Annotated in this window: 53 protein-coding genes and 1 tRNA gene (2 of these 54 cut by a window edge); 31 read left to right on the forward strand and 23 right to left on the reverse strand. The window is 59.8% G+C overall.

Annotated features, from left to right (window positions below; translation table 11 throughout):
- The 4 genes in view from VWY75_RS18990 to lpxK are tightly spaced (at most 29 nt apart) and all read left to right on the forward strand, a layout consistent with a single transcriptional unit that may run on beyond the window.
- On the forward strand, positions 1-998 hold the 3' portion of the coding sequence (locus VWY75_RS18990; protein ID WP_416537673.1) for a TldD/PmbA family protein. 349 nt of this gene lie to the left of the window's left edge; the window shows 998 of its 1,347 coding nt (coding positions 350-1,347); its start codon lies off the left edge, out of view; it ends in the stop codon at positions 996-998.
- The gene (locus VWY75_RS18995) at positions 985-1,788 is read left to right on the forward strand and encodes an inositol monophosphatase family protein (protein ID WP_340546949.1); all 804 of its coding nucleotides are present in this window, start codon (positions 985-987) and stop codon (positions 1,786-1,788) included. The genes VWY75_RS18990 and VWY75_RS18995 overlap by 14 nt, the downstream gene beginning before the upstream one ends.
- Before the next feature lie 29 nt (positions 1,789-1,817).
- Positions 1,818-3,014, forward strand: coding sequence for a 3-deoxy-D-manno-octulosonic acid transferase (locus tag VWY75_RS19000; RefSeq protein WP_416537674.1), 1,197 nt, complete (start codon positions 1,818-1,820; stop codon positions 3,012-3,014).
- On the forward strand, positions 3,001-4,005 hold the full coding sequence (gene lpxK, locus VWY75_RS19005) for a tetraacyldisaccharide 4'-kinase (protein WP_340546951.1): 1,005 nt from the start codon (positions 3,001-3,003) through the stop codon (positions 4,003-4,005). Before VWY75_RS19000 ends, lpxK begins: the two co-directional genes overlap by 14 nt.
- Positions 4,006-4,120: 115 nt before the next feature.
- Here lpxK and VWY75_RS19010 read toward each other — a convergent pair whose 3' ends face one another.
- Entirely contained in the window at positions 4,121-4,792 is a 672-nt protein-coding gene (locus VWY75_RS19010) for a DsbA family protein (RefSeq protein WP_416537675.1), read from the reverse strand.
- Positions 4,789-5,316, reverse strand: coding sequence for a DUF721 domain-containing protein (locus VWY75_RS19015; RefSeq protein WP_416537676.1), 528 nt, complete (start codon positions 5,314-5,316; stop codon positions 4,789-4,791). Before VWY75_RS19015 ends, VWY75_RS19010 begins: the two co-directional genes overlap by 4 nt.
- 84 nt (positions 5,317-5,400) lie before the next feature.
- Here VWY75_RS19015 and mutY point away from each other — a divergent pair, with 84 nt between their 5' ends.
- Positions 5,401-6,465 carry an A/G-specific adenine glycosylase gene (gene mutY / locus VWY75_RS19020; protein ID WP_416537677.1) on the forward strand — a complete coding sequence of 355 codons (1,065 nt, stop codon included), beginning with the start codon at positions 5,401-5,403 and terminating at the stop codon, positions 6,463-6,465.
- A 73-nt stretch (positions 6,466-6,538) separates the two neighbouring features.
- A complete protein-coding gene (locus VWY75_RS19025) occupies positions 6,539-7,702 on the forward strand; it encodes an alkane 1-monooxygenase (RefSeq protein WP_416537678.1) in 1,164 nt (387 codons plus the stop codon).
- A gap of 7 nt (positions 7,703-7,709) precedes the next feature.
- Here VWY75_RS19025 and VWY75_RS19030 read toward each other — a convergent pair whose 3' ends face one another.
- From VWY75_RS19030 to VWY75_RS19045, 4 genes are all read right to left on the reverse strand, one after another.
- The gene (locus VWY75_RS19030) at positions 7,710-9,086 is read right to left on the reverse strand and encodes an adenylate/guanylate cyclase domain-containing protein (RefSeq protein WP_416537679.1); all 1,377 of its coding nucleotides are present in this window, start codon (positions 9,084-9,086) and stop codon (positions 7,710-7,712) included.
- A gap of 179 nt (positions 9,087-9,265) precedes the next feature.
- Positions 9,266-10,369: a site-specific DNA-methyltransferase gene (locus tag VWY75_RS19035; protein ID WP_340546957.1), complete on the reverse strand. Its 1,104-nt coding sequence runs from the start codon at positions 10,367-10,369 to the stop codon at positions 9,266-9,268.
- A gap of 110 nt (positions 10,370-10,479) precedes the next feature.
- The gene (locus VWY75_RS19040) at positions 10,480-11,097 is read right to left on the reverse strand and encodes a ribonuclease HII (protein WP_340546958.1); all 618 of its coding nucleotides are present in this window, start codon (positions 11,095-11,097) and stop codon (positions 10,480-10,482) included.
- A 111-nt stretch (positions 11,098-11,208) separates the two neighbouring features.
- Positions 11,209-11,706 (reverse strand): hypothetical protein, encoded by a 498-nt coding sequence (locus VWY75_RS19045; RefSeq protein ID WP_340546959.1) that lies wholly within the window; start codon positions 11,704-11,706, stop codon positions 11,209-11,211.
- Positions 11,707-11,873: 167 nt separating this feature from the next.
- Between VWY75_RS19045 and VWY75_RS19050 the strand changes: the two genes are divergently transcribed.
- The 3 genes from VWY75_RS19050 (at position 11,874) to VWY75_RS19060 (ending at position 14,605) form a co-directional block, all read left to right on the forward strand.
- Positions 11,874-12,179: a hypothetical protein gene (locus VWY75_RS19050; RefSeq protein WP_416537680.1), complete on the forward strand. Its 306-nt coding sequence runs from the start codon at positions 11,874-11,876 to the stop codon at positions 12,177-12,179.
- On the forward strand, positions 12,151-12,852 hold the full coding sequence (locus VWY75_RS19055) for a winged helix-turn-helix domain-containing protein (RefSeq protein ID WP_340546961.1): 702 nt from the start codon (positions 12,151-12,153) through the stop codon (positions 12,850-12,852). Before VWY75_RS19050 ends, VWY75_RS19055 begins: the two co-directional genes overlap by 29 nt.
- Positions 12,853-13,027: 175 nt before the next feature.
- A complete protein-coding gene (locus tag VWY75_RS19060) occupies positions 13,028-14,605 on the forward strand; it encodes a DUF427 domain-containing protein (protein ID WP_416534447.1) in 1,578 nt (525 codons plus the stop codon).
- Here the strand turns inward: VWY75_RS19060 and VWY75_RS19065 are convergent.
- From VWY75_RS19065 to urtA, 8 genes are all read right to left on the reverse strand, one after another.
- On the reverse strand, positions 14,602-15,636 hold the full coding sequence (locus tag VWY75_RS19065) for an ACP S-malonyltransferase (RefSeq protein WP_416537681.1): 1,035 nt from the start codon (positions 15,634-15,636) through the stop codon (positions 14,602-14,604). The genes VWY75_RS19060 and VWY75_RS19065 overlap by 4 nt on opposite strands.
- Entirely contained in the window at positions 15,633-17,822 is a 2,190-nt protein-coding gene (locus VWY75_RS19070) for a dehydrogenase E1 component subunit alpha/beta (RefSeq protein ID WP_416537682.1), read from the reverse strand. The genes VWY75_RS19065 and VWY75_RS19070 overlap by 4 nt, the downstream gene beginning before the upstream one ends.
- Before the next feature lie 178 nt (positions 17,823-18,000).
- A complete protein-coding gene (locus VWY75_RS19075; RefSeq protein ID WP_340546965.1) occupies positions 18,001-19,815 on the reverse strand; it encodes a BCCT family transporter in 1,815 nt (604 codons plus the stop codon).
- A gap of 563 nt (positions 19,816-20,378) precedes the next feature.
- Positions 20,379-21,074 carry an urea ABC transporter ATP-binding subunit UrtE gene (gene urtE / locus VWY75_RS19080; RefSeq protein ID WP_416537683.1) on the reverse strand — a complete coding sequence of 232 codons (696 nt, stop codon included), beginning with the start codon at positions 21,072-21,074 and terminating at the stop codon, positions 20,379-20,381.
- 3 nt (positions 21,075-21,077) lie between these two features.
- On the reverse strand, positions 21,078-21,818 hold the full coding sequence (urtD, locus tag VWY75_RS19085) for an urea ABC transporter ATP-binding protein UrtD (protein ID WP_340546967.1): 741 nt from the start codon (positions 21,816-21,818) through the stop codon (positions 21,078-21,080).
- Positions 21,815-23,017, reverse strand: a complete 1,203-nt coding sequence (urtC, locus tag VWY75_RS19090; protein WP_416537684.1) for an urea ABC transporter permease subunit UrtC — start codon at positions 23,015-23,017, stop codon at positions 21,815-21,817. The genes urtD and urtC overlap by 4 nt, the downstream gene beginning before the upstream one ends.
- 3 nt (positions 23,018-23,020) lie before the next feature.
- Positions 23,021-25,021 carry an urea ABC transporter permease subunit UrtB gene (gene urtB, locus VWY75_RS19095; RefSeq protein WP_416537685.1) on the reverse strand — a complete coding sequence of 667 codons (2,001 nt, stop codon included), beginning with the start codon at positions 25,019-25,021 and terminating at the stop codon, positions 23,021-23,023.
- 80 nt (positions 25,022-25,101) lie between these two features.
- On the reverse strand, positions 25,102-26,397 hold the full coding sequence (gene urtA, locus VWY75_RS19100) for an urea ABC transporter substrate-binding protein (RefSeq protein ID WP_416537686.1): 1,296 nt from the start codon (positions 26,395-26,397) through the stop codon (positions 25,102-25,104).
- A 388-nt stretch (positions 26,398-26,785) separates the two neighbouring features.
- Here urtA and VWY75_RS19105 point away from each other — a divergent pair, with 388 nt between their 5' ends.
- The 10 genes from VWY75_RS19105 (at position 26,786) to VWY75_RS19150 (ending at position 38,120) form a co-directional block, all read left to right on the forward strand.
- On the forward strand, positions 26,786-27,667 hold the full coding sequence (locus VWY75_RS19105; protein WP_416537687.1) for an urease accessory protein UreD: 882 nt from the start codon (positions 26,786-26,788) through the stop codon (positions 27,665-27,667).
- A gap of 1 nt (position 27,668) precedes the next feature.
- Positions 27,669-27,971, forward strand: a complete 303-nt coding sequence (locus VWY75_RS19110) for an urease subunit gamma (RefSeq protein ID WP_260089774.1) — start codon at positions 27,669-27,671, stop codon at positions 27,969-27,971.
- 24 nt (positions 27,972-27,995) lie between these two features.
- Positions 27,996-28,163: a peptidase M23 gene (locus tag VWY75_RS19115; RefSeq protein WP_416534441.1), complete on the forward strand. Its 168-nt coding sequence runs from the start codon at positions 27,996-27,998 to the stop codon at positions 28,161-28,163.
- Positions 28,160-28,465 carry an urease subunit beta gene (locus tag VWY75_RS19120; protein WP_260089776.1) on the forward strand — a complete coding sequence of 102 codons (306 nt, stop codon included), beginning with the start codon at positions 28,160-28,162 and terminating at the stop codon, positions 28,463-28,465. The genes VWY75_RS19115 and VWY75_RS19120 overlap by 4 nt, the downstream gene beginning before the upstream one ends.
- Complete coding sequence (gene ureC, locus VWY75_RS19125; RefSeq protein ID WP_416537688.1) at positions 28,465-30,204, forward strand: urease subunit alpha; 1,740 nt, start codon at positions 28,465-28,467, stop codon at positions 30,202-30,204. Before VWY75_RS19120 ends, ureC begins: the two co-directional genes overlap by 1 nt.
- 12 nt (positions 30,205-30,216) lie before the next feature.
- The gene (locus VWY75_RS19130) at positions 30,217-30,687 is read left to right on the forward strand and encodes an urease accessory protein UreE (RefSeq protein ID WP_340546974.1); all 471 of its coding nucleotides are present in this window, start codon (positions 30,217-30,219) and stop codon (positions 30,685-30,687) included.
- Positions 30,677-31,336, forward strand: a complete 660-nt coding sequence (locus VWY75_RS19135) for an urease accessory protein UreF (RefSeq protein ID WP_416534438.1) — start codon at positions 30,677-30,679, stop codon at positions 31,334-31,336. The genes VWY75_RS19130 and VWY75_RS19135 overlap by 11 nt, the downstream gene beginning before the upstream one ends.
- The gene (gene ureG, locus VWY75_RS19140; RefSeq protein ID WP_340546976.1) at positions 31,333-31,947 is read left to right on the forward strand and encodes an urease accessory protein UreG; all 615 of its coding nucleotides are present in this window, start codon (positions 31,333-31,335) and stop codon (positions 31,945-31,947) included. Before VWY75_RS19135 ends, ureG begins: the two co-directional genes overlap by 4 nt.
- A gap of 508 nt (positions 31,948-32,455) precedes the next feature.
- Positions 32,456-37,540 (forward strand): hypothetical protein, encoded by a 5,085-nt coding sequence (locus tag VWY75_RS19145; RefSeq protein WP_416537689.1) that lies wholly within the window; start codon positions 32,456-32,458, stop codon positions 37,538-37,540.
- 40 nt (positions 37,541-37,580) lie between these two features.
- Positions 37,581-38,120: a toxin-activating lysine-acyltransferase gene (locus tag VWY75_RS19150; RefSeq protein ID WP_416537690.1), complete on the forward strand. Its 540-nt coding sequence runs from the start codon at positions 37,581-37,583 to the stop codon at positions 38,118-38,120.
- A 104-nt stretch (positions 38,121-38,224) separates the two neighbouring features.
- On the opposite strand, the gene VWY75_RS19155 is transcribed toward VWY75_RS19150, so the two are convergent.
- Complete coding sequence (locus VWY75_RS19155; protein WP_416537691.1) at positions 38,225-38,872, reverse strand: SGNH/GDSL hydrolase family protein; 648 nt, start codon at positions 38,870-38,872, stop codon at positions 38,225-38,227.
- Between the two features lie 135 nt (positions 38,873-39,007).
- A tRNA-Arg gene (locus tag VWY75_RS19160) sits at positions 39,008-39,084 on the reverse strand.
- 146 nt (positions 39,085-39,230) lie between these two features.
- On the opposite strand from VWY75_RS19160, the gene VWY75_RS19165 reads away from it, so the two are divergent.
- The gene (locus tag VWY75_RS19165; protein WP_340546980.1) at positions 39,231-40,256 is read left to right on the forward strand and encodes a LacI family DNA-binding transcriptional regulator; all 1,026 of its coding nucleotides are present in this window, start codon (positions 39,231-39,233) and stop codon (positions 40,254-40,256) included.
- A complete protein-coding gene (locus VWY75_RS19170) occupies positions 40,256-41,482 on the forward strand; it encodes a winged helix-turn-helix domain-containing protein (protein ID WP_416537692.1) in 1,227 nt (408 codons plus the stop codon). The genes VWY75_RS19165 and VWY75_RS19170 overlap by 1 nt, the downstream gene beginning before the upstream one ends.
- Positions 41,483-41,512: 30 nt before the next feature.
- On the opposite strand, the gene VWY75_RS19175 is transcribed toward VWY75_RS19170, so the two are convergent.
- From VWY75_RS19175 to VWY75_RS19195, 5 genes are all read right to left on the reverse strand, one after another.
- Positions 41,513-41,953, reverse strand: a complete 441-nt coding sequence (locus VWY75_RS19175; protein ID WP_416537693.1) for an acyl-CoA thioesterase — start codon at positions 41,951-41,953, stop codon at positions 41,513-41,515.
- 89 nt (positions 41,954-42,042) lie between these two features.
- Entirely contained in the window at positions 42,043-43,548 is a 1,506-nt protein-coding gene (locus tag VWY75_RS19180; protein WP_416537694.1) for a TRAP transporter large permease, read from the reverse strand.
- Positions 43,545-44,129, reverse strand: a complete 585-nt coding sequence (locus VWY75_RS19185) for a TRAP transporter small permease (protein WP_340546984.1) — start codon at positions 44,127-44,129, stop codon at positions 43,545-43,547. Before VWY75_RS19185 ends, VWY75_RS19180 begins: the two co-directional genes overlap by 4 nt.
- A 72-nt stretch (positions 44,130-44,201) precedes the next feature.
- On the reverse strand, positions 44,202-45,245 hold the full coding sequence (locus VWY75_RS19190) for a TRAP transporter substrate-binding protein (RefSeq protein ID WP_340546985.1): 1,044 nt from the start codon (positions 45,243-45,245) through the stop codon (positions 44,202-44,204).
- 328 nt (positions 45,246-45,573) lie between these two features.
- Positions 45,574-46,263, reverse strand: coding sequence for a fumarylacetoacetate hydrolase family protein (locus VWY75_RS19195; protein ID WP_416537695.1), 690 nt, complete (start codon positions 46,261-46,263; stop codon positions 45,574-45,576).
- A gap of 282 nt (positions 46,264-46,545) precedes the next feature.
- On the opposite strand from VWY75_RS19195, the gene VWY75_RS19200 reads away from it, so the two are divergent.
- The 6 genes from VWY75_RS19200 (at position 46,546) to VWY75_RS19225 (ending at position 53,086) form a co-directional block, all read left to right on the forward strand.
- On the forward strand, positions 46,546-47,766 hold the full coding sequence (locus VWY75_RS19200; RefSeq protein WP_416537696.1) for an ROK family transcriptional regulator: 1,221 nt from the start codon (positions 46,546-46,548) through the stop codon (positions 47,764-47,766).
- Positions 47,763-49,016, forward strand: a complete 1,254-nt coding sequence (locus tag VWY75_RS19205; protein ID WP_416537697.1) for a M20 family metallopeptidase — start codon at positions 47,763-47,765, stop codon at positions 49,014-49,016. The genes VWY75_RS19200 and VWY75_RS19205 overlap by 4 nt, the downstream gene beginning before the upstream one ends.
- A gap of 29 nt (positions 49,017-49,045) precedes the next feature.
- On the forward strand, positions 49,046-50,107 hold the full coding sequence (locus tag VWY75_RS19210) for a substrate-binding domain-containing protein (RefSeq protein WP_416541647.1): 1,062 nt from the start codon (positions 49,046-49,048) through the stop codon (positions 50,105-50,107).
- A gap of 69 nt (positions 50,108-50,176) precedes the next feature.
- The gene (locus VWY75_RS19215; RefSeq protein WP_340546990.1) at positions 50,177-51,124 is read left to right on the forward strand and encodes an ABC transporter permease; all 948 of its coding nucleotides are present in this window, start codon (positions 50,177-50,179) and stop codon (positions 51,122-51,124) included.
- Between the two features lie 13 nt (positions 51,125-51,137).
- Positions 51,138-52,355, forward strand: a complete 1,218-nt coding sequence (locus tag VWY75_RS19220) for an alanine racemase (RefSeq protein ID WP_416537699.1) — start codon at positions 51,138-51,140, stop codon at positions 52,353-52,355.
- Entirely contained in the window at positions 52,352-53,086 is a 735-nt protein-coding gene (locus tag VWY75_RS19225) for an ATP-binding cassette domain-containing protein (RefSeq protein WP_340546992.1), read from the forward strand. Before VWY75_RS19220 ends, VWY75_RS19225 begins: the two co-directional genes overlap by 4 nt.
- A 169-nt stretch (positions 53,087-53,255) precedes the next feature.
- Here the strand turns inward: VWY75_RS19225 and VWY75_RS19230 are convergent, their stop codons facing one another.
- Positions 53,256-53,858 carry an exopolysaccharide biosynthesis protein gene (locus VWY75_RS19230; RefSeq protein WP_416541461.1) on the reverse strand — a complete coding sequence of 201 codons (603 nt, stop codon included), beginning with the start codon at positions 53,856-53,858 and terminating at the stop codon, positions 53,256-53,258.
- 72 nt (positions 53,859-53,930) lie between these two features.
- Positions 53,931-54,848: a LysR family transcriptional regulator gene (locus VWY75_RS19235; protein ID WP_416537700.1), complete on the reverse strand. Its 918-nt coding sequence runs from the start codon at positions 54,846-54,848 to the stop codon at positions 53,931-53,933.
- Between the two features lie 108 nt (positions 54,849-54,956).
- On the opposite strand from VWY75_RS19235, the gene gstA reads away from it, so the two are divergent.
- The 4 genes from gstA to VWY75_RS19255 form a co-directional block, all read left to right on the forward strand.
- Positions 54,957-55,568 (forward strand): glutathione transferase GstA, encoded by a 612-nt coding sequence (gstA, locus tag VWY75_RS19240; protein ID WP_416537701.1) that lies wholly within the window; start codon positions 54,957-54,959, stop codon positions 55,566-55,568.
- Positions 55,565-55,945: a nuclear transport factor 2 family protein gene (locus tag VWY75_RS19245; protein WP_416537702.1), complete on the forward strand. Its 381-nt coding sequence runs from the start codon at positions 55,565-55,567 to the stop codon at positions 55,943-55,945. The genes gstA and VWY75_RS19245 overlap by 4 nt, the downstream gene beginning before the upstream one ends.
- Positions 55,946-55,948: 3 nt before the next feature.
- Complete coding sequence (locus VWY75_RS19250; protein ID WP_416537703.1) at positions 55,949-56,170, forward strand: tautomerase family protein; 222 nt, start codon at positions 55,949-55,951, stop codon at positions 56,168-56,170.
- Positions 56,171-56,515: 345 nt separating this feature from the next.
- A protein-coding gene (locus tag VWY75_RS19255; protein WP_416537704.1) for a M10 family metallopeptidase crosses the window boundary here: on the forward strand, positions 56,516-57,403 show its 5' end (the start). 1,143 nt of this gene lie beyond the right edge of the window; the window shows 888 of its 2,031 coding nt (coding positions 1-888); it begins with the start codon at positions 56,516-56,518; the stop codon falls past the right edge of the window.

Consider the following 57,403-nt stretch of genomic DNA (forward strand, 5'->3'; position numbering starts at 1 on the left):
TTGATCCCAGCGACGAACCGGCCCCTGCCACCTTGCAAGAGGATGCACTGGCGGCTGAGGCGGCTGGCCTCGGCGTTTCGGGGGTAACCCAGGTACAATCTGCGGCGGCCGGATACGGCAGCCATAAGGTCCATATGGCCGCGACCAACGGGTTTTCCGGTGGCTACCAACGCAGCAGCCGCTCGATCTCCTGTACCGCCATCGCAGGAAGCGGAACCGGCATGGAACGTGACTATGACGGCGACTCCCGAACCTTCCAGGCAGATCTGCGGCCGGCTGATGACATCGGACGACAGGCTGGTGAGCGCGCAGTCGAACGGCTGGGCGCTCGCAAACCGGAAACCGGCAGCTACCCGGTTTTGTTCGACGAACGCGTCTCGTCCTCTCTGATCGGCCATCTTTTGGCTGCGGTGAACGGTGCGAGCATCGCCCGCGGGTCCTCCTGGCTGAAGGACGCTCTGGGAGATCAGATTCTGCCGACGCATCTGAGCGTCACGGAAGATCCCTTTCGCCCCCGGATTGCCGGATCGCGTCCTTTCGATGGCGAAGGCCTGCCGACGCAGCGCCGCGCCATTATCGACAACGGGATGCTGACCGGCTGGACGCTCGATCTCGCATCGGCCCGCAAGCTGGAAATGCAAAGCACTGGCAACGCGGCACGCGGTGTCGGCTCGGTGCCATCCCCATCGCAGTGGAATATCGCGCTGACCCAAGGTCCCGATAGCCGCGCCGATCTGATTGCCAATATGGGCACCGGCCTTCTGGTCACGTCGATGATTGGATCCACCATCAACCCGAATACCGGCGATTATTCTCGCGGGGCCGCCGGTTTCTGGGTGGAAAACGGTGAGATTGCCTATCCCGTCAATGAATGCACGATTGCAGGCAATCTGCGCGACATGCTGCGCGGTATTGTTCCAGCCAATGACGCGCGAACCCATCTGTCCCGCATTGTGCCCTCATTGCTGGTCGAGGGGATGACCCTTGCCGGAAACTGATCTTTCCCTGCTGATCCGCGCAGCAGAGCAGGCAGGCGATATCGCCTGTCGCTACTCTGGGCCCGAAGCGCAGAAATGGGAGAAACCAGACGGTGGCGGGCCAGTGACGGAAGCTGATATCGCCGTCAACGAGCTGCTTGCCGACGTGCTGCCCGGCGCCCGCCCGGATTATGGCTGGCTGTCTGAAGAAAGCGAAGACACCAGCACACGTCTGAACCGTGAAAAGATCTTTATCGTCGATCCTATCGACGGCACCCGCAGTTTCGCCGAAGGATCTCGGACCTGGGCCCATTCGCTGGCGGTTGCGCATAACAGGACGATCACGGCGGCAGTCATCTACCTGCCCCAGCGCGAGCTGATGTATTGCGCAGCACTTGGACAAGGCGCGACCTGCAATGGCACAGCAGTCGAGGTTTCCCGACAGGATGACCTCAACGCCGCAAATGTTCTGGCGGCAAGACCGCTGCAGGACCCCGAACACTGGCACAATGGCATTGTACCCGCGTTCAATCGCAGTCATCGCCCTTCGCTTGCCTACCGAATGGCGCGGGTCGCGGATGCGGGCTTTGATGCCATGCTGACCCTGCGCCCCAGTTGGGAATGGGACATCGCAGCGGGTGACCTGATCCTGCGCGAGGCCGGAGGGCTGTGCAGCGACAGGTTCGGCGTCGGCTTGCGGTTCAACAACCCTCACCCTACGCTCAACGGCGTTGTCGCTGCGCCGCCGCGACTGCACGAACAACTGATTGCCGCGCTCGATCCGAAGGGTCCCGGCCTTCGCCCGCTCTGACAGCCGCGCGCAGCAGGAAAACCGTAGCCATGTCGAGACCTTCCGCCGCATCCGACCGCAGCCTCCGCTGGCCTGCCCGTCCCGCAGGCGAAGTGCTGTGGATCCACGCCTCCACGACAGAGCGGTACATGGCTCTCGGCGATGTCGGGAACCGTATGAAATCGCTTCGACCCGATCTGTCTGTTTTGGTGACGTGGAGCCGCGACATCACGAACAGGCCACTGGTCGAGGGCTGCGACCTCGCTGCGGGACCACCGCCGGATGACACCCCGGCCGACGTGCGGATGTTTCTCGATCACTGGCGCCCCGATCTGCTTATCTGGTCGGGGGGAGACCTCCGTCGTGGACTGATGCGCCAGATGAGCGAACGTCAGATCGACAGCCTACTGGTTGATATCGAAGCGAGAGAATTGCCCGATCGCACCAGTCGTTGGTTGCCGGACCAGCGCCGTCGGCTTTTCGACCGCTTCAGCGAAATCATGACCCCGTCAGATGAGGCCCGAGCGCAGATGCTCCGGCTCGGTGTCGCTGCAGATCGGATCCAACAGACCAATCCCCTGCGGTTGTCGGCCACGCCCCCTGGCTGCAACAGCGATGAGCTTACCCATATGCAGGCCCAGCTGGGGAGCCGTCCGGTCTGGTTCTCTGCGCAGACCGAGCTGGGTGATCTACCAACCATCCTGACGGCACATCGCAGCGTACTGCGGCTTTTGCATCGGTTGCTTCTGGTAATCGCGATCCGCGATGAACAGGACCTCGCAGAGGCCCGCGATGCGATCATCGCCAGCGGCCTGCAGCTGGCCGATTGGGACAGCGGCGAAGAGCCTGATGAATACACTCAAGTCCTGCTCAGCTCTTCCGATGACACCGGTCTCTGGTACCGGCTTTCGCCACTGTGTCTGCTGGCCGGCAGTCTGCCCCGCCACGCAAGCGGACAGAACCCGCTGGATGCCGCAGCACTCGGGTCGGCGATCCTGCATGGGCCGGGTCTTGGCACATATGCTGCCTTATATGAGCGGCTGACAGAGGTTGGCGCCGCGCTGAAAATCAACGATGCCGAAGATCTTGCGCAGGGCGTGCTCAGCCTGTCGGCCCCTGATCGGGCGGCGGAGATGGCGCTTGCCGGCTGGCAGATCGTCACAGAAGGCGCCGATATGACCGACCACCTTATGGATCGCGTCCAGGAGTTGCTGGACAAGCGAGAGGACCGATATGAAAGCTCCTGACTTCTGGCACAAGCCCGCCGGAGACTTCGATATTCGCAAGACCTTGCTGGCGCCGCTTGGCCGGATCTACGCATATGCCACCGCCAGACGCCTGGCGCAGGGCGCCGCGCTACGGGTGGCTGTTCCGGTGATCTGTGTCGGCAACATCAACGCCGGTGGCACCGGCAAGACGCCAACGGTCATTTGGTTTCTCGAACGGCTCAGGGATATGGGGCATGAGCCACATGTGGTGACCCGTGGCTATGGTGGCTCTCTGCCCGGTCCTGTGCAGGTCGATCCGGGCCGTCATCGCGCCAGTCAGGTTGGCGACGAACCCCTGCTCCTGGCGGCCTTTGGAGAGGTCTGGAAAGCTGAGGATCGCGCCGCTGGTGCGCAGGCGGCTGCCGCGGCTGGTGCCACAGTCATACTGCTCGATGACGGCTTTCAGAACCCGAGTGTTCACAAGGATCTTTCCGTGGTCGTCGTCGACGCGGAGCGTGGGTTTGGCAATGGCCATTGCCTGCCCGCCGGTCCACTGCGTGAGCCGGTGGCTACGGGCCTTGCGCGCGCCGATCTGGTATTGTCGCTGGGCCGAACCGAGGCGCAGGCACGGTTCCAGTCAGCCTGGAGCGATGCCCTGACGACATGCCAACATTACTCCGGCGCACTGGAGCCTTTGAAAACCGGAATGCCCTGGCAGGGGACGCCGGTGCTGGCATTCGCAGGAATTGGCCATCCACGGAAATTCTTCGAGACGCTGCGTGACCTTGGCGCGGATCTGCGCCGTAGTGAAGCGTTGGACGATCATCAACCCCTGTCCACTGCCCTGATGTCCCGGCTGGAAACCGAAGCCAAGCTGATCGGTGCCCAGATGGTCACCACCGAAAAAGACGCGGTCCGGCTGCCGGAGAGTTTTCGCAACAAGGTGATCACGCTACCGGTGCGCCTGCAGATCGACAACGATGAAGCGCTTCTGGCCCAAATCCGCAAGGTCGCTCCACCGCCTCCATAACACTCGGGCAAGAAGACGCGGTGCACTCTCATCCAGTCTGGCAGCAGATTGCAAAAAAACCCGCCACGGTCACCGGGCGGGTTTTCCTATCTACATTTTCCCAAAGGAAGGGGTATCAGCCGTCGAGTTCGGCGTCGATCAGCGCTTTGAACGCCTCATAAGACTGATTTTCCACTTTCTTGCCGTTCAGGATGAACGACGGCGTGGACTCGATGCCATGCTCTGTCGCATTTTCCTGATACCAGTTGACGAGGGTCTGGGCCTTGGTCCCATCCTGAAGACAGACCTCCAGCTGTTCCTCTTCCAGACCTGCGAGCCGCCCGATCTTGCGCAGCGCATCAACGATTTCAGTCGCGCCACCCGCTCGGGCCCAATCAGATTGCCCCTTGTAGATCAGGTCGCTGATCCCGAAGAACTTCTCAGGTCCTCCACAGCGCGCAATCATCGACGCCCAAAGGCCATAGCGATCGAAATAGACCTCGCGGTAGATGAACTTCACCTTTCCGGTGTCGATGTAATCCTGCTTCAGCTGCTTGTACGCACCCTGGTGGAAATTCGCGCAATGCGGACAGGTATAGGACGCATATTCAATCAGCGTCACCGGAGCATCTTCGGCACCTTGCACCATCTCGACGATGGTGGAGGTATCAACCTCTGCATCTTGCGCGTAGGCCGCCCCAACCAGCGGGTTGCCGGGCAGAGAGGTGCCGCCTTGCAATGCGGCATAACCATAGACACCCGCCGCAACGACAGCGGAGGCAAAGATGCCGGACATCAAACGGGTCATTCATACCCCTTTCTAAGAGTTTTCTGTTTCGTCAGCACGTTGCGCCCAAGCCGTTCAAGCGCTGCGCGCAATTCTTCACTTTCGACCCCGGTCGCAGCCTCGGCTGCCGCCGCCACGTCCTGCGGATCAGGCGCCTGGGGCTTGCGGACCTTCGGAGCGTATTTAAAGGAAACCTGCCCCTCGGCAAAGCCAGTGGGCGCGGTCTGAGTAATCCGGACCTTGGAAATTGCGTTATAGCCGTAAACCGCGTTCACCTTGCAGCGCAGAGGCTCTTTCTGCATTTCCAGCATCGGCGCATGGGCACCGGTGGTCAACAACGTCAACGTCGCTCCAAATCCACCGCGCCCGTAGTGCACATTGACCGGGCGCGCGATAGAGGAGATGTCGGGACCGGCAATTTCTTCCCAATGGGTGAGCAGGCGCGACACCGCAAAGCCCCGGCTTTCGCCGGCTTTGCGAATCTGATCGTTCAGAAGCTGCGATGTTCGCTTGAACCCGCGAGATTTTGTCCGTTGCACTGCCATGACCGTGGTTTTGCTAGACTGCTCGCCCTATTGTAAAGGGCTGCCATGCGAGAACCAGCGAAACCGGGCCATAAAGGATAAAGAATGCGTGACCTCAACAGCGAGAGCCACCCGCAGAGCCGTGATTTGCTGGACTGGTACGACCAGCACGCGCGCAGCCTGCCCTGGCGTGTCAGCCCGTCGGATCGCGCCGCCGGTATCTGGCCCGATCCCTACCGCATCTGGCTGAGCGAGGTCATGTTGCAACAAACCACTGTGGCTGCCGTCAAGGACTACTTCCACCGGTTCACCAGCCGCTGGCCGACGGTGGCGGATCTCGCGGCGGCGGCGGATGCAGATGTCATGGGGGAATGGGCAGGTCTTGGGTATTACGCACGGGCACGCAATCTGCTGAAATGCGCGCGCGTGGTGGCCGAGGAACACGGTGGCACCTTTCCGAATACCTATGACGGGCTGATCGCCCTACCCGGCATCGGCCCCTATACCGCCGCCGCCATTTCGGCGATCGCATTTGACCGCCCGGAAACCGTGCTGGACGGCAATGTCGAGCGGGTGATGGCGCGGCTTTACGATATCCATACTCCCCTGCCAGCGGCCAAACCCCAGCTGAAAGAGAAAGCTGCAGCCTTGACCCCAGCGATGCGCCCGGGCGACCACGCTCAGGCGGTAATGGATCTCGGCGCGACGATCTGCACACCGCGCAATCCGGCCTGTGGCATCTGCCCATGGCGCAGCCCCTGCGCTGCCCGTGCGGCTGGCACAGCTCTGGAACTGCCAAAGAAAACCCCCAAGAAACCCAAGCCAACCCGCCTTGGCATCGTCTATCTGGCACGCAGCTGCGATGGCGACTGGTTGCTGGAGCAGCGCCCGGACAAGGGGTTGCTGGGCGGTATGCTGGGCTGGCCGGGCAGCGATTGGAACGACGATCCGGCCCCAGCCCCACCGTTTGAGGCCGATTGGCAGGATCTCGGGGCGGAGGTGCGTCACACCTTCACCCATTTTCACCTGGTCCTGCAGGTCATGCTGGCGGAGCTGCCACCGGGTTTCACACCGCAGGACAGTCAGCGCGTGATAAAACGACATGACTTCAAACCCACCGACCTGCCGACGGTGATGCGCAAGGCCTTCGATCTCTGGAAGGGGCGCTGATGCCTTCTCTTTTATCCGGGCAGGGCGCATAGTCGACCACGAACACGCCCGACCTGAATGAGGCTGTACTGGAATGATATCCGCCGAGACTCTGCGCAGCTGGCAGGCCGCCCTGCCCTATTGGTTGTCCTTTCTGCTGGTGCCGCTGGTCGGGCTCGCCGCTCTTTATGGTGGCTGGCTCATCCTGCTGCCTCCCTTCGTCACCTGGTACCTCTTTGCGGCATTGGACGGGGTCTTCGGGCTTAATCTTGAAAACGCGGATCCGCTCACACCCGAAGAGGATCTTCATTGGTATTCCTCACTGACCATTGCCTGGGTTCCGGTGCAGGTCCTGCTCCTGATTGCCATGCTAATCTACGTGCCTGGCGCCGATCATCTCTCGGGAGCGGAGAAATTCGGGGTATTCTTCGGTGTTGGCGTCCTCAGCGGCACAATAGGGATCAACTACAGCCACGAATTGATGCACCAGAAGAGCAGACTGGAGCGTTGGCTGGCGGATATCCTGCTGGCAATGGTGCTCTATTCTCACTTCAGATCCGAGCATCTGCTCGTGCATCATCGCCATGTCGGCACACCCCGCGATCCGGTCACAGCGCGCTACAACGAGGGCTTCCATCGTTTCTATCCGCGTGTTCTGTGGCAATGCTGGCGGTCTGCGTTTCGGGCTGAGAGAGTACAACTGGCGCGCCGCAACCTACCTTGGACTGACCGGCGCAACCCGTTCTTTCGCTATTGGGCGCTGCAAGCCGCGTTTCTGCTGATGGCCTTTGTGCTGGGCGGGATGCTCGGCGTAGGATTGTTCCTGGTCCAGGCCGGTGTCGCGATCTGGCAGCTGGAACTGGTGAACTACGTTGAACACTACGGTCTTACGCGCAAATATCTGGGCGGGGGTAAATTTGAGCCGGTGATGCCGCGCCATTCGTGGAATGCAGCCCATAAGGCGTCAAACTGGCTGTTGATTAACCTGCAACGCCATTCCGACCACCACTACAAACCCGATCGTCGCTTTCCCCTGCTTCAGAACCACACATCAGCCGATGCTCCCCAGCTACCCTACGGCTATCCGGTCATGACAGTTGCGGCGATGATACCACCGCTGTGGCGGCGGATCATGAACCCGCGAGTGCGGCGCTGGCGGCAGATGTATTATCCTGACATCACCGATTGGAGCGCCTACAATACGGCCCGTTGCCACGAAGACCGCCCCGACCCGACACCGGCAGGCCCGCGCGCCTAGCGGACACCTAGCGGGGCAGCGCCCATAGTGTCATCGGTCGGGTCAGCCCACGCAGTTCAGATGCGCCGTGCTGCACGAAACCTGCTTGCAGATCTCTGGCGCCGCCTTCGTCCTCCACACGCTGCCGCAGGGTCTCGCTGATCACCATCTGAGCGTTCATCTCGCGGGTGCGCTCCTCCAGTCGGGCTGCAATATTCACCGCGTTACCGATCACCGCATATTCCAACCGGTTTGCGCCGATATTGCCAATCACCGTCTCACCATAGTGAACACCGATGCCAACGCGGATTTCTGCCTCGCCGTAGCGGCGTCGCTCGGCATTCCAGTCCGCTACCGACGCCAGCATGGCCCGCCCGCAAGCCAGGGCGTTACTTGCGTCCCTCGGACCAGCCAGCGGTGTACCAAAGGTCGCCATCAAACCATCGCCCAGATACTTGTCCAGCGTGCCGTGATGACGGAACACCTCCTTTTCCATGCGGCCATGAAAATCGCGCAAGAGGTCAATCACCTGATAGGCGTCGCGCTCGGCCGCCAGGCGGGTGAACCCGACAATGTCAATAAACAGAATGGCCACGTCCTGACGGCGGGTCTGCTTCAGCGGTTCATCATTTTGCGACAGCTGCTGCACCACATTGGGCGAGAAATACCGTGACAGATTGGCCCGTTCACGCTCAAGACCAGCATTATTCTGGATCAGCGCGTAAAGCCGTTTTGAGGATATACCCAGCGTCACTGCCACCAGAAAGAACACGATAACCTCCTGCAGGCGCTGATGCAGGAGAAAGCTGTTCGGATCGAGAAATTCAGCCATGGTCGGATCATAGCCCACAACCTCAAGCACCCGTTCGGTCAGGCCGGGCACCGGATCCGTCAGCCACCAGACCATGATCGCCGCAAATAGCCAGATGACTGCGGTCCAGATGCCGATGGCAACCACCGTGCGCCAGGAATAGGCCAGAGTCCCCGCGGCAAGTATGATGAAAAAATAGATGAAATTGCCAAACCGATACTGAATAGGCAGCGGCGTATCGTCGACACTCAGCGGATTTGGCAGAACCATTCCGATGGTCATGATCGACAGATCGGCAAAAATCAGCAGCATCTCAAGCCGTGATTGCCCAACCCGTCCAACCCGGCGGATCAGCCAGCCGTTCAGACATAGCAACGCAAGGATAAAGTGATAATACAGCACATCCCATTTGGGGTTCACATAGATCAGAAAAACCGCCGTTACGGCCATGGCGATCCAGCGCGCCCGCACCGCAAGCTCCAGCCCATTGCGTTTGTGCTCTGTTAGCGCATCCAGCGCATAGGGGCTCTCCTGTCTGAAAATGGCTTCGTCGCTATCCAAGGCAGGAGCGGGGGCGGAGGCGGTTACTGCCATGATATGTATCCATCCATTGGCGCCGGTCTTGCGTCAAACTAACGGCAGCTGCCAACGGATGCACCCCTTGAACCGACAGCGCTGAAACGAAAAGACCCCGCCATGACGGCGGGGCAAGGTTGGCGCCGTCGACAATGCGACAGCGCCTGCGGTTTCACACAGGTTGTGAAAGGGTGGGGTCAGTTTTGCAATTCTGCCCGAATCTGCTGGCGCAGCACGTCGATGGGCACGGTCTTTCCGTCCCGCTTGAAACACCAGTAGGTCCAGCCATTGCAGGAGGGCGCGTTTTCCAGATGCGCTCCGACCTGATGAATTGATCCCTTGATATTGTCGCCGATCAGCGTGCCGTCTGCGCGCACTTTTGCCTTGTGCCGACGGTTCATCGAATAAAGCTCGTCGCCCGGGCGCAACATGCCGCGCTCGACCAGCTGACCAAAGGGGACGCGCGGTTCGGCACGTTTGCTGGCAGAGACCTGCAGCGCTTCGCGGTCGAACTTGCGTACGGATTTGATGCGCTTTTCGGCAACTTCACGGTAGGCGGCTTCGCGCTCGATTCCGATAAATTCACGGCCCAGCATCTTTGCCACGGCGCCCGTGGTGCCGGTGCCAAAGAACGGGTCCAACACCACATCGCCCGGATTCGTCGAGCCAACGAGAATGCGGTGCAGCAGCGCCTCGGGTTTCTGCGTCGGATGCGCCTTATTGCCGGCCTCATCCTTCAGCCGCTCATGGCCGGTACAGATCGGCATGACCCAGTCCGAACGCATCTGCAAACCTTCGTTCAGCGCTTTCAGCGCCTCATAGTTGAAGGTATATTTTGCGCCTTCGGATTTTGAGGCCCAGATCATCGTCTCATGCGCGTTGGTGTAACGCTTGCCACGGAAATTCGGCATTGGGTTCGACTTGCGCCAGATCACATCGTTGAGGATCCAGAAGCCTTCGTCCTGCACCGCTGTGCCGACTCGGAAGATGTTGTGGTACGATCCGATCACCCAGATGGAGCCGTTTGGCTTCAGGATACGGCGCGCCTGTTTAAGCCAGGCACGGGTAAACTCGTCATAGACGCCAAAGCTGGAAAACTGATCCCAGTGGTCATCAACCGCATCGACCTTGCTGTTGTCAGGACGATGCAATTGCCCCTTCAGCTGAAGGTTATAGGGGGGATCCGCAAAAATCAGATCAATCGAATTTGACGGCAGACCGGACATCACGTCGATACAGTCACCGTCAAGGATCGCGTTTAGCGGGAGCGCCGCGGCGCCCCGTGTAAGTGTTTTGTTCATTTGCTCTGCCTCGATAACCACGGCGCATTTTTGCGCTCATTTTGGTTGTCCACAGGATGAGTCATCGTGGATTCGAGGTCAATTTGTTTTTTAGAACAAGGTGATGAGGTTCACTCTTGATACAATATGTTGTGGACAGGCTTAAAGGAACGCCGATGATGTGGGGTCACGCCCAGGTTCACCAGGGCGTCGCGGTGCTGTTTGGACGGGTAGCCTGCGTTTTTCTCCCAGCCATAGCCGGGAAACTGTTGCGCCAAATCCACCATGATCCGGTCACGGGCCAGTTTTGCCACGATGGATGCCGCCGCGATGGAGACTGATTTGCTGTCTCCCTTGATCACGAACTCCGACGTCTGGAGCAGACCCTTGGGGATCAGATTGCCATCGATCAGCAAATAATCCGGCGCCGGATCCAGGGCTGCAACGGCCCGCTCCATTGCCAGATGCGAGGCGCGCAGAATGTTCAGGGAATCAATCTCTTCGACGCTGGCATGAGCAATCGCAACCTCGGCCTGCGCAAAGATCGACGCTTCGACCGCCTCGCGCCGCTTGGCGCTTAGCTTCTTTGAATCGTTCAGCCCCTCGGGAATATTGTCGGCGTCCAGGATGACCGCAGCGGCGGTCACCGGTCCGGCGAGCGGGCCACGCCCAACCTCATCCACGCCTGCAATACGTATATGGCCACGCGCACGGGCGGCCGCTTCCAATGTGTAATCGGGATAATCCATCCCTTGGTCTGACCGGGTTTTAAGCCGGGTTTCAAGCCCGACCGCAGATACCGCGCAAAAAAGAGGGGGCCGAAGCCCCCTAAGTCTGCTCGAACCCAGGTCCCGCCGACCTCAGCGACGGGTAATGCGATAGCCGCGGTCCTTGAGGCAATCCGGGCGATAGCCGACACGATTGCGTTTGCCATTCCAGAAGGTCACCTGGCAGGCGCGCGGCAGGGTGTGCTCAAATCCGTACTGTTTGCGCAGACAGCCCTGCCCCATCAAAGTCCGGCTTTGGCTGTAGCGCGGGAAATAGCGCACGCATTGTGCCGGCAGATCATAGCGCGCAACATGCGGCGGAAGCGGTCTGGGATGATGAGGCCGATACGGCTTGCCATGTGACGGACGATGCGGACGGGTGACCTGTGGCTGATCATCATCGCGATTGTTCTTCACGATTGCACCGATGATGCCAAGCACGGCGAGACCCGCCAGCACCTTGGCAACATCCTCGTCCGCCCGTGCAGGCGCTGCGGAAAACCCGGTCACCGCGACCGCTGCGGCAACGATCAGCGTGATGAATTTGCGATGCGGTTTGGCATTTACATCAATGCGACTGCTGCGAAACATGGGATGTCCTTCCTGAAGTTCTGAAAACATGAGGCCAAATGACCGATGCAATCAGCCTGGTTCGGAACCGTGCGGACAGGCAATAACGGCGCCTTGTTATCGAATATCACCACCCGCAATCGCCTGTTGTTATTGAATATCCCGCGACAAATGCGCAGTGTGAGGGTATGAAAAACCTCCTTATCTCCACGGCTCTGATTGCCGGTCTTGCCATTGGTATGCTCAGCGATACGGGCCCGGCCGCAGCGGCCGAGTGTTACGCCGATTACAAGGCGAAACAGGATGCCCCCCTGCGGCTTCATTACGGCGTGATCCAGCTTGGCGGCGGCTGCAGCAAGTCGACCGCCAAGGCCGAAATCTCCGACCGGCTGTTGGCAGCGGGCTGGACCTTGCTCAATGTTCTGTCCATTTTTGGTCCCGACGGGCTGGAACAAAGGAAAACAGATGCCGGACCCTATTTTCTCCGTTTCTGAGGTGCGCGCGGCGGGAAGCCGCGTCATCGCATTGGGGATCACTGCCATCGTTGCCTTGCTGGCGATTGCCGGTACCGTGCTGCTGCTGACGCTTCCCGATGCCAACGCTTTCAACGCAAGGGTCGAGCGGGTCTTTGTGGAAAACGACCTTACCACGCAGGCCGAGATCAAGCTGCTTGAGATCCTCGCCCAGTCCGGCACGGCCTTTGCCGATACGCTGACCAGCTATCGGATGGTAATTTTTGTGCTGATGGTCTTTGCCACCATGATGATGGTGGCTGCGCTGGTGGTTCTGGCCATGCTGGTCATGCTGAACCGGCGCATGGTCCAGATCGAACGCGCAGGCATCCAAGTGACTGAACTGCTGATCAGCCGCGAAGAAAACACCGTCTACCTCAATACCATGGGCTTCAAACTGACCGCCGCAGCGATGGAAACGCTCGCAGTTCTGGCCGAGGCCCGGCTTGATGACGATGTCCTCTCCGGTGCGGAGATCGAGGCGATGATATCTGGCCGCCCCTCTGTTGACTGCGAAGAGGCCGCAGGAGCGACACGGATAAAGCGGCTGCGCGATACATTGGGCAATCAGATGGTCAGCGAACTTCTGGTCAAGAATATCGCCAAGCGCGGCTATGTCCTGTCGATCAGCAAGGATGTGATCCGCATGGTGTGACCCCCCGTGCGCAGGGAGATCACCAATCCCGCCACCGCATACTGACAGGGCCTTCTGCTCTTATCCAATGGATCAATTCCCTGTGCAGCTCTGGCATTTTGCCGGGAAACCACCACATAGTAGAAAACCAGGCAACATGGATCCCTTGTTGTCAGTCCACCCGGGAACAGCCCTCATGAACATGCGCGCCAGCACCGCAAGACCTGCATATGGAATTATGGTAGAGGAGCTGCGCGGCCCGGTTACGGCGCGGCTCGGTGGCAGGATCATCGCCCAGAGCACCCGTGCCAAGGTGATGTATGAGACCCGCCGACCTGCTGCCATCTATTTTCCCCGTGACGATATCCACACCTGCCTGACGCCTGCCAACGGGCACCAGACCTTCTGCCCGTTTAAGGGAACTGCAGGCTATCAGGATCTGGAACTTGGCGAACAGAGCATCTGCAATGCCGCCTGGTCCTATGACGATGCTCTGCCTGAGGCTTCCGGCATCGCAGGCCATGTCAGTTTTATGCCGGAAGCGCGCGTTGAGATCGACCTTGGCAGCAATCAGCTGGAGGTCCCGGAATACGGTAATATTTCAGGACCGCTGATCGACTGGCTGCTGCGCGAAGCTGCATATCTGCCTACACCTGAGGAATTCACCCAAAGCCTATCGGAGAAACTGGTCGAACATGGCGTTCACCTGTCGCGCCTCTCGGTGATGGCCTGGTCCCTGCACCCGATGATCGCGGGCAAGAACTTCATCTGGAGCCGCGCCTCCGGCAAGGTCACGACCTACGCCCCAAGCTATGAGATCCACGATCACCCGGCATTTCAGAACAGCCCCCTGCGCCATGTTTCCAACGGGCTTGGCGGCATCCGGCAGCGGTTGGATCTGGATCAGCCCAGCGATGCCTTTCCGATCCTCAGCGATCTGAGGGAAGAGGGCGCAACCGATTACGTGGCGATGCCGCTGCCCTTCTCCGATGGGAGGATAAACGTGCTGACGGTTGCCAGCCATCATCCGAAAGGGTTCTCGACCGAAAACCTGGGGCTGATATTCGAATGTTCTGCGGTTATTGCCCGGTACTATGAAGTGTTCATGCAGCGGGAGAACGCACAGTCCCTGCTGGAAACCTATGTAGGCAAGCGAACCGGCGCGCGGGTTCTGGGTGGGGAAATCCGGCGTGGTGATGGCGATGACATTGATGCCGCCATTATGTTCTGCGACCTGCGTGGATCCACTCGGCTTGAGGAGGACCTGGGCCGCAGCGCCTATATCGAGCTACTCAACAGCTTCTTTGAAACGGTATCGACGATCGTGCATGAACACGGCGGCGAGGTACTGAAATTCATCGGCGATGCGGTCCTAGCGGTGTTCCCCGCCGGCGACGCACCCGATGAGGCACGCGCGCAGGCCCTGCAATCGGCGCGGGCAATTGTTGCCGGACTGGACGCAATGGGCGACGAAGAGGGCAAGCGGCGCTGTGAATCGGCCATCGGTCTCGCCTACGGTCGTGTCACCTACGGCAACGTCGGATCCCGTGAGCGGTTGGATTTCACCGTCATCGGTCAGGCCGCCAATATCGCCGCACGGCTTGGCGACTATGGCAAATCCTGCGGCCATACGATCGTGGTCAGCCGCGACCTGTTGGAAACCCCGGAACAGGCGACGCCGCTTGGCTCGGTATCGCTGCACAATGTCTCCCGCCCGGTTGAGGCCTTCGCCGTTTCCGTGGCGATGGATGCCGACCAGCTCGCCGCGTCCTAACGGCTGACCAGCAGGCGCTGCGCCTCGTCCCCCATTGTTACAACCAGCGGCTCCTGCGCCTGCCGCGCCTTGAACGCAGCCTTGCCACCTAGCCCCTGCCAGTTGATCTGCACCAGCGACTGCGCAACAGCGCCGCCCAGCGTTGCCCCCGGTCCGGTGATGATAAACAGATCCGGCGCGAACTCCTGCGCCGCGACCTGCACCGCGCGAGTGAAATCATAAGGCTCAACGACCTGCGCATTCAGCGTGTAGTCCCTGAGGCTCGTCAGTGAATATCCGCCAGGCCACCAAACCTGCCCGCGCCCGTCGACCAATGGCTTCTTTGCCGCAGAGAACAGGTCCACCGGCAGTCGCGACCGGCCTTCAGCAGCGACCGGGGCCTGTAGGTCGGTATGGAACGCGGCATGGTTGGTCAATCGCATGGGGAAGCGATCCTGCACCTGCGGCACAGCCTGTTCAAACGCATCCAGACCGTCGGCATTGCCCGCCAGCACCAGCATGCCGCCCAGATTGATTGACAGCGACAGGTGATGATCAGGCCTGCTGTCTATGTCACGCACCAGCTGAAGCAGCTCTGTCTTGCGCTGCCGATCCAACTGCCAGTCGTCGCTCTGACAGGGGTAAACCAGCTGCCCGCCAATGAGATGCTGCTGCATCAGCTGACCCATGGTGTTGACCACCTCAAACCCTGTTTGAGGGCTGAGCGCACCGGCGGCGGCCAGCGCGATGTACCAGCCCATCGAATTGCCCGTGACCGCCACGACATCAATGTCCTCGGCGAGTGACTGCGCATCCGCAATCGCGCTGGCATAGATCAGCGGAGAGGCCACATCGCCGCGCGTGTATTTGGACATCGCGTATCTCTCAGCACCATCCAGCGCAGTGACACTCTCTTGGCCCACGGCCTCGCGCATTGCGTCAAATGATCCAATTAGAGCCTGCTTGTCGGCGTGGTGACGCGCCAGATACCCAAGTTCCGTTTTGTTGTATGTGCCACGTCCGGGACAGATCAGAACAGCGGTGCGGGTCATGTGTCAGCTCCTGTCAGCCGCAGCGCCGCTGCGACGATACTCTCCTTTGACGGCAATGTTGCAGCATAGGCGGGACCGGTCGGGATAAAGCAATCCTCCGCCACGACACGTGCCATCGGCGCGCCATCCGTCTCATAGAACAGCGACATCAGCGCCTCCGACTGACTTCCTGTGCTGCGGCATTCGTCGACGATCAAGATGTTGTCGCATCCTGCCGTGGCCGCAAGCAGCGCTTCCTTTGGCAACGGCGCGAGCCAGCGCAGATCGACGACCCGGGTGGAAACGCCCTTGGCCTTCAGCTCGGACTGGGCCTGTGTCGCCAAGTAACGGCCATTTCCATAGGTCACGATGGCAAGGTCTTGACCATCGCCATGCACCCCGACCTCTCCCAACGCAATCCGCTGGTCAGGTGCGGGATAGAGACGCATCCAGCCGCCGTCCTTCGGCTCATGCAAATCACGCATCGGATAAAGCGCTATCGGCTCGACAAAGACCACGACGCGCTGTTCCTCTCGCGCCAGACGCACGGCCTCGCGCAGCATCATCGCGGCCTCGGACCCGTCCGAGGGACAGGCAATCACGATGCCCGGAATATCGCGCAGGACCGCCAGCGAATTGTCATTGTGGAAATGGCCACCGAAGCCTTTCTGATAGCCCAGACCGGCAATCCGCAGCACCATCGGATTGCTGAACTGGCCGTTAGAGAAAAACGGCAGGGTCGCGGCCTCGCCACGGATCTGATCCTCGGCGTTGTGTAGATAGGCCAGGAACTGGATCTCCGGGATCGGGACAAATCCGTTGTGTCCCATGCCGATGGCCAGCCCAAGGATCGACTGCTCGTCCAGCAAGGTATCAATCACCCGGTCCGGGCCAAACCGCTGTTGCAGCTTCTGGGTGACGCCATAGACGCCCCCCTTCCGGCCGACATCTTCACCCATAGTGACCAGCTCAGGATGCTCCAGCATCAGGTCGGTCAAGGCCCAGTTGATCAACCGGCTCATCGGCTGGGGGTCTGTCTGAGCACGCAGATCGCTGCCCAGAATTTCTGCCCGCACCTCACCGCTTGGCCCGTTCGTCTTGCGACAGACCCGCTTTGGTGGGATCAGGCTGGCACTGACATCCCCTGCCGTTCTCAGATGCGGACGGGTGACGACCTCTGTGCGGATCCGTTCAACCCGCGCGCAGGTCTCAGTGTAAATCTCCAGTGCCGCTTCCCGTGACAAAGCTCCGGATTGCGACAGCAACCGCACGGAGTGCAGCAGCGGATCATTGGCCTCATCCGCCTCAACCTCTGCCTTGCTGAGGTAAGTGGTCGGCACGTCTGCACCTGCATGACCGTAGAGCCGCACGGTGCGCAGATGCAGGAAAGCAGGCTTGCGGCAGCGACGAACGTAGTCGGCAGCTGCCCCGGCCACCGCATAGGTGTCGTGGATATTCAGCCCGTCGGCCTGAAAATAGCGCATCCCCGGCCGATGCGACATCGACGCTTCGATCCACCCCTTCGGAGTCTTGACCGAAATGCCAATCCCGTTGTCCTCACAGACAAACAGCAGCGGCAAAGGTGTCGACTGCACAGACGCCCAACAGGCGGTATTGATCGCTCCTTGTGCCGTCGAATGATTGGCCGAGGCATCGCCGAAGGAACACATCACAAGCCCATCGTCAGGCAGAACCCGGTGCTCTGGATCATGCCGTCGCGCGGCACCGATAGAATAGGCCGCGCCGACCGCCTTGGGCAGATGGCTGGCAATGGTCGAGGTCTGTGGCGGGATCATCAGCGCCTTGGATCCCAGCACCTTGTGCCGCCCTCCCGATGTCGGATCTTCGGCAGAACAGGCAAAGGACAGCAGCATATCCCAGGCAATGCTCTGACCCGGCACCTGATCTGCCCGGGCGATCTGAAATGCGGCGTCGCGGTAGTGCAGGAAGGCCATGTCATCAGCGCGCAAGGCTCGCGCAACCGCCGCCATTCCTTCATGACCGGACGAGCCGATCGTGTAGAAACCCTGCCCAGCCTTTTGCATAGCCCGACTGGTGCGGTCCAGGGCACGGCTCAGGACCTGCGCGCGAAAGATCGCGACCGCATCACTGCTGCAAAGGTCCCCCACAGGCGACGGCCCCGGGGGCAGGCGACCTGCGACCACTCGATCAAGGAAATTTTGATGTACGATCTCGGCGCGATCCATGGCCTACCCCTTATTGCTCAGGGGCTTTATCGCCGATATGCGCCAGTCTTACCACTGAGATTACAGCAGGCACCCATGAGCAAAACTCATACTGCTCAGGTCAAAGACCGCTCCGCGGAATGACAAAGGCCGCGCCGAGGCGCGACCTTTTCTAACAAGCAATCAATGAGGGTCGGGATCAGTCTGCCTTTGCCCGCAAACTGTCGCGATACAGCGCCTTGGCCAGTGAAATCATCATGAAAACCATGACAATCGTGAAGGGCAGTGCGCCAATGATCATAGCGTTTTGCAAGGCTCCGAATGGATTGGAAGCCGCGCCACTGTTGCCAGCGATGATCAGCGCCCCGATGACCGAGGTCAGAATCAAGCCCCAGATGATACGGTGCTTGATCCCGGTTTCCTCTTCGCCACCGGACATGATGGTGTTCATCACCAGAATACCCGAATCCGCTGAGGTCACGAGGAAGGTCATGATCAGCACAACACACATCACGGTGATGGCAGACAGGAAGCCGCCCGAAATCATCTGCTCCAGCGTCACAAACAGCTTGGCGGTATTGGTCGCCCCGATGATCGACCCTGCGGCGGTACCGTTCAGTTCCAGATCAATCGCGGTGCCGCCCAGAATGGTCATCCACAGGAAGCAGACGATGGCAGGTGCGATCACGCAGCCCAGAATGAACTCACGCACGGTGCGCCCTTTGGAAATACGTGCCAGGAACAAACCGACGAAGGGCGAGAAGGCAATCCACCAGGCCCAGTAGAATGTGGTCCAGCCTGCCTGCCAGCCGAACTGGCGACCGGGTTCCCCGGCTGCATAGATCGCATCGGCATCCAGCGCTGCCGCCGACGCAGGCAGCCCTTCGGTGAAGCCGCCCAGCGAGCCCCAGGGGGATGTTGCCGAACCGTAGACCGAGCTCATATCTTCCGCAGGCAGCGCCTGTGCGGCCTCCGGCAGAGCCGTCGCAAAGGCATCCGCCGATTGCGGCCCATAGGCACCAAAGGACATCTGAGTGAAATGCAGGATGTAATCGACCAGACCGCTGCCGAATTTAGTCATCGCAAAGAAGAACGACCCAAAGAACACAAAGGTCAGAAGCAGGATAACCGACAGTACGAGATTGAGGTTGGAGAGATATTTGATGCCGCGACCAACCCCGGAAACTGCAGAAAGAATCGACAGCCCCATGATCACGAAAAGCGCCGACAGCAGGCCAACGGTGCTCGGTTTCGGCGCTTCGGCATCCCCGTTCATCAGCCATTCCATCCCTGAGACCGCATAGACGCCATCAACGAACTGGCTGACACCAAAACCGATGGTGACGGACACGCCAAGAATGGTGGCCACAACACCCAGAACATCAACCAGATGGCCGATAAAGCCATTTGCAGCCTTGCCGAGCAACGGCGTCAGGGCCGACCGGATCGTCAGCGGCATATCGCGCGTATAGGCATAATAGGCCAGCGACAGGCCGGTCAGAACGTAGATCGCCCAGGCGTGAAACCCATAGTGCAGGAAGGTGTAGCGATAGGCGGACTGGACCGCCTCTTCGGTATTTGCTGCGACCTCGCCGGACAGAACCAATGGGTTGGAACCCCAGAGGCCCAGCGGCTCCGCCGTTGCAAAGACCATTAGCCCAACACCCAGCCCGGCACCAAACATCATCGAGAACCACGAGAAATTGGAGAATTCCGGCGTCGCATCAGCCGCCCCCAGCTTCTTGTTGCCGGTTGCAGGCAGAATGGCCAGAACAAACAGGAAGAAGGCAAACAGTCCCACGGAGATGATGTAGAAGGCGTTGAATCCGTTCAGCAACTCGCTGTTCACCCAGGACAGGGTTCCGCTGGCTTTGCTTGGCCAGACCAAGGCCCAGAGGACCAGCGTCGTCATGATGATCTTACTGATCAACGCGATAGGAAGGCTGTGGCCCTCGTAGAAGCCGGATGGAGCTGTTTCGATCTCCAACTCGGTAAATGGTGGCTTGATTGACATAATCGTTCCCTGTTCCGTGTCGCGCGCCGTTGTTGTCGTTCCCCGTATCACCTGGCGCTCGGGTGGCGGGTTGTGCGCAGCGCACGCAAAGGTGCTGCGCAAGGCTCGATATGCGGTCACGCGGGCAGATCGGTAGATCCCATGTTGGCCCTTCGGCGCAACCTAGGCTCTGCTGCACGCGCAGCCGTTCGGTTTCAGTTCTGCTCCCCTATCTCCTGTCCCACGCCGACGCCGTCTCGAAGGTGCATCCAAGCCCCCTCGTCCCCATGTCGGCGTCCCGCATTTGGTCAAGACTACTCAATTACAGTGCTTCAGGCACTTCGAATAAAATGTAGCGAATTTCAGAAAATCTAAATCCATCGCAAAGACGAATTAGGGTTCAAACATTTCAAATGCTTGCAGCCTGTCAAAGCCTGTTCCAACGGCTAATATCGACCGGAAAAACATCTCGGATACAGAGATCAACACGCTCAAAATCCCTGATGACCGTGCCAAAATTTTGCGCAAGTTAACCAGACAGACCGGCCTCGGACCAATCCGCGACAGCAGAGAACCGGTAAGGTTCAGACGGAAACACCTGCCAGCAGGTCGGACCGGCTGATGTCGGCACGCTCCCCGGCCATTGTGATGCGCCCCCGTCGCAGAACGACAAATCTATCTGCAAGCTCATAGGCAAAATCGAAATATTGCTCGACCAGAACAATCGCCATCTCGCCCTCGTCGCGCAGATGCCGGATTACATCTCCGATCTGCTGGATGATATTCGGCTGGATCCCCTCGGTCGGTTCATCAAGCAGCAGCAGCTGCGGACGCGTGATCAATGCGCGTGCAATGGCAAGCTGTTGTTGTTGCCCTCCTGAGAGATCGCCTCCACGGCGATGACGCATATCGTGTAGAACGGGGAACAGCTGGTAGATCCGATCCGGCACCTGATGATCGCTTCGCGGCAGGCAGCCAAACCCGGTTTCGAGATTCTCAAGCACCGTCAGCAACGGAAAGATCTCCCGCCCCTGCGGCACATAAGCGATGCCTTTTTGCGCCAGTTGATAGGATGAGGCAGCCCGCAATGGGTCGCCGTCCAGCAGAATTTCTCCACCGGATCGAGGATGGCGACCGGAAATCGCCTTCATCAGGCTGGTCTTTCCCACGCCATTCGTCCCCATCACGCAGGCCACCTCACCACGTTTCACCTCCATCGAAATCCCATGCAGGATCTGCGAATGCCCATAGTGCAGCGATATATTTTCCAGCTTCAGCATATTTTAGCGCCCCAGATAAACATCAATGACAGCTTGATCGGCGGTCACATGATCCAGCGATCCTTCGGCGAGGACCGCGCCTTCGTGCAGAACCGTCACCTTGCAGTTGAGGCGCCGCACAAAGTCCATATCGTGCTCCACGACGACAACCGCACGCGTCTTGGCCGCTGCGACCAGGATAGCCGTGGTCTGTTCACGTTCTTCCGGGCTCATGCCTGCCGCCGGTTCATCCACCAGCAGCAACCGTGGTTCCTGCGCCAGCAACATGCCGATCTCCAACCACTGTTTCTGCCCATGGCTCAGCTCCCCGGCGGAACGGTGCAAGGCATCGGCCAGACCAACCTCCGCAGCCAGTTCCTGAACGCGGCCAAGATGCGGCGAGCTGGGGCGATAACGTAACACGGCAAACGGGCCGCGGTCCGCCTTCAATGCCAGCAGCAGGTTTTCCTGCACTGTCTGTTCCTCGAAGACCGTCGGTTTCTGGAACTTGCGGCCAATGCCGTCCCGCGCAATGCGCGCTTCGGAACCGGCAAACACCGATCTTCGACGACCATCCCAGATGATGCTGCCGCTATCGGGCGCAGTTTTCCCGGTGACAATATCCATGAAGGTGGTCTTGCCCGCACCGTTTGGTCCGATAATCGCGCGCAGCTCCGCCGGACCAATCCTGAACGACAGGTTGTTGATCGCGCGAAACCCGTCAAAGCTGACCGAAATACCTGAGACTTCCAGAAGCGGATTCATCGCTGGACCTCCTGCTCACCGGGTTCAGTTGCAATCGTTCTGCGTTGCTGGATCAGGTCAAGCAATCCACCGATCCCCTTGGGCGCAAACAGCGTCACCAGAACGAACCCGAGCCCCAGGACAACCTGCCACCAGTCAACCCAGCGAATAGTGAAAATCCCAAGATCAACATCCGGTGCCTGACCGCCAGTAAACCAGCTGGACAGCAGCGAGACGAGTGCGGCACCAATCACCGCGCCGTAAAGTCGGCCACGTCCACCGATGGCGACCCAAACCGCGAGGTAGATAGACGCGATTGGCGCCATCTCAGCAGGGTTGATGATGCCGGCCTGCGGGTAATAAAGCGCACCTGCAATGCCCGCGACACAGGCGGTTCCGGTGAACACCACCAGCTTGTAGCCCTCAACGGAATAGCCCAGAAACCGGACCCGGGTTTCATTGTCGCGGATCGCCCGCAGCACGGATCCAAACTTTCCGCCAACCACCCAGGCAGCCGTCACATAGCCCAGCCCTAATGCAAGGGCCGAGCCCCAGAAAAACCAGATCGAAACCAGCGACTGCGGCACATCAGTCAGACCGGGCAGGTTTTGCAGCCCGCTCAGCCCGTTGTTGCCACGCAATCCGCTGTCGTTCTGGAACAGATATAGCGCCAGCGCCAATGTCATCGCCTGCGTCAGGATCGACAGGTAGACACCCGTGACCCGGCTGCGAAAGGCCAGCCAGCCAAAGACCAGCGCCAGCAGCCCGGGAACCGCCACGACAAGTAAGAGCTGCACTGCCAGACTGTCGGCAAAGGCCCAGACCAGCGGAAAGCTGTCCCCCCCGACGACACCAAAGATCTGATGTGCGATCGCATCATGTATCTCGCCCTGGGTTGGCCGTAGCACCGCATCCGACAGGGAGCCGAGCACCGCATCCCGCGTACGCTCATACATCAGCCACATGCCAATCATGTAGCCGCCCAGCCCGAAAAACGCGAAATGCCCCAGGCTGAGGATCCCGACATAGCCCCAGATCAGATCCATCGCGATCGCTACCAGACATAGGCAGAGAGTCTTGCCCAGTGTCTTGATCATGGAGGTGGAAACAAACCCGGCCCCCAACCCTTCGGACAGCAGGGTAATTCCCAGCGTGAACAGCGCCAGAACGGCAATGAAAACCAGCACCGATGGATTGCGGGCAATAAACGAACGCTGCATGGATCAGTCCCCCGCCGCGCGGCCACGCAGGGCAACAATTCCGCGCGGTCTGAATTGGATGAAGATGATGATCAGCACAATCATATAGGTCTGTGCCGCCAGCGTGTTGGACGGGTTCAGCCATTCGATGCCCTTCTGGGAGAAACCGATCATCACCGCCCCGGCCAGGGTGCCCCAGATACTGCCGACGCCGCCGACCACAACGGTCATGAAGCTCTGGACGATGTAGTCGTTGCCCAGCTCGGAGGTCACCTTGGCAAAGAGCCCGATTGCAACGCCCGCGATGCCCGCGATGCCGGACCCCAGGCCAAAGGTCAGCATATTCACCCGGTCCGGATTGATCCCCATGGATGCCGCCATGCCTCGGTTTTGGGTGACGGCACGGGTTTCCAGCCCCAGGCGTGTGCGCCGGATAATGAACAGCAACAGCCCAAGAAAACCCAACGCCAGCACGAAGATCGCGATACGGATATAACTGATGGACACGACGTCGTTGATGATCCACGCGCCGTCCAGCCATCCCGGTGCGGTCAGCGGGCGCGCCTGCGTCCCGAATATGTTCTTGGCCAGCTGCTGCAATGCGATGGAAATACCAAATGTCGCAAGAAGCGTCTCTAACGGCCGATTGTAGAGCCAGCGGATCACCAGACGCTCCATCGCAATCCCCGCTCCGAAGGTCACCGCAAAGGCCGCTGGAATCGCCACCAGAATGGACAGCGTATGGTCGGAGATGAACAGCTGCACCACATAGCCGGTATAAGCCCCCATCATGATGAATTCGCCGTGGGCCATGTTGATGACCCCCATAACGCCAAAGGTGATCGCAAGACCGATGGCCGCCAGAAAATAGATCGACGCCAGAGACATGGCATCCAGAGTGAGATCCGCCGCCTGATTGAAACCGACCTGCCTGTTGATGCGCGCCAGTGCCGTCTCTGCGGCATCCGTCACCGCCAAGGAGGACTCCTCATAGATGTCAAAGTACCGGTAGCCTGCGACTGCTTCAGCCATCTCTTCCCGGGTTGGGGCCGGGCGGGCCAGACCGGCAGCCACCAGACCGTCATAGGCCTGTTGCCGCATTGCAGGGTCAGACAATTGCGCCAATGGAATACCGGCCACACGACCATCGGCGATATTGGCCTCCAACGCTGATCTGATCTCGTCGGCCCCCAGCGCCGCAGGTGCCAGATCGCGGGCAACCAGTGCGGCATAGGCATCCTCCGCGCCGATCCCGCGCCCGATACGCCGCTCGGCCGCGACATTTGCACCCGTCGGCGCACCCGAGGAATGGATTTGCAACTCCGTCTGCAACAGCGGGTTCAATGTCGCGCGGACATCAACCCCCAGATCGGCGGACATCTCCTCAATTGCGCCAACACGTGCCTTTGGATCGGTATCAAAGCGAATGGTCAACAGGCGCTCCGCACGCCGCTTCAAGGCCAGCAGATCCTCATCGGTCTCACTGGCAATTGAGGCCCGCAACGGCATGAGCGCCGCGGCTGACGGGTCCCGCCCGATGGAGGTAACTGCCGCCTGTCGTATCGACAGATCCGGGTCTTCCAGTTGGAACCGAACCAGCGCCGTTCCGATCATCGCCCGCACGCCGGAGTTGGGCTTGATCAGCTTGAGATCGCCCTTATCCGCCACCCCGACCATTGCGCCACTGTCGAGGTCAATCAGATCATAACGCCCATCAGCGTTTTTCTCGGCCCTGAAGAACACGTGGTCGGATGTCCGCAGGACCAGTTTCTTGTCCTGCCAGAGCTGCAAGACAGACTGAACCTGCGCGAGGCCACTTTCGGCGATGGCATCAATCGCGGGTTCGATCGTCTGCCGCGAACTGGCGACAATCAAGGCGGACTGCGACTGAAGGAGGTCCTGAACCCCTGTATTCGATGGTGCAGATGCAACAGGCGAAGGCGAGGCCAGTTGAGGCGCTGTCTGCGCCGTGGCAGCCAAGCAGCCCCAAAGCACAAACAGACCAGCGGCAAAAAACCGTGTCATGATAGGCGTCATTTCCGTTCGAGGAGGGAAGAGAGGGTTGGAAGGGAGGAAATCCCCCCTTCCGTTACGATCCTGCCAGGTCAGTAGTTGGACAGGGTCTGCACGCAGCTCTTGGTCTCGGTGTTGTACATACCGCAGCCGAGGTCTTTCCAATCCGAAGTCAGAACAGCCGACTCGGGAAGGAAATCTGTCCAGGCATCGCCGGGCACTTCCTCAGTCTGGCTGATGATATCAAACTGCCCGTTGTCCAGAATCTCACCGATCAGTACCGGTTTGGCCAGATGGTGGTTAGGCAGCATGACCGCCGTGCCACCGGTTAAGTTCGGAACCTCCTGCCCGTACATCGCCGCGCGGACAGCATCGACATCTGTGGTGCCGGCCTCTGTCACCGCATTCACCCACATGTTGAAACCGATGTAATGGGCTTCCATCGGATCGTTGGTTACCCGGTCCTCGCCCATCCGCTCCTTCCACTTCGCGACAAAGGCGCTGTTGGCGTCATCCTCGGCGGATTGAAAGTAGTTCCACGCCGCCAGATGCCCGACCAGATTGGAAGTATCAAGACCCGAGAGTTCCTCCTCCCCGACAGAAAACGCCACAACCGGGATATCGTCAGCGCTGATACCGGCTGCCGCCAACTCTTTGTAAAACCCGATATTCGCATCGCCGTTGATGGTGGAGATCACCCCCACCTTCTTGCCATCTGCGCCCAGCGCCACGACATCGGCAACGATCTTGGACCAGTCCGAATGACCAAACGGAGTGTAGTTCACGAAGATATCACTCTCGGCGACTCCCTTCTGCTTCAGATAGCTGGCGAGGATATTGTTCGTGGTGCGCGGATATACATAATCGGTGCCCAGCAGCGCGAATTTCTCCACACCCAGCTCGTCCAGAAAGTAATCCGTTGCCGGAATTGCCTGCTGGTTCGGCGCAGCACCGGTGTAGAACACGTTGCGCGAGCTTTCTTCGCCCTCATATTGCACCGGATAGAACAACAGGCCGTTCAGCTCTTCGATCACCGGCAGCACCGATTTGCGGCTCACCGAGGTCCAATTGCCAAAGATCACATCGACCTCATGCACACTCAGCAATTCGCGGGCTTTCTCGGCGAACAGGGGCCAGTTGGACGCAGGATCCACCACAACCGGTTCCAGTTCACAACCGAGGACGCCGCCTTTGGCGTTCTGATCCTCAAGGAGCATCAGCATGGTATCTTTGAGCGTTGTTTCGGAAATCGCCATCGTCCCAGACAGCGAATGCAGGACACCCACCTTTATTGGGCAATCAGCCGCCGCAACCGCAGTTCCCATGGTCGCCAAACCCAGCGCAGTGCAGGTGGCTGTCGTCGCCAGAACAGATTTATAGGTGATCATTCAGTCTCTCCTCGCCCGGACAGAGGTGTATCCCTTGCGCCGGGGCGCCGGATTTCCTACCTGTGGCGGGCAGCTTCGTGTTGCATCCGTGTGGCGGCTGGCGAGATCGCAAATTCCTCCGGTCGTCACACATCCACGATGTTTGAGCCTCGCTCTCGTGGATGGGCTGAGCATTCTGCATCGCAGCAAGTTTCGCAAACGACGCGCGAAAAACGCCCGCCGACAACCGCGCAACAGCCTGTTTTTTGATCACCAAACCCACAATTGGCCTCTATTTTGCGCAGGGCTTGCCGCGGAACAGCCAACTGTTCGCTTTGAACTGGCGGCAGATCCGTACTGTGATGAAATCGACAGCATGACGCCTAGACCTTCATCCCAGCGCCAATTGATGCCTTGGCAAACCGCCTGTTCCGGTGATTCCAGGGCGTCGCGCCTTCCTACGGCCGAGACGCAACCATGGCCGAGCCAGCCGATCCCGCCGCGCGCCATCGGCACGGTCTCGGTATCCTCCAAGCGGCGCGGCAACACATCGGTCCTCGCCGGACTCCGTCAGGCGGGCTCTCTGAAGCTGCTGTTCCCGCGCACCCATGACGCGGATCTTCAGGGGGTTCTGGTCAATACAGCGGGCGGTGTGACTGGCGGAGATCAATTTGAACTCAGCGCCACCGCGCGCGTCGGAACCTCTCTTACGCTCACCACCCAGGCGGCGGAGCGGGCCTATCGGGCGCAACCCGGAGAGACGGGCACAATTCGCAACTCGCTCAGTGTCGAGCCTCGCGCCAGCCTTGCCTGGCTGCCCCAGGAAACCATCCTGTTTCAAGGGTGCAACCTGGATCGGACGCTGACGGTCGATCTGCACGAAGACGCCCGGCTGCTGCTATGCGAGACGCTGATCTTCGGGCGGGCGGCAATGGGCGAGACCCTTACCAAGGCGAGCCTGCGTGATTGCATCGACATCCGCCGCGCAGGCGCACCGCTGTTTCTGGATAACGTAAGCCTCGATGGTGACATCGCGGCCCATCTGGCAAGGCCCGCAACCGCAAACGGCGCCGGAGCCATCGCAACGCTCATTTATGTTGAACCGGACGCTGCCGGGCGGCTTGGCCCGTTGCGCGCGCAGCTTGGCCCGACCGCCGGGGCCAGCCTGATCGGCTCAGACCTGCTGGTCATGCGTGCCCTCGCAGCGGACAGCTATGTCCTGCGCCAGCTCCTGCTGCCGATCCTCCGTGATCTGCGCGGCGCCCCTCTTCCCCGACCTTGGATGATCTGACATGAACCTGACCCCGCGTGAAAAAGACAAACTGCTGATCTCCATGGCCGCAGAGGTTGCCCGACGACGCCTCTCTCGCGGCGTCAAGCTGAACCATCCCGAAGCAATTGCCCTGATCACCGACGCCGTTGTCGAAGGTGCACGAGACGGCCGATCAGTCGCCGACATGATGGAAGCCGGCGCGCAGGTCATCACCCGCGACGACTGCATGGAAGGCGTGCCCGAGATGATCCACGACATTCAGGTCGAGGCAACATTCCGCGATGGCACAAAACTCGTCACCGTTCACAACCCCATTCGCTGATTCAGATTCAGGAGACCCAGACCCATGACATTGCGACCCACGCTCCTCTCATTGTTGCTGCTGGCTGGCGGCCCCGCGCTCGCCCATGGCGGCGCGCATGTTCACCCGCACGGTGCGGACACCTGGCTTCTCGTGGCTCTGGTCGCGACTGTCGTTATCGGCTGCGCCAGCCTTCTGTGGCGGCGCAAATGATCCCGGGAGAACTGATCCCCGCCGCGGGCAGTCTGGACCTCAACCCGGATCGTCCGGTCACCGTCCTGATGGTCTCTAACACCGGTGACCGCCCGGTACAGATCGGCTCGCACTACCATTTTGCCGAGGCGAACCCAGCTCTAGACTTTGACCGGGAGGCCGCTCGGGGCCTGCGTCTTGATATCGCTGCCGGCACAGCCGTGCGCTTTGAACCGGGCCAGCGCCGCGAGGTACAGCTGATCCCGATATCCGGCGCGCGACGGATCTTCGGCTTCAACGCCGCCATCATGGGGGATCTCTGATGCCATCCCAGATTTCACGCGCCGATTACGCGGCCATGTTCGGCCCCACGGTGGGAGACCGTCTGCGTCTGGCGGACACCGATCTGACTATCGAGGTGGAGCGCGATTTGATCGCCGAAGCCAGCGGTGTCGGCAACGTGCTCAGCTACGGCGAAGAGGTGAAATTCGGCGGGGGCAAGGTCATCCGCGACGGCATGGGCCAGTCTCAGGCGAGCCGCGCCGAGGGGGCCGTTGACACGGTCATCACCAATGCGCTGATCGTGGACCATAGCGGCATCTACAAGGCGGATGTGGGTCTGAAAGACGGGCGCATCGCCGCCATCGGCAAGGCAGGCAACCCGGACACTCAACCCGGTGTCACGATTGTCATCGGGCCGGGAACCGAGATCATCGCGGGCGAGGGGCGCATCCTGACCGCTGGCGGTTTTGACAGCCACATCCATTTCATCTGCCCGCAGCAGATCGAGGAGGCGCTGCACTCCGGGCTGACGACCATGCTCGGCGGCGGCACCGGCCCCGCACATGGAACCCTCGCCACCACCTGTACGCCGGGGCCATGGCACATCGGGCGCATGTTGCAGGCCGCCGACGCCTTTCCGATGAACATGGCCTTTGCGGGCAAAGGCAACGCCTCACAGCCCCGCGCGCTTGAGGAACAGATCATTGCCGGGGCCTGCGCGATGAAGCTGCATGAGGACTGGGGCACCACCCCCGCCGCCATTGACTGCTGCCTGTCAGTAGCGGACGCGATGGACGTGCAGGTGATGATCCACACCGACACACTGAATGAATCAGGCTTTGTTGAACACACGGTCGCAGCGCTGAAGGGGCGCACCATCCATGCCTTCCACACCGAAGGCGCGGGTGGCGGCCATGCCCCGGACATCATCAAGATCTGCGGCGAAGCGCATGTCCTGCCCTCCTCTACCAATCCGACCCGCCCCTTTACCGTCAACACCATCGAAGAGCATCTCGATATGCTGATGGTCTGTCATCACCTCGACAAGTCCATCCCCGAGGACGTCGCCTTTGCTGAAAGCCGCATCCGTCGCGAAACCATTGCGGCAGAGGATATTCTCCATGACATGGGCGCCTTCTCGATCATCGCTTCGGACAGTCAGGCGATGGGGCGGGTGGGTGAGGTTCTGATCCGCACCTGGCAGACTGCCGACAAGATGAAAAAGCAACGCGGACGCCTGCCCGAGGAGACAGGAGAAAACGATAATTTCCGCGTCCGCCGCTATATTTCCAAATACACGATCAACCCGGCCATCGCCCATGGTATCGCCCATGAAATCGGCAGTATCGAGGTCGGCAAACGCGGTGATCTGGTGTTGTGGAATCCTGCCTTCTTTGGGGTAAAGCCTGAAATGGTTCTGCTCGGCGGGTCCATTGCAATGGCGCAGATGGGCGACCCCAATGCGTCTATCCCCACACCACAGCCGGTCTATTCCCGGCAGATGTTCGCAGCCTTTGGCCGATCGGTGGAAAACTCCTCCGTCACCTTTGTCTCCGAAGCGGCGCAGGCAGGCGGGATTGCCCAGCACCTTGGTCTCGCCAAACAGACCTGCGCGGTCAGAAACACCCGCGACATTGGCAAATCGGACCTGAAACTCAACACCGCCCTGCCCAAGATCGAGGTCCATCCCGAAACCTATGAGGTCCGTGCAGATGGCGAGCTTCTGACCTGCGCCCCGGCCGATGATCTGCCCATGGCCCAGCGCTATTTCCTTTTCTGACGGAGCCTTCCCATGTCATTCCCCCTCAGCCAACACAAGATCCACGCGCATGATGCCGACGACCGGATCACCCTCAGCTACGAGGATCGTTTCCTGCGACGCAGGGTGCTGACCTCTGATAGTGGCCTGCGGTTTCTGGTCGATTTCCCCTCCACGCTGTCGCTCGACATGGGCGATGCTTTTGTCTTGGACGATGGCCGCAAAATCGGCGTGCACCCGGCAAACGAACCGCTGCTGGAGGTCACCGGCGATCACCTGCTGCGCCTAGCCTGGCATATCGGCAACCGCCATATGCCCTGCCAGATCGACGCGGATCGTCTGCTGATCCAGCGCGACCATGTGATCCGCGACATGCTGCAAAAACTCGGCGCGACATTGCGCGATGTGGTCGAACCCTTCACCCCCGAGGGCGGCGCCTATGGTCATGGCCGCACCCACAGCCATTCCCATGGCGACGCTCAGGGGCAGCCCCATGCCCACTGAGGCACAGTTGCTGACCCTGATGCAGTGGTTTTCTCCCGGCTACCCGGTGGGGGCCTTCAGCTATTCCCACGGATTGGAATGGGCGATGACCTCCGCCGCGGTCAGCTCGGCTGCCGACGTGCAGGACTGGATCGCAACGGTTCTGCGCGACGGCGGCGGCTGGTCGGATGCGCTGTTCCTCGCTGCGGCCTATCACGCCCCGGACGCCGATACCGTGCAGCGGATCGACACCCAATGCCGCGCCTATGCACCATCCCTGGAACGCCTCCGCGAAACCGATCTTCAGGGCGCAGCCTTTTGCCAGATCACCCGCAGCATCTGGCCCGGAACCGACCGAGACGTTGCCGCAAGGCTCACCTATCCCGTAGCTGTCGGCTTTGCGGCAAATTGCTGTTCGATGCCCTTGCAGGCCACAACGGCGCTTTACCTGCACGCATTCACCGCAAACCTCGTCGCGGCGGCTCAGCGCCTTGCCCCCATCGGGCAAAGCGACGCACAGGCTATCCTCCACGCCCTTGCGCCGCTCTGCCAGCAGATCGCAGAGCAAACCGGGGATGGTGACCTCCAGCGCCTGTCCTCCACCTGCTTTCTTGCGGACATTGCCGCGATGAAACACGAAACACAGCATTCAAGGATCTTTCGCACATGAGCACATTGAACGGCCCCCTGCGCATTGGAATTGGCGGCCCGGTTGGCGCGGGCAAAACCACCCTGACCGCAGCCCTGAGCGAGGTGTTTCGCGACAGCCACTCCATTGCGGTGATAACCAATGACATCTACACGCAGGAGGACGCCGAGGCCCTGATGCGGTTGCAGATCCTGCCGCAGGACCGGATCCTGGGTGTTGAAACCGGCGGCTGCCCTCATACAGCCATCCGCGAGGATGCGTCGATCAACCTCGGCGCGGTCGCGGAGATGCGGGAGCGCCACCCGGATCTCGAGATTGTCCTGATTGAGAGCGGCGGAGACAACCTCTCTGCCACCTTCAGCCCCGAGCTGGCAGATCTGACCATCTATGTGATCGACGTCGCCGCAGGCGAGGAAATCCCCCGCAAAGGCGGGCCGGCGATCACCCGCTCGGATCTGTTGATCATCAACAAGACCGACCTTGCCCCGCATGTCGGTGCGGATCTATCGGTGATGGAGCGCGATGCAAAACGAATGCGCGGGGATCGCCCATTTTTGTTTGCCAATCTCAAGGCCCGCGACGGTGTCGGAGTGATCCGCGAGATGATCCAAACCCTTGGCGGACTCGGCTAGCCGCCCCGCGATTTACAAATCTCAACTCACCTTATTGGGGTGTCAAACTATATTGAAGCCATGGCTGGGCACCTGGTGGGCGGCCGGTCTTTGGGCGGCCCCAGCAGGCTGATCAGAGACGGAGAGCGGCAGCAAACTCTACCGGTGCGATGGTGACAACAACGCGCAGATGATTCCCGTCATGGGCGAATTTGATTCGCCAAATCACTGAACATGTTACAGAAAACCAAAATGCGTCACTTCAGTTGAGAACTGCGACAGAGGCCTGTAGCGACGAATAGGCCCTCCGCGTTTTTCCCTCTTCACGCTGTAGATAATTCTGATCGAACAGATGCCGGTAACCCCCTGAACATAAGCGCGTTATTCGAACCAAGCGCAAACTGGCCTTATCCAGTCCAAGGATTTGGCCATATAGCCGCGCGCGTGAATATCCCTATGCGTGTCCAAGCACGGCACAACCGTAGCGAAACTGGATTACAGGCTGCTTCCGTCAGAAAGGTCGCGATACATGCTGAACGAAGAACAAACCGCAATTCTGGAAACCTCTGTCATCGCCTATGATGCGATCTTTTCGGACCTGGGACCGGAGGCACGGGAGTCGTTCCGCGACACCGTTCAGACCTTCTTGGAAACCGGGCTGGGCATTCCCGAAGTCAAAGCCATCAGCAAGGCGACCAACTACTCGAACTGGAACTACAATCTGGTCAAAAGCCTGAAAGGGAAGATCGCCGGTAAGGATTTGGTGAACGACGATGAGGACAACAATCTTGAAGCCCAATGGGCTGAGTTCATCGCAAAAGACCTGAAAATCGTCGGCAAGATCGTCGCCGCCATCGAACAACAATATGCTGCTGGCGAACTGGCGAATACCAACGAACAGTTCATCAATTCGATCAAGGGTAATGTCACCGACGACATATCAAAGCTTCAGGTCGACCTGGACGTGCTCCGGGCGCAGCACGACCGCCTAAGTGATCCGAACCATGCGGATTTCGACGCCGAAGCGGCCGACAAGGTCAGCAAAGAGATCTACCGGACCAGCACCGTTCTTGATGCAGCCGAAAAACTGCAAACCGACCTTGCTGCATTTGAAAAGGGCGGCAATATCGCCGACCACAGCGAAAGCCACGCGAACTATCTGCAAGCGCGCATTGATGCCCTCGAAATCGCCCGGCAAGATAAGCTGGAAGAATACAAGAAATACGCGGCGGAGACCTACACCGGCAGCGATGTGCTTGCCGCAAATGCAAAGGCCGAGCTGGAAGCCATTTCCAGTGAATCCCTTGAGCTGATCAGCCTCCGAGAGAAGACAGAAGGCTTCCAGGAATACAGCAGCACCGTCCGCACCGCCTCGCTGAAGGCCGGAGTCAATCTACTGAGCAGCAGTCAGGCGATCTCCGCTTTCGCCGTCAAACCCGACAACACGCCCGAAGGCCATGCTGCTAACGCAGGCTTCCTGGGTGAAGCCGTGTTCAGCGCTGGCGGCGACATCCTGGACGCTGCCGGCCATCTGAAATTTGCTAAGGGCGCAAAGGGCTTTGCGGCACTGTCACTGGTTGGCGGCGCAGCAGCCAGCTTTGTGCCCACAGCTAAGCTTCTTGCCGACCCGAACCTGCCGGATGAAACCCGCAAAGTCGTACAGGCAGAGGTCGGCCTGCAGGGAACCGCGCTCGCCTTTGCGGCCGTCGAGAACGTGCTCGGCATCGCAGAGCTTGCGGTCAAGGCAGGCAGCAAGGCCGCTAACGTGCTTGGCAAGGCGGTACCGGTTATCGGCGCCATCGGGTCTGTAGTAGGTGCGATCAACCCGGCAAAATGGGCGGAATTTGACCAGAAACAGGATCGGATCGACGCGATTCAGAAGGCCGACACCTACAGCTCCGGCCTGCTGAGCGACCTTCTCCAGGAATCCAAAGACGCAGAAGCCGCATTCTATGGCGTGACCACCGGGCTCGACGTCATCACCGGCGTCACATCGGGCGTACTTGCGGCAACCGGCGTGGGCGCCCCGATCGCCGCTGCGGTGGGTCTGATTGGTGGTGCGATTTCGGCAATTGTTGGTGCCTTTGAACAGGTTGCGCTTGAAGGAATTGCCGACAAATATGCCGCCAAGATCCGAACTGACGAGAACGGCAATCCGCAGACTGTCGAAGAGTTCTTCGACGGCAGCTTTGATCAGAAACAGGAAAAGACCAAGGCCCACTACACCGAGTTCTTCGGCGAGTTGATCGCGGACGACGATGTCGACCAGGTGATTGCGCTTGGCGGCCAGGGTCTGGATGTAACCGATATCGAATTGTCGGCCATCAGCAAAACCAGTGGCGAGCTGAACAAGACCGCCAAGAACTACGTCGAAACCTTCACGACCAATGGCTGGCAGACCGGCAACCGCAGCCTCACCCCGACCGAGGGCAGCGATATCAATGTTATCAACCTGCCGAATGCCCATGGCGCCAAATCCTACCTGACCTTCACAACACCGCTGTTCTCCGCCGGCACCGAGGAAACCAGCCGCGAAGAGACCGGCAAGAACGAGTATCAGACAACGCTCAAGATTACCGACCTGTCCGGCTGGGATATCCGCGACTACGGCGACAATCAGACCACCTTCAACATGTCGAAGGTGGTGTCGAGCGCCGAAGACCGTATGGGCAACAAGATGGAGGTCGGGATCGAAATCAACGCGGGTGGTGGTGATGACACGCTGTTCGCCTATGAAAGCCAGGTCACCTTCGACGGTGGCACCGGGCAGGATACCGCCTCCTACGCGCGGCTGTCAGGTGGCGAACTTTCGAGAGGGCTTTCCATTGGCGCATCCGGCGACAGCACCTATGTCTCGAAGAACCTCACGGCAGGTTCGAAATACTATCAGGAATCCATCGACTCGCAGACTGCCAACCACGGCAAACGCACCGAGGTTGTACAATTCCGCAAAGTTGAGCTTGCCGAGCGCAGTGGCATCCACTCAGTCTCCGACACCCTCAGTAATATCGAAATCCTGCATGGCTCCTCGCTGGGCGACTTCATGTATCTCGACACCTCCACACAGCTTGAACAGGTCTTTGGCTTCGGCGGCGATGACCGCATTGATGTCGGCGCCTCAATTCAGGTTGTTGGTGGCGGCGAGGGCGACGATCTGATCAACCTCAAACACGCACTTCTGGAAAGCTACTGGAACGGCCAGAAAGACGAGCTCTATATTGATGGCGGCGAAGACGATGGAGATACCATCGGGCTTAGCAGCCAGACATTGCAGCGCTTTGTCGATGAGCTTGAGGTCGACCAGATCCGCGAACAGACCGCGACCGAAATGGCAGAAGCCCTGATTCCTCTGGTGACCGAAAACCGGGATGAGGAGGTTACAAAAACGGCGGCGTCGCTCACGAATATCCTGAGAAGCACGGATGACACTGCACTGAAAAGGCTCAATGTCTGGAATACAGAAGCCGCGCATATCGTTTTGGACACCGAGGGCGCTGAGGGCGATACCATCGTCCATTCCCTGTCCGAATACCGGGCTGCGATCAATAACGGCATCACCAATGTCAACGCAGATGGCACCACATCCGAGCTGGATATCAGCGTCGATGTCGCCTGGGATTCCGGGTCGGTTGCGCTCCTCGGGACGGAACACAACGATACGATTGAGGGATCATCGAAGGACGACTACCTGTATGGTGACGCGGGCGATGATCACTTCACCTATGACGACTTCATTACCGGCAACGATATTATCGTCGGCGGAGAAGGGCGGGACATCTACAACGTCAATTATTTCCCGGCCAACTTCGGGGGCGGCAGCCGGGGCCATCATCTGATCACCGGGCCAGAGGCCGAAGATATCGCCGGCGACCTCCTCAACATCCACGTTCGCGACGACCGTGAGATCTGGTTCAATTCCTATGGCGACGATTTGGTCATCTCGCTTAGTGAAGACTTCTCCTTTACGGTCGAGGACTACTTCCTCGCACCGCAGGGATTGAGGACCAGCAGCCAGGCATTGAGCACCAACACAGATAGCTGGACCACTCTGGATGGATTGGCAAAAGCTGATCTGAATGCAATCCTTCAACAAGCGGGCAGTGCAGACTCGTTCGGGGTCAACGTCGTCTACTCGAACGGCGCAAACGTCGACTTCCGCCATGGTGCGCTGGGGAGCTTTGACAGCACGTCAGCTGCGTCACCGAGCAGCTATTTCACCACGCTGCGGGCCAATTACCACGCCTTCCGCAACTCGGACGACGTCTGGAAGACGCCTCAAAACGGAGATGAAACCAGCAGTTTCGGCGATGAGCTGGGTAAACTAACGGACGCAGAGAGCGGCGGTGCACTGCTCAGCTACGACGGCCTGTTCGACCTGAACAAACTCCTGAATATTCGCGATGTCGATCGAAACTCTCTGACCGGCATCAACGGGACTGAGGGCGATGATATCATCATTGGCTCGTCAGGTAAGGACAATATCGACGGCAAGGGCGGCGATGACATCATTGATGGCGGCTTGTCGGATGACACAATCGACGGCGGCGCCGGCTTTGATCTCTACAGCCGCGAAGGCTATGGAATCGGTATCAAATTTGAGCTGGGTATCGGCCAGCACGCAGAGCACGTACGTTACAATGACGCCCACACCGGAGAAGAGGTGCTTCTGACGACTGCCGGCGTCTACAGCAATTTCGAAGGTGTGATTGCAACCTCTCTGGATGACAAGCTAATCGGCAACAACGATGCCAATTACCTGGAAGGCGGCGCCGGGGCGGACACGATTTCCGGCAAGGCGGGCAATGACGTCATCGTCGGCGGCGCCGGATTGGATGTATTGGACGGCGGCGCCGGCTTTGATGTTGCGAGCTATAAAGGGGAAGCATCTGCTATCCAGTTCGACCTCGACTCGACCCAACCTGGGCATCAACAGTTTGCGCAATACTGGAATGGCAGCCAATGGCTTGCAGGCGACACGGTCAGCAATTTTGAAGGTGTTGCCGGAACCAGCCAGTCGGATATTCTGAGAGGCAATGCCGGCGGCAACTATTTTGATGGCGGCGCCGGGGCCGACCTGATCGACGGCAGGGAAGGCGACGACACCATTATCGGCGGCGAAGGCACCGATACAATGAATGGTGGCGAAGGCTTCGATGTTCTGAACTATGAGGGCCATTCGACTGCCGTTCGTATCAACCTGGCCCAACAAACCTCCGAGCTGATCCCGTCGCCAACCAACTATATCGTCGGCGATCAGATTTCCGGGTTCGAAGGCGTCATCGGTTCCGACTTCGATGATGATCTGATCGGCACCGCCGGGCGAAACCTGCTGGAGGGGGGTGCTGGCAATGATCGGCTTGCTGGGGGCGAAGGCTTCGATACCTTTGTGTTCCGCGCAGGTCACGGCACGGACCGGATCACCGATTTCACCGTTGGTGAGGACAAGCTGATGTTTGACTTTGGCGGCTCCGTGGCTGATTTTGACATCTCGGTCGTCGCAAGTGCAAATGGTCAGGAGACCCACACCCGTATCCAGACCTCGGATGGCGACCTGATCGACCTTCATGGCGTGGAAATCGACGAGCTGGGGGCAAACTCCTTTGTCTTTGTCTAACGCCGTGACCACAGCTGACCGGAAGCAGGAAAGAACGACCATGGATTCTCAACAGAACTTCCAGACTTATGGCAAGATCGCCTGGCTGTGGTCCAATTCCGTCCTGCACCGGGACTGGAGGGTCAGCCAGCAGGCAGGGTTTATCCTGCCTGCGATCGCCAGCCAGCAGTATTACATAGTCGAAAGAGACGGTTTCCCGGTTGCGTATTGCAGCTGGGCGCTGCTCGACGAAGAGACGGAGGCGGCGTATATCCTCGATCCAAACCACCTCGATCCGGATTGCTGGAACAGCGGTGACCGGCTCTGGTTCATCGACTGGATTTCTCCGTTCTCGCCGAAATACTCCTGGGCGCTGCGCAGCGCCCTGGTGAAGCGCTACCCGGACAAAGTGGCACGGGCGCTGCGGGTCAAGAAAGACAATCAAACCGCACGCATTGCCTCCTTCACAGGTCATGGCCTGGAAAAGCAGGAAAGCCGCGCCATCAAACGAAAATACTACGAAGACATGGTCGAAGGTCTGGCCAGCAATCCCAAGCTCGGTCAGGACTTCTTCCTCTCCGGTCTCAGCACCGAGGATTGATCGCGCGTCGATAGCTGTCCCCCGCCGCCCCGATATCAAATCCCGGCCGCTCCCGGCCGGGGCGTCGGGGTGGCAACACCTGGGGTCCACAGGATCTTCGCCTGTCACCGCCTCAGCAGCGGCGCAACCTGTCCTGCGATCAGATCCGACCCCCGCAGCGACGGGTGAATCCGGTCAGGCGCAAAAAGCGACAGGTCGTCGGGGCGAAACACCGCATCCATATCGAGGAGCGTCACGCCCGCATCCGCTGCCGCCATACGCGCCAGCCGTTCCTCCAGAATTTGGTAGGGCGCAACACAGACCGTACCCGCGTATCGCGGAGAGGTGTAATAATCGAGCCAGATGATCCGCGATCCGCGACGGCGCAGATCCGAGACCAGTTCCGGGATGGCACCCTGCGTTCCGCTCGCGGAAATCAGCCGGTCAAGTTCGACATCGCAAACCTTGCAGCCACAATCGCGGCTGCGAAGGTCATTGGCACCGCCATTCAGCACGACCCACTCCGCTGACACTGGTTTCAGTTGCGTGGGTATGTGCAACGCCCCGCGCCCGCCGGTCACCCGCGCAAGCGACAGCGAGACATCGCCAACCGGTTCGCCAAGCCGACTTTCCAGCCGATCCGCAACGGATCCACTGTCATTTCGGTTCCAGGCCATGACGGAGTCGCCCGCCACAACAATGCGCGCATTCTCAGGAACCCCGCGCCCGCAGGCCCCCAGAAAAACCAGGCCGATTATCAACCAGTACTTCATCTGCCTGAGCTAATCCGCATCGCGCAGAGGTCAATCCGACAGCGCCCTGTCAACGGGATCGAAATCGCGTCAGAATAAGGCAGGGCGCCCCCGCACCCGCCGAATGTCATGATTGAGACAGGCAGCCGTGCTATTTGGTGACCCCGGCAGGATTCGAACCTGCAACCTGCCCCTTAGGAGGGGGCTGCTCTATCCAGTTGAGCCACGGGGCCTGATCAGGGCCAGCCTGTTTACGCGATAGCAAACCCACCATGGCAAGACAATCCTGTGGAATTGGATTTTGCAACGGCTGCGCCCCATTGTGCAGCGCGCTCTGTCTGCGCTAACGTAACAACAACAACAATGTGAGGCCATCGACGTGACAACGGACAACAAGCGCCCGCTCACCCTTCGTGACGTATCCGAAGCCACCGGGGTTTCAGAAATGACCGTCAGTCGCGTGTTGCGAAACCGGGGCGATGTGTCGGAAAAAACCCGACAAAAAGTTCTGAGCGCCGCAAAGGAACTTGGCTACGTCCCGAACAAGATCGCCGGTGCGCTTGCCTCGAACCGGGTCAACCTGGTGGCCGTGATCATCCCGTCGCTGTCCAATATGGTCTTCCCGGAGGTGCTGACCGGCATCAACTCAGTGCTGGAAAACACGGATCTACAGCCTGTGGTCGGCGTGACCGATTACCAGCCGGAGAAAGAGGAGAAAGTCCTCTATGAGATGCTGTCCTGGCGACCTTCTGGCGTCATCATTGCCGGGTTGGAGCACACGGAGGCGGCGCGCGCCATGCTCAATGCCTCTGGTATTCCGGTGGTGGAAATCATGGATACCGATGGCAAGCCGGTGGATGCGATGGTGGGGATTTCCCATCGCCGCGCTGGACGTGAGATGGCCAAGGCCATACTGAAAGCCGGCTATCGCCACATCGGTTTCATGGGCACCAAGATGCCACTGGACCATCGCGCCCGCAAACGGTTTGAAGGCTTCACCGAGGCGCTCGCCAAAGAAGGGGTCGAGATCGAAGACCGCGCCTTCTACTCCGGCGGTTCCGCCCTCGCAAAGGGCCGCGAGATGACGCAGGAGATGCTGGAACGCTCGCCTGAGTTGGATTTCCTTTATTATTCCAACGACATGATTGGCGCGGGTGGCATGCTCTACCTGATGGATCAGAAGATCGACATCCCCGGTCAGATCGGTCTTGCCGGGTTCAACGGAGTGGAGCTGTTGCAGGGGCTGCCACGGCAGCTGGCCACGATGGACGCCTGCCGTCTGGAAATCGGACGCAAGGCGGCAGAGATCATCGCCGCGCAGCTGGATAACCCGGATCAGGAGATCGAAAAACACGTGACCCTGACCCCTACCATCACCTTCGGCGATACGCTCAAGCGGCGCTGATGGCGGTTGCGCGGCTGGACAATCGGGCCGCGCGGCGCCTGTTCATGGATCGGCACGCCCTGCTGGAGCAACCCAGCGGGCCTGCCAAGGGTGATGCGCTGCTGGAACTGATCACCCGGCTTGGCTTTGTTCAGCTGGACAGCATCAACACGGTGGCCCGCGCCCATGACATGATCCTGTTCTCCCGCAGGCCCAGCTATCGCCCTGCGGCGCTGAAACGGCTCTATGAACAGGAACGCCGCCTGTTCGAACATTGGACCCATGACGCTGCCGTTCTACCTATGGAGTTCTACCCGCATTGGCACTTGCGATTTCGGCGCGACGCAGAGGTTCTGCGCAAGAGATACCGCAACTGGCGCCGCGACGGCTATGAGGCGAAGTTCCAGCATGTTCTGGACCACATTCGCGACCACGGCGCAGTCAGTTCCTCCGACGTGGGCAAGGATGAAGCCAAGGGATCCGGCGGCTGGTGGGACTGGCATCCATCAAAAACCGCGCTGGAATACCTCTGGCGCTCCGGCGCGCTGGCCGTGGTCGGACGCAGTGGCTTTCAGAAACGCTACGACCTGAGCGAACGGGTTATCGACACCCGTCACCTCCCCGCCCAAGGGTCGCCCGACCCGGAGAAAACGCTGGACTGGCTGTGCAATGCGGCGCTGGACCGGCTCGGCTTTGCGACCTCGGGTGAACTGGCTGCCTTCTGGGCGACGGCCTCACCGGCGGAATGCGCCGCATGGTGCAAACAGGCGCTGGCGGACGGGCAGATCGAACCGCTGGATATCACGCTTTCGGACGGGCGCAGCCGCCGTGTCTTTGCCCGCCCCGGCGCCGTCGGGCTGGCCCCCGCCCTGCCGCCACCACCGGGCCGAATGCGCCTCCTCAGCCCGTTTGATCCTGCTCTGCGCGACCGCAAACGCGCGGAAGGGCTGTTTGGCTTTCACTACCGGATCGAGGTGTTCACCCCCGCCGAGAAACGACGCTACGGCTACTACGTCTTTCCGCTGATGGAGGGGGACCGTCTGGTCGGCCGCATCGACATGAAGGCACACCGGCAGGCGGGTGATCTGGCGGGCTGTCTACATATCACCGCGCTCTGGCCCGAACTGGGCATCAAATGGTCTCCGGCACGGCAGAATCGGTTGGAGGCCGAACTGGAACGAATTCGCCGGTTCACAGAGATGGAGCGGGTGACATTTGCGGATGGCTGGCAACGCGATCCCCTATGAGTTCGACTCTAACAACGGGCAAAACGCGCCCTAGGCGAGGTCGGGGCGCAGCGACGGCTCAATCACCGCACGGTAATCTGCGGGCGCAGGCCTGGCGCTGAAATCGCTCGGCTCGATAAAGACGCAGACGAATTTGCCCTCAAAACACAAAACACCGTCCTGCCGCGCTTCCACCCGGAAGGTCACGGATTTCTGCCCCAGCGCGACGGGCCATACAGCACAGGCCAACCTGTGGCGCGGCGTGACGGGAGAGCGGAAATCAATGCTCATATGCACAAAGGGCGTGCCAGTACCGCGATCCAGTTCCATCTGATACCAGCCGTCACCATCCAGCTGCTGCTCCCACCAGGCATCAATCGCCTGCAACGCAAACCCCGGCAGATGACCGGTATAGGCAATGCGCGCCGGGTCACAATCACCCCAACCGACGCGGATTTCATGCACAAAGTCAGGGGTCTGGCTGTCCGTCATTCTGGGCCTCGGCTCTTGGGTGTCACGGTGTTCACAATGGGAACGGCCACCCGCCGGGACGGATGGCCACCTTGCAGGATCATCAACTTTCAGCGCATCAACATCAACGGCAACAGCGTGATGATTGGAAAGGCCACCAATATCACAACCCGGATCAGGTCAGAGGCGACAAAGAACATCACCGCCTTATAGGTGTCGACCATCCGGGTGGTGCGATCCATCGCGTTGATGACGAACAGGTTCATGCCCACCGGCGGGGTGATCAGGCCAACCTCGACCACGATCAGAACCAGAATGCCAAACCAGATGGCGACATATTCTGTCTCCAGCCGGTTCGCCATGCCCTTGGTCACACGAATGCCCAGCTCCTTCATCTGGTCGCGGGTCAGTTCGGTGCCAGTGGCAATCGCCTCCTGGATCGAGACGAGCATTTCAGCCCCCATCCCCTGTGGCACGCCAGCCTTGAGCACCTCCATCGCCGCATCGGCCTGCATCGCGGGCAGATTCACCAGACCAAAATCCATCGCGGAAATAACCGGGTAAAAGATCGGGATAGTCAGAAGGATCATCGACAGGCTGTCCATCAGGCAACCAAAGACCAGATAGAAGGCGAGGATCAGCATCAGCACCACCCAGGGGCTGAGACCCTGGGAGACCACGAAATCAGCCAGCTCCTGCGGGACTTTGGTCAGGGCGAGAAACCCGTTGTAGAACCCCGCACCCAGCACGATGAAAAAGATCATCGCGGTCGAGCGCGCCGTCACCATGAAACTATCGGTCAGGGTCTCACGGTTGAGCCCACCGTTCAGCCAGGCAATCAGCCCGGTTCCCAAGGCACCAACCGCAGCGCCTTCGGTCGGGGTGAACCAGCCCAGATAAATCCCGCCCACGACCAGTCCAAAAACCAGAAGAACCGGCCAGACGTGGAACAGCGCCGCAAACCGCTCGCCCCAGGGAACCGGGGGGCGCGTCCCCGCGCTGCCGGGGAAAACCCGGACATAGACAGAAATCGCAATCACATAACCAATGGCGGCCAGAATACCGGGGATAAAGGCGGCAAGAAACAGCTTTGCGATGTTCTGCTCTGTCAGGATGGCATAGATCACCAGCACCACAGAGGGCGGGATCAGAATGCCAAGCGTACCGCCTGCCGCCAGCGTCGCCGTGGAGAAGCCGCCAGCATAGCCGTAGTTGCGCAGTTCAGGCAGCGCGACACGTCCCATGGTTGCCGCCGTGGCCAGCGAGGAGCCACAGATCGCGCCAAAGCCCGCACAGGCCCCGATTGCTGCCATGGCAACACCGCCCTTCCTATGCCCCAGGAAGCCTTCAGCCGCCTTGAACAAAGCCGTGGACATGCCACCCAGCGTCGCAAAATGGCCCATCAAGAGGAACATCGGCACGATGGTCAGCGAATATGAGGAGAAGGTGGAATAGGTCTCGCTCTTCATCCGGCCAAAGGCCACCTGAGTGCCATCTGTCACGATGATCAGCCCGACCAGCCCAACCAGAAACATCGAAAGGCCAATCGGAACCCGCAGGAAAATCAGCATCATCAGGACGGGAAATGAGGCAATCCCGATTTCAAGCGCAGTCACTGTTCGCCCTCCACGCCGTCCCAGACAAGGATGCGGCCAGTCATGAATTCAATCGTACGGACGGCGGCCATATAGAGGCCCACCAAGGCGGCCACGCTGGCCGCGACCAGACTGGCGGCATAGGCCCACCAGACCGGAAACTCGAGCAGAAAGGAGGTCTCGCCGTTCTCGAACTTGCTCAGCATCCCCGCGCCAAGCCGCACCGCAATCAGCACCAGCACAGCCGCAAAGACGATCTCAGTCGCCATCCGCAGGAACCGTTTGGCCCCCCGCGGGAAACTGTTGGTGACAATATCCACCGACGCATGGCCCGCCGTGATCTGGCACAGTGGCAAAAAGGCAAAGATCGCAAAGGCGACGCCTGCCTCGACAATTTCGAAATCACCATTGATCGGCCCGACACCGATGGCGATCAACCACTCGGCCAGATCCGGCGCGATGCTCTGCATCAGGGCGCCATGCAGCCCCCCGTTCAGCAACCGCCCGGCAATCGACAGACAGGTCAGCAGGATCAGAAGCGATAAGACAATACCGCCCGCCATGGCCATTGTTCTGGCCAGTCCCATCATCAGCTTGTGCATGGAAAGCCTACCCTTTCAGGTGGGGTGGACCTGCGACAGATGCAGGCACAGGTCCACCAGTCTTGCGCTCAGTTAGTTATGCTGAGCGGTGTATTTGTCGATCAGATAGGTCGCCTGCTCCAGCAGCGCGTCGCCATCAATGCCTTTTGCCTTCATGTCGTCGAGCCACTGCTGGTAGATCGGCTTCGCGGCTTCGCGCCAGATCGCGGTCTGCTCTTCATCCAGCGTGATGACATTATTGCCCTCATCCAGTGCGAACTCCCGCGCCGGATCATCGGCATCAGCCATGGTGCCACCGGCAAAGACCGAGAATTCCAGACCGGAGTTCTCATCCACGGCCTTTTTCAGATCATCGGGCAGGCTCTCATATTTCTCTTTGTTCATCGCCAGAACAAAGGTCAGCGTATAGAGCGCGCGGCCGGTGAATTCCGTGTGGTTCTCGACCAGCTCCGGCACCTTCAGCGCGGTGGTGACTTCCCACGGAATGGTGGTGCCGTCAATCACGCCCTTGGACAGGGCTTCCGGGATAGCCGGAACCGGCATACCCACCGGGGTAGCGCCCAGTTCCGTCAGCAGCGCGTTCACCGAACGGCCACCGCCGCGGATCTTCATCCCACGCAGATCATCCGGTTGTTCCACCGGATCCGTGGTATGGATGATGCCGGGGCCGTGAACCCAGGTGCCAAGGATCTTCACGTCCTTGAATTCACCATCCTTCATATGCTCCTCGAACATTTCCCAATAGGCGTGCGATGCCGCACGCGCATTGGTCATCATAAACGGCAGTTCGAACACTTCGGTCGAAGGGTAGCGGCCGGGGGTATAGCCCACAACGGTCCAGACGATATCTGCCACGCCATCAATGGCCTGATCCATCAGTTCTGGTGGCTTGCCACCCAGCTGCATGGACGGATAGCGGTCGATCTTGATACGCCCCTGCGAAGACGCCTCGACCTTGTCGGCCCAGACATCCAGAATCAGCTTGGGCACATTTGCCTGCGCCGGCAGGAACTGGTGCAGCTTCAGCGTCACCTCCTGCGCCATCGCCGAGGTCGCGCCCATCACCATGAGTGCAACGGCCCCTGCCGCGCCAAGTAGTTGTCTCCGAGTGGTCATATGTTTCCTCCCTCTGACCTTATGTCTTTTCGTAACTATCGCGATCAGATGCCCCTGATGCAACAAACCCAACGCACAGCCTATCCGGCCATCCAGCCGTAAACGTCCCCTGACACCCTCAGCTATTAGGTGCATTTGTAACCATCAACAGATGATTATGTATCTGCACTGCATGATTTCGCGAAAATGCTTCAGCCTGCCGGGTCGATGAAACAAAAATACGTTACAGAAATCTTCAAACAAGAAGTATTCAGGTTACATAAATCACGGCATGGTTGCATCTGATCGCTAAATTCGCCGCGCTGATCACATGACGCGCTATTTTCGCCTATCGCAGCGACAACCGCACAGATGTCAGCCCATCAATACCGCCTTCGATATGATCCCCTGCGACAACAGGACCAACCCCCGCCGGCGTGCCCGTCATCACCAGATCCCCCGGCCGCAGATGATAATACCCAGAAAGATGGCATAGAATCTCCTCGACCGACCAGATCAGCTCCCCGAGAGAGGCGTCCTGACGGATCTCTCCGTTCACCCGCAACCAGATTCGCTGCGTCTGAGGCTCCCCCCATTCCGATGCCGCACGCAGCGGCGCAAAGACACTGCCGCCCTCCAGATCCTTGCCCAGGCTCCAGGGGCGCTGCTTCTGGCGTTCGCGCAATTGCAGATCCCGGCGCGTCATGTCCAGCGCGCAGCCATATCCCCAGATCGCCGCCCGCGCCGCTGCGGCCGTCGCATCCGTGAGCGGCGCTGCAATCGCGACGACCAGTTCCATTTCGTGGTGAAAATTCTCCGTCCCCTGCGGATAGGGCAGCTCCGCGCCACTCAATACCGCGTGGCAGGCCGACTTGGTGAAATAGAACGGCTGCTCCCGGTCGACCTCCACCCCCATCTCCGCAGCATGGGCCGCGTAATTTCGCCCGACACAGAAAATGCGGCCAACCGGCCAGACCTCCTCGCGCCCCTCCAGCGGAATGGCAGGCACCGGCGGCAGATCGAACAACGGCTTAGACATGGTAGAGACCCTTCGGATTGGGGGAAATCGAACCGGCCAGACCCTCGCGTCTCCCGCAGGTCACCACCGGCCACCAAACTCAGATGCCGCACCCTAGCAACCTCACCATAACAGCGCGACCCCCAACCGGATGATCCACCCCCCCGATCGCGGGACGCAGCTTACCGGTGATCGAGTCATCGCCCGGACCACCTCGTGAGCACCAGCACAACGGCAATTGTCGCTTGACACTCAAACCAGCCACCTATTAGTTCATATGCAGAACGAACTAATAGGTGATGTATGGAATCGACCCAGCAAACCTCATTTTCCAGGCAGGTGGCGCTGTACTCGGTCATGCAGGACATCATCCATTGCGGTCCGATCTCTCGCGCCTCAATCTCCAAGCAGACAGGATTATCGAAGCAGACAGTTTCCGAGTTGGTTCGTATCCTTGAAGGCGAAGGCTGGATTCGCGAGACGGGCCGGACCTCTGGTCATGTCGGCCGCACGGCGACCACCTATGAACTGATACCGGAAAGCGCCTTTATGGCGGCGGTCGATCTTGGCGGCACCAAGGTGCGCGTCGCGATCGTCGATCTCGCTGGTACTATTGTCGCCGAGGTCGTAGCCCCCACTCATCCAGATGGCGGGCGTCATGTGGCCGATCAAATAGGAGACCTGGTCAGCCGCGCCATCCGCGAGGGAAATGTGGCCGCCAACACTGTCAGACAGACAGTGGTCGGCTGCCCCGGTGTGCCGGACGTCCTATCCGGAAAGGTGAACTTCGCCCCCAATATTGCCGGAATCGATCAGATCGATTTTCGGGCCGCGGTATCAGAGGCAACGGGCACAAAGACGCTGCTTGAGAACGACGTTAACCTCGCAGTACTCGGCGAACACTGGCTTGGCGCAGGCCATGGCATCGACAACGTTGCCCTGATCGCGTTCGGGACCGGGGTTGGCGCAGGGCTGATCGTAAACGGAGCGCTTGTAAGAGGCGCATCAGGAGCCGCCGGGGAACTTGGCTATCTACCGTTCGGCGCTGATCCTTTCGAGGAAGAATCCCTGCGGGTCGGGGCGTTCGAACGAGTGTCGGCCACGCATGGCATTCGCGCGGCATATCTCGCCACAACTGGTAAAGATGTCGACGTACCGGCGATATTTGATGCCGCCGCGTCTGGTGAGGTCGCGGCTCGGGAAGTCCTCGATAAAGTCGCAACTCAAATGGCGCGGGCAGTTGCGGCAATTGGCGCCGTGGTGGCGCCCGAGGTGGTCATCCTCGGCGGAGCAATTGGGTCCCGTCCCGAAATCCTGACCGCGACCCGCGATGAGCTGAAGCGCTGCTTTCCTTTCCCGATCAGGATCGAACCTGCCCAACTCGGCCATCACGCCGCGCTGAGCGGAGCCGTCGCTGTTGGACTGACCGAATTGCATACCGAGTTGTTCGCCAAATCTGCGCCCGGCGCGGTCATTACCCTGCCGACCCCGAAACAGGGCAAACTTGCGGGTTCCGCAGAATGACGGCGCATGGCCCCCTGATCACGCTCCTGAGCCAACATCTTGACCGGGCGGTGGTCAACGATCTGCTGGCCCGGGCTGTTCGCGCCGCTTCCGTGACTGGGGACGAGGTCGCGATGGTTGACATGCTGCGTCCCGAAATGGAGCGTCTATCGCTGTCGCCCTCGGTCGAAGACTTCAGTCCAGGGAGGCCGAACATCACAGGACGGCGCGAGGGTGGCGATGGTCCTGACCTTCTTTTCATCGGACATACGGACGTTGTTCATCCAGGCAACTGGAGCGATCATTGGGCTGGCAAACCACAACAGGACCCCTTTGGCGCGACAATCATCGACGGCGAACTGTGGGGGCGCGGCGCTGCCGATCTCAAGGCTGGCATTTGCACATCGCTCGCCGCTCTCGATCTTCTGGACCGGGCGGGTATCCGCCTTCTGGGAACGGTGTCTTTCGCATTTGTCGGAGATGAGGAAAGCGGCGAACCCGGCAGCGGAAAAAGCGCAGGCGTTCGCCATTGGACAGAAAGCGTGCTGGCGGGCGGACTGCCGCGTCCGGATCTGGCGGTCTATGTCGAACCTACCCGCCTGCAGATCCTGCCGGTGCAGATCGGATTTTATATCGCGGAGGTCGTGCTGACGGGCCAATCCGCCTATTTTGGCCGACCGGAGCTCGGCCGCGACGCCCTGAAGGCCGCGCACAAGGTCCTTCAGGCGATTTGGGATCACTCGGATCGAATTTCGGCCGCTGGCAGCCATCCGCTTCTGGGGCGCAGCAACATCCTTGTAACGGGGCTTGAAGCCGGGGGGCTGATTGCTGTTCCCGGAGAATGCCGCTTTTCGCTGATTGGCAAGCTTCTGCCCGGTGACGACCTTGATGCCGCCACCTCGGAACTGGAAGCCGTGATCCGCGCCGCAATTGCTGAGGACATCCGCGTCAAAATAGATTTCACCGCCGGTCGCGACCATCCGCTAGGCGGCTCCCCGGCCGGGATCGAAGCCGATCATGAGATGGTCCGACAGCTCTCTGCTTCCATCGCGGCCGTACGGCCCGATCGCGGTGCAGTTGAAGGTGCGCCCTTCTGGTCGGAAATGCCCTTTCTGACAGCAATGCTCGGCGTGCCGACTGTCTATTGCGCACCTGGCGATATCAGCATCTGCCATACGAACCACGAACGCGTTCCCCTGCAGGATTACCACGACGGGATTGTCGCCTTCGCAGCCTTCATCGCACTCACATGTGGAATTCGGTCCGACTGAACACAGGGGCCACAACAGGGAGAGAGACCATGAATTGCACTTCCAGAAATCTTCTTGCATCGTTGTCGATACTTGCCTTCATGGCAATGCCTGCATCGGCCCAGACCGTCGGACCCTCGGGCGAGGCGGCAACCCCCTCCTCGGCTGTGATCGTTGATGATGCGCAGGCGAGCCAGCTGCAATCCCGGGGCTTTAGGGCGGCGCTGCTCTGGCACGATCAATCCGACTTTGTGAACGCGGTTACCGCAGGCGCAACCGATGAATTCACCCGGCTTGGTATCGAGGTGGTTGCCACGACATCAGCCGGCTTTGACAGTGCGCGTCAACTTGCGGACATCGAAACCGCGCTCGCGCTCAACCCCGATATCATCTTGTCCCTGCCGCTCGACCCCGTGGCATCTGCGTCGGCCTTCAAGAAAGCACGCGACGCCGGTGTCGAGTTGGTTTTCCTTTCCAACCTCCCGTCCGGCTACGAGCATCCTGCCGACTATGCCGCCATCGTGACCGACGATCTGTTCCAGATGGGCAAGCAGGCAGCCGACATTCTGGCGGGCGCGATGGGCGGCACAGGCGACGTGGGCTGGATCTTTCACGACGCCGCTTACTACGTGACGAACCAGCGCGACAATGCCTTCAAGACGACGATCGAAACCCACTATCCCGGGATGGAGATTGTCGCCGAGGCCGGTATCAGCGATCCCGCAAGGGCAGAGGAAATCGCGAATGCCATGCTGTTGCAGAACCCCAACATCGGTGGGATCTACGTGACATGGGCAGGTCCGGCCGAAGGTGTGCTCGCCGCGCTGCGCGCAAACGGCAACAGCTCAACCCGTATCGTGACGCTCGACCTGTCTGAGCCGATTGCTCTCGATATGGTCAAGGGCGGCAATGTCGTCGGCATCGTTGCCGATGAGGCCTATGAGCTCGGGCGCGCCATGGCCGCTGCCGGGGCGCGCGGGGTTCTCGACCTCGACAACCCGCCCTTTGTCGTTGCACCGGCCGTCTCGGTTACCGCCAAAAATGTCAACGAAGGTTGGAACCAATCGCTGAATCTGGATGCGCCGCAATCGGTTCTCGACGCGCAGCAATAATCTACCCCCGCTGCGCCCGGAGCGATCCGGGCGCAGGCCCAGATGAATTCCCGCAATTGGACGGAGACCATGTCGCCAAAATTTCCTAACCGGGCCGTTCTGCAAGGGCTGATCGTCTATGCGGGTTTCGTGCTCATTTTCCTCTTCTTTGCCGCGATGCTTTGGGACCGTGGCTTCCTTTCCCCCCAGAACCTGACGAACATCGTCTTACAGACAGCTCCGGCAACGGTGCTCGCGATTGGACTGGTCTTTGTCTTGGCAGCGGGCGAGATCGACCTTTCGTTCGGTGCCGCGGTCGCACTTTCGGCGATCGTCGCCGCGATGGTCATGCGGGTCGCGCCCTGGCCTATTGGCGTCGCCGCAGGGCTGGCAACAGGCATGGCGGTGGGCTTTGTCAACGGGGCCATCGTCGCCTATGCCCGGCTTCCCTCCTTCCTTGTTACATTGGCCACGATGGGTGTCGTAGCGGGCATCGCGCGTGAATTGTCCAATTTGCAATCCATCCCGGTCACCGCCGATGCTTTCATCGGCATTTTTGGCGGCGGAAAACTGTTCGGCATCCCCTCGCTTGTGATCTGGACCATTCTAGCGCTGTTGATCGGACATCTAGTTTTTCGTGAAACGCGCTATGGGGCCCATGTATTGGCAACCGGCGACAATCCACGCGCGGCCCTTGTCTCGGGCATCCGCGTCGCTCGCCTGCGGTTGTCGGTGCTTATGGTATCCGGGGCCTGCGCCGGCTTGGCTGGTCTGCTTTATGCCGGACGTCTCCAGTCAGCCCGCTACACCTTGGGCGAAAGCGATCTGATGACTGTCATCGCCGCCGTCATCGTGGGCGGCACCGCCCTGAACGGCGGACGAGGCAGCGTTCCTGGCGCGCTCGTTGGAAGCCTGATGATGGGCATGCTGTCCAACGGGCTGATCCTGATGGGGCTATCTGTTTCTTGGCAGATGATCATCAAGGGCCTGATCGTTCTGGCCGCCGTCGCCGTTTCACTACGCGAACCGAACCGCTGAAAGGAAAACAGACATGTTCCTCGATGTCCTTCGCCGTCGAAATCCCGATTTCGTCCTCGCCGCGCAGATGCTGCACAGGACGGGCGAAATCCCCGCGAACTCTTACGTTCTTGATCTGGACGCGGTTGCAGAAAACGCACGCCTGATCCGTGCGGAAGCCGATAAGTTTGACCTCAAGGTCTTCGCGATGACCAAGCAGGTGAGCCGCAACTCGGGGTTTTGCCGCGCCGTGATGGCTGGCGGCATTGATCGCGCGGTTGCTGTCGATATGGCCTGCGCCATCGCTTGCCATAACGCCGGGTTGAAAATCGGGCACCTCGGCCATCTCGTGCAGGTACCGCGCGCAGAAGCCGCGATGGCAGCGCGACAACTAACGCCCGATTACTGGACCGTGTTTTCGCAGGCCAAGGCGGCAGAGGCGGCAGAGGCCGCACTGGCAGCCGGACGCGAACAACCACTGCTTGCCCGTGTGCAGACCGCCGGAGATACATTCTATCGCGGTCATGAAGGTGGGTTTCCCGCGGAGGATGCGGTCGCAGCCGCAGGCTGGATGTCCCAGCTGAGCGGCGCGCGTTTCGCTGGCATCACCACGTTTCCTGCGCAGCTCTATGACCACACCACAGGCAAGATTAGACATACACCAAACCTTGGCACCCTGAAGCGGACCGCTGATGCTCTGCAGCGCGCGGGCTTTGACAAGATCGAAATCAACGCACCCGGCACGACATCTCTTGTCACACTTGAGGCGCTTGCTGAAGCCGGAGCAACCCAGGTCGAACCCGGCAACGGGCTGCACGGCACGACACCTCTCCATGCCGTCGAGGATCTGCCCGAGATGCCAGCTGTTCTCTACCTCAGCGAGGTCAGCCACCTTCATGGCGGCCGCGCCTATTGCTTCGGCGGAGGTCTATATGTCGATCCGGTCTTTCCCGAATATGACATCAAGGCATTGGTCACCACATCCCCCAGCGTAGACACTACTGATTTGAGATGCGTCGAGATCCCGCCACCATCTGCGATTGACTATTACGGGATGATCGACGCCACAGGCGCCAACGCTCCCGCACCCGGTGACACGGTCGTTTTCGGCTTCCGCGGCCAGGCCTTCGTCACCCGCGCCCACTCGGTCGGCATCGAGGGCGTATCGAAGGGCAAGCCGCGCGTGGTGTCGATCGAAAACAGCTACGGGCAGGCAGAACCCTGGCCCAGAATCCGGAATGCGACAAGATGACCCCGGTTCTTCAACTCAGAAATATCCGCAAATCCTTTGGCGGAGTCACGGCGATCCAGGATTTCTCGCTCGACATGCTCGCAGGTGAAGTCGTGGCCCTTGTCGGCGACAACGGCGCCGGCAAATCAACTCTCATCAAGATGATCTCAGGTGTCTACACACCCAGTTCAGGCGAGATGCTTCTGGATGGAAAGCCAGCAAACTTTCCTGACGCTTCAGTTGCTCGGGAACGGGGGGTAGAGGTTGTCTATCAGGATCTGGCACTGGCCGATCAACAGACTGTCTACATGAACCTCTTTCTTGGTCGTGAACCCGTGAAGGGGCCGCTGCGGCTGCTTGATCGCAAGAGAATGATCGCCGAAACGGACGCGCTTGTTCGTGAACTGGATGTGCGCATCCCGTCCGCATCCGCTACGATTCGCGACCTTTCAGGGGGACAACGCCAGGGTGTCGCAATCGCACGCGCAACGCATTGGGCAAGAAAACTAATCCTGCTCGACGAACCCACTGCCGCGCTTGGCGTCGCTGAAACCGCCCGGGTCGAAGCAACAGTTGAATCGCTGAAAGCACGCAACCTCGCAATCTTCATCGTCTCCCATAGTCTCGATCAGGTCTTCCGCCTGTCGGACCGTATCTGTGTCCTGCGCCGCGGCGAGCAGATCGGGATCCGCGAGACAGACAAGACGGACAAGAATGAAATCGTCTCGATGATCACCGGCGTCTCAAAATGAAACAGGCTGGCGGTCGCACTCGCCAAAGACAGCGCGCCTAAGGATCGGGCGACCAAAGATCATTCCCTTGAGGCAAGTCTTGCAAATGTCGTGAACACGGAAGGCGTTGCGCTACCGCTGCGATCGCACCTATCAGCGCAACAGCATTCGATTGCTCATCAGAAAAACGTTAGTGTATCAGACTGTTCGCCCCGATCAGGATCGAAGCGCCCACAAACACCGTCAAGGCAATCGACAACATCCCGGCGCAGACACCCGCCAGCACGATGATCCCATCCCGTTCCAGCAGCCCGATGCTGGCAACAAACAGGGCAATTGCTGGAAACCAACCGCTGAGCGGCAGCGGCACGAACAGCGCCAGGGAAACCAGAAACAGCAGGCCTCCGGTCAGCTGTTCTCTTCGTGGCTGAAACACCGCCCGCAGGCGCGGTCGGGCAATCCGCTCCAGCCGCCGCGACACGGGGCGCAAGCGCAGCACGATACGGCGCATGCCTGTGCCGGAAAAACGGATCCGCGCGATACGTCGCGGCAGCCGGACGCTGGAAAATCCCAGTCCCATCTGCGCGCAGAAAAACAAGAGCGGCAAAGCGGTGACAAGGGTTGACCCTGGAGGCAAAGGAAGAAGATTGATCAGGCACGACAGCAAGATTGCCCATCCGAAGGACCTGTCGCCAAGCTGCTCCAGAAAGGTGCCAAGCGCGATATGATCGGAGTTTTGATGGTAGCGGATCACGCGCAGCAGAGTGAAGGAGAGAGAGCGCTTCCTGATCAAGCCTATAGCACCGGGACATCCAGAAACAGCTTTCACATTCGCCTCGCAACTCGGACCGTGCCTGCCTCCTGCTTAGCGCCTTGCTGTGTCTGCGGCAACCGGCTTCGCAGCTGAGACAGCCGCACCGACCCTGTTCCAGAGTTCCTCGGCAACAACCCCAATGGGCTGGTCCCTGCGCCGCATCTTGAATATCATTGTCCGTCGCAGCGGGAACCCGTCCAGGTTCAGGGACAGCAAAGCCCCGGAACGCCGCTCCTCCTCTGTCATGTGATCTGGCAGACCGCCCCAGCCAAGCCCGGCGAGGATCACCTTTTTCTTGGCCGCGAGATCGGACACCGTCCATTTCAGGCTCCCGGACAAGAGATCGCGGCTTTGGTCATGCGCCGCGCCGCCGGTGCCGGCGGCGACCACCTGCACATGGCTTTGCATTTCGGATGCCGACAAGGCGCGGGACCCGACGGGCAGGTTCAAGGCGGGGCTGGCCACCGGCCGGATCGTGACCTCGGCAACCGGCTCTGCCTCCACGTCGTCCAGCGGCACCCCGTCAAGCGACGCAAGCGCAATATCCGCCTTGCCCTCCATCAGCCGGGCAATCGGGCCGCCCATCATTTCCATGCGCAGCCGGAGGTGGGTCGCAGGGTGGCGCCGCCCGGTCTCCGCAAGCGCCGGCAGCAAAGGGTCCAGATCCATGGTGGCACTGACGGCAAGCGTCAGTTCCGGTTCTTCGCGGGCGCGCAGCCGGGCGGCGGTAGATCGAAGCCCCTGCATCTGCCGCAGCACCCGCGACGCCTCGCGGTAGAAGATTTCGCCCGCCGGGGTCAGAGACGGCCGGTAGGCTTCGCGGCTGAACAGCTCCAGCTCCAATTCCTCTTCCAGCAGGCGGATTGCATGGCTGATGGCCGACTGGGATTTATTCAGACGCTCCGCCGCGCCGCGGAAGGTGCCGGCTGCGACAATGGCCTCGAGGGCAAGGAGCTGGTCGTGTTTCATCGGCTTCCAACATGATCAGATTGCCTAATCGTTATGCTGCAAACACAATATTATCAATCAATCATATCTGAAGGTAGTCAGAGGGCATCACCACCACAGGAGACTGTCATGAAACTCTACTACAAAACCGGCGCCTGCCCGCTGGCCAGCCATATCGCCCTCTATGAAACCGGCCGCCCGTTTGACATCGAAGCGGTCGACACCGCGACGGGGCAGACCGAAAGCGGCGCGGATTATCGTGCGATCAACCCCAAAGGCTATGTTCCGGCCCTGGGTCTGGACGATGGCAGCGTCCTCACTGAAGGGGCGGCGGTTTTACAGTATATCGCGGACAGCCATCCGGAGGCAGGTCTGGCGCCGGCGGCGGGCACCTTGGGCCGGGCCCGGATGCAGGAACAGCTCAACTGGATCGGGACCGAGCTGCACAAGGCCTTTAGCCCGCTGTTCCGCGAGGGCACGTCCGAAGCCGGCAAGGACGACGCGCGCAGCGCGGTTGCGGGCAAGTTCGATTTCATAGAGGTCCAGCTGGCGGATGGCCGCGAATGGCTGGTTGAGGATCAGTTCTCAGTGGCGGACGCCTATCTGTTCGTAGTTTCGAACTGGGCCAATTTCACCGACATCGACCTCTCCCGCTGGCCCAATCTGGCTGCCTTTGTGGGCCGCAGCGCCAATCGCCCGTCGGCCCAGGCCGCGATGCGCGCCGAGGGGCTGATCCAATGACGCCCGCCGATCACAAACTGGTCGGCGCACTAATGGAGGCCTATTTTGAAGGCCTCTATCAGGCCGACAGCGCCCTGCTGCGCAAGGTTTTTCACCCGCAGCTGGCCTATGTCTGCGCCACCGAAGGCGATGAACTTTTTCTGGATCTTGAGACCTACATGACCCGCGTCGATAGCCGCGAGCCGCCGACCAAACGCGGTGAGGCGCGCGAGGAGGAGATTCTGGAGATCGCCTTTGCCAGCGACCGGCTGGCCCGTGTCAGCGCCCGGATGACCATGATGGGGCGGGATTTCCACGACCTGCTGACCCTTGTCCGCTACGGTGCCGAATGGCGTATCGTGGCCAAAGTGTTTTCCTATGTTCCGCGAAAGGACTGAACGATGCCTTATGTGAATATCATAGTCACCCGCGAGGGCGGCCCCGAAGGCACCGGCCCAAGCGCAGACCAGAAGGCGCAGCTGATCGCCGGGGTGACGGGGCTGCTGCAGGATATTCTGGGCAAGACCCCGGCAACCACATTTGTAGTGATCGACGAGGTTCCGCTGGAAGACTGGGGCGTCGGCGGCCTGCCGGTGCAACAGTACCGCAAGCAGGCGCAATAAAGACGCAGCGGACAGAGGCCTGAGGGCGACCTGTCCGCTGTCCCGGGCGCCGATGACTTTTGCGGTGGAGGGCGTACCGGCCAGCGCTGTCTCAATTGCCGCCAGGCGTTGCAGAACCGGGCTCATGGCCGGGCGTTGTTTGTATTGCGCGCCCTAACGCCTGACGATAGTAGAGCTGAGCCGCCGGGCACGCTGTCTCCTTCTGGTTGCTTTCATCTGTGAATTTTAATGTCACGACATGTCTATCTATATTTATGCATTCATCGACATAGTCACGGGAAGGCTGACCCGTTTTCCGACGCGACAACTCATTTACTGACGCAATTCCCCTTGAAGGAAAATTTCATGGCTAAAGGTTTGAACTCTGTCTCATCATTTCTCCAGATCGGAGATCAAAGAGTCGACGGCTTGTTTTTTGGGCAAAAATGGAGCGATGATACTATTCACTATGCCTACCCGTCTGAGCCCGGTGTCTATAATTATTCAGCTTCTTATAATGAGGCAGCTGCGTTTTCAGAGGTTTCCGATCTGCAGAAATCTGCGATCAAATTCGCTTTGGACTCTGATCTCGGCCCCGCCGCAGCAAGGGGCTTTTCTGTTGAAGGTATTACAAAGCTGAATATTGAGCATGACGCAACACCGGATACGACCAGCCCGGAGGCTATTCGGTACGGCAACACGTCCTCACCCGATGTTCTCAGTGCTCATGGATATTACCCGCAAAACAGTCCAGCCGCAGGGGACGTCTGGTTTGGAAACACGGTTTACCGATCCCCGGCAGCGGGCAACTACGCCTGGCATACTGTGCTGCATGAAACCGGACATGCTCTGGGACTGACGCATTCACATGAAAACATTAACGGATTCGGTGTTGTTCCATCTGAGTACGACCACATGGAATACACGATCATGAGCTATCTGAGCTACGAAAATAGCCCGCTAGGTGGATATAGAAATGAACCCTCGAGCTTTGCACAAACCTACATGATGCTGGATATCGCGGCCCTGCAGCATATGTATGGTGCCAATTACACCACCAACAGCAACGATACGGTCTACAAGTGGTCCCCCAATTCAGGCGACACTTTGGTCAATGGTGAAATTGCAATCGATGCGGTCGGCAACCGGATTTTCGCCACCATCTGGGATGGGGGCGGCGTCGACACCTATGATCTTTCAGCCTACGCCGAGAATCTAAACATTGATCTGAACCCCGGCGAATCCTCACGCTTC

Origin of the sequence: Phaeobacter sp. JH20_08 (assembly GCF_048056635.1) — a bacterium.
Lineage (GTDB): Bacteria > Pseudomonadota > Alphaproteobacteria > Rhodobacterales > Rhodobacteraceae > Phaeobacter > Phaeobacter bryozoorum.

Bases quoted from the DNA above. Each gene is read 5' to 3' on its own strand.
- VWY75_RS19145 (WP_416537689.1), top strand. From the start codon at position 32,456: ATGCTGAACGAAGAACAAACCGCAATTCTGGAAACCTCTGTCATCGCC.
- VWY75_RS19235 (WP_416537700.1), bottom strand. From the start codon at position 54,848: ATGAAACACGACCAGCTCCTTGCCCTCGAGGCCATTGTCGCAGCCGGC.
- urtB (WP_416537685.1), bottom strand. From the start codon at position 25,021: ATGACACGGTTTTTTGCCGCTGGTCTGTTTGTGCTTTGGGGCTGCTTG.
- VWY75_RS19050 (WP_416537680.1), top strand. From the start codon at position 11,874: ATGAAAAACCTCCTTATCTCCACGGCTCTGATTGCCGGTCTTGCCATT.
- urtE (WP_416537683.1), bottom strand. From the start codon at position 21,074: ATGCTGAAGCTGGAAAATATATCGCTGCACTATGGGCATTCGCAGATC.
- VWY75_RS19215 (WP_340546990.1), top strand. From the start codon at position 50,177: ATGTCGCCAAAATTTCCTAACCGGGCCGTTCTGCAAGGGCTGATCGTC.
- VWY75_RS19110 (WP_260089774.1), top strand. From the start codon at position 27,669: ATGAACCTGACCCCGCGTGAAAAAGACAAACTGCTGATCTCCATGGCC.
- VWY75_RS19055 (WP_340546961.1), top strand. From the start codon at position 12,151: ATGCCGGACCCTATTTTCTCCGTTTCTGAGGTGCGCGCGGCGGGAAGC.
- VWY75_RS19000 (WP_416537674.1), top strand. From the start codon at position 1,818: ATGTCGAGACCTTCCGCCGCATCCGACCGCAGCCTCCGCTGGCCTGCC.
- VWY75_RS19060 (WP_416534447.1), top strand. From the start codon at position 13,028: ATGAACATGCGCGCCAGCACCGCAAGACCTGCATATGGAATTATGGTA.
- VWY75_RS19075 (WP_340546965.1), bottom strand. From the start codon at position 19,815: ATGTCAATCAAGCCACCATTTACCGAGTTGGAGATCGAAACAGCTCCA.
- lpxK (WP_340546951.1), top strand. From the start codon at position 3,001: ATGAAAGCTCCTGACTTCTGGCACAAGCCCGCCGGAGACTTCGATATT.
- VWY75_RS19245 (WP_416537702.1), top strand. From the start codon at position 55,565: ATGACGCCCGCCGATCACAAACTGGTCGGCGCACTAATGGAGGCCTAT.
- VWY75_RS19200 (WP_416537696.1), top strand. From the start codon at position 46,546: ATGGAATCGACCCAGCAAACCTCATTTTCCAGGCAGGTGGCGCTGTAC.
- VWY75_RS19220 (WP_416537699.1), top strand. From the start codon at position 51,138: ATGTTCCTCGATGTCCTTCGCCGTCGAAATCCCGATTTCGTCCTCGCC.
- ureC (WP_416537688.1), top strand. From the start codon at position 28,465: ATGCCATCCCAGATTTCACGCGCCGATTACGCGGCCATGTTCGGCCCC.
- urtC (WP_416537684.1), bottom strand. From the start codon at position 23,017: ATGCAGCGTTCGTTTATTGCCCGCAATCCATCGGTGCTGGTTTTCATT.
- ureG (WP_340546976.1), top strand. From the start codon at position 31,333: ATGAGCACATTGAACGGCCCCCTGCGCATTGGAATTGGCGGCCCGGTT.
- VWY75_RS19170 (WP_416537692.1), top strand. From the start codon at position 40,256: ATGGCGGTTGCGCGGCTGGACAATCGGGCCGCGCGGCGCCTGTTCATG.
- urtD (WP_340546967.1), bottom strand. From the start codon at position 21,818: ATGAATCCGCTTCTGGAAGTCTCAGGTATTTCGGTCAGCTTTGACGGG.
- urtA (WP_416537686.1), bottom strand. From the start codon at position 26,397: ATGATCACCTATAAATCTGTTCTGGCGACGACAGCCACCTGCACTGCG.
- VWY75_RS19175 (WP_416537693.1), bottom strand. From the start codon at position 41,953: ATGACGGACAGCCAGACCCCTGACTTTGTGCATGAAATCCGCGTCGGT.
- VWY75_RS19135 (WP_416534438.1), top strand. From the start codon at position 30,677: ATGCCCACTGAGGCACAGTTGCTGACCCTGATGCAGTGGTTTTCTCCC.
- VWY75_RS19250 (WP_416537703.1), top strand. From the start codon at position 55,949: ATGCCTTATGTGAATATCATAGTCACCCGCGAGGGCGGCCCCGAAGGC.
- VWY75_RS19210 (WP_416541647.1), top strand. From the start codon at position 49,046: ATGAATTGCACTTCCAGAAATCTTCTTGCATCGTTGTCGATACTTGCC.
- VWY75_RS19045 (WP_340546959.1), bottom strand. From the start codon at position 11,706: ATGTTTCGCAGCAGTCGCATTGATGTAAATGCCAAACCGCATCGCAAA.
- VWY75_RS19185 (WP_340546984.1), bottom strand. From the start codon at position 44,129: ATGCACAAGCTGATGATGGGACTGGCCAGAACAATGGCCATGGCGGGC.
- VWY75_RS19015 (WP_416537676.1), bottom strand. From the start codon at position 5,316: ATGGCAGTGCAACGGACAAAATCTCGCGGGTTCAAGCGAACATCGCAG.
- VWY75_RS19035 (WP_340546957.1), bottom strand. From the start codon at position 10,369: ATGAACAAAACACTTACACGGGGCGCCGCGGCGCTCCCGCTAAACGCG.
- VWY75_RS19010 (WP_416537675.1), bottom strand. From the start codon at position 4,792: ATGACCCGTTTGATGTCCGGCATCTTTGCCTCCGCTGTCGTTGCGGCG.
- VWY75_RS19225 (WP_340546992.1), top strand. From the start codon at position 52,352: ATGACCCCGGTTCTTCAACTCAGAAATATCCGCAAATCCTTTGGCGGA.
- VWY75_RS19105 (WP_416537687.1), top strand. From the start codon at position 26,786: ATGCCTTGGCAAACCGCCTGTTCCGGTGATTCCAGGGCGTCGCGCCTT.
- VWY75_RS19205 (WP_416537697.1), top strand. From the start codon at position 47,763: ATGACGGCGCATGGCCCCCTGATCACGCTCCTGAGCCAACATCTTGAC.
- VWY75_RS19065 (WP_416537681.1), bottom strand. From the start codon at position 15,636: ATGACCCGCACCGCTGTTCTGATCTGTCCCGGACGTGGCACATACAAC.
- VWY75_RS19040 (WP_340546958.1), bottom strand. From the start codon at position 11,097: ATGGATTATCCCGATTACACATTGGAAGCGGCCGCCCGTGCGCGTGGC.
- VWY75_RS19120 (WP_260089776.1), top strand. From the start codon at position 28,160: ATGATCCCGGGAGAACTGATCCCCGCCGCGGGCAGTCTGGACCTCAAC.
- gstA (WP_416537701.1), top strand. From the start codon at position 54,957: ATGAAACTCTACTACAAAACCGGCGCCTGCCCGCTGGCCAGCCATATC.
- VWY75_RS19030 (WP_416537679.1), bottom strand. From the start codon at position 9,086: ATGGCAGTAACCGCCTCCGCCCCCGCTCCTGCCTTGGATAGCGACGAA.
- VWY75_RS19190 (WP_340546985.1), bottom strand. From the start codon at position 45,245: ATGACCACTCGGAGACAACTACTTGGCGCGGCAGGGGCCGTTGCACTC.
- VWY75_RS19195 (WP_416537695.1), bottom strand. From the start codon at position 46,263: ATGTCTAAGCCGTTGTTCGATCTGCCGCCGGTGCCTGCCATTCCGCTG.
- VWY75_RS19130 (WP_340546974.1), top strand. From the start codon at position 30,217: ATGTCATTCCCCCTCAGCCAACACAAGATCCACGCGCATGATGCCGAC.
- VWY75_RS19070 (WP_416537682.1), bottom strand. From the start codon at position 17,822: ATGGATCGCGCCGAGATCGTACATCAAAATTTCCTTGATCGAGTGGTC.
- mutY (WP_416537677.1), top strand. From the start codon at position 5,401: ATGCGTGACCTCAACAGCGAGAGCCACCCGCAGAGCCGTGATTTGCTG.
- VWY75_RS19115 (WP_416534441.1), top strand. From the start codon at position 27,996: ATGACATTGCGACCCACGCTCCTCTCATTGTTGCTGCTGGCTGGCGGC.
- VWY75_RS19150 (WP_416537690.1), top strand. From the start codon at position 37,581: ATGGATTCTCAACAGAACTTCCAGACTTATGGCAAGATCGCCTGGCTG.
- VWY75_RS19155 (WP_416537691.1), bottom strand. From the start codon at position 38,872: ATGAAGTACTGGTTGATAATCGGCCTGGTTTTTCTGGGGGCCTGCGGG.
- VWY75_RS19025 (WP_416537678.1), top strand. From the start codon at position 6,539: ATGATATCCGCCGAGACTCTGCGCAGCTGGCAGGCCGCCCTGCCCTAT.